Source organism: Fictibacillus macauensis ZFHKF-1 (assembly GCF_000269865.1).
Classification (GTDB): domain Bacteria; phylum Bacillota; class Bacilli; order Bacillales; family Fictibacillaceae; genus Fictibacillus_C; species Fictibacillus_C macauensis.
The window spans coordinates 57672-115342 of the sequence record NZ_AKKV01000022.1 but is presented as its reverse complement, the minus strand read 5'-3'; the positions used below and the strand labels follow the sequence as shown (position 1 = coordinate 115342).

Here is a 57671-nt window from a genome sequence, read left to right as displayed (position 1 = left end):
GAGACTTTAAGGATTAACTTATTACCTTCAACTTTAGGATTCACAAAGTCTACTTTAGCTCCTTTACTATCAAAAAGTTGTAACTCATCCTCAATACCATTGCCTTTACCCTCAGCTTTTTCTTTTAGCTTAATTGCCTCTGAGTAAGTAATGGTAAGCTCCGTTAGATCTGTTGCTACAAAAGATTTAGCTTCTGGAGCAGTATTATCAATAATATCAACCAGACTTGTAAATGGATTACTTACTTTGTTATCCAAAGTTTGCACTCCTGTTACACGGAAAACAGCTTTAGCATCACTATTTTTTACAAATCCTTTAGGAAGATGAATTTCGACCTTCTTTTGATCTGTAACACCTTCATTTTTGACAAATTTAATTTCAGAATCAGATGGCAGAGCCACTCCATTCACTAAATAAGAAGCAGGATTTAGGGCCGAACCTGTACCAGTAGCTTTTACTTTAGCATCGAAATCCACAGTAATAACATTATTAGTTGCTTTTGCGTCCTTAATTGTAAATGTCGTATCAACTGGTTTACCAGGCTTAGTTACATCAACCATAAATGAATACTTAGCACTCTTGTTCTTAGAAAGAGATGTATCGGTTACAAATCCTTCAGCTAGATCAAAACTATACTTATCAGATGCTAATCCTGAAGCAAGAGTAAAGACCACTTTCTTTTTATCTGTAGAATTCAATTCAACATTAGACGCAACTTTAGACAGTGATAAAATTTCACCCTTAGAATCTACTACATACACCTTATCTGTAGTTACTGTAGTAACCTCTTCGTTGAACGTTACTACAAATGATTTTACTTCACCATCTCTAGCTACTGTTTCAACTTTATTTACGGTTGGAGCTGTTACATCTTTATTAAGAGTAACTGTTTTAGTAATATCAGTAGCATTCTTATTTCCAATGGCATCTTCTAATGCATCTTTTGCTACTGTCAGGTTTACAGTCTCCGTGTTACCATTTTTATAAAGATAACTGCTATTTAATGTAACAATATACTCTTTAGGGTTTTCAGTATTTGTTACATCGCTAACAATATTTGCAGTAAATGTTCCAACTTTAGCAGACAAAGTGAGTGGAGTCTTTAATGCTTTATCTACAGTTACTTTAAATTTATTTTCCCCAACTGGTTCTACATTCGTAATAGATGGCGCAACATTATCTACAGCAATCATTAATGAAGCTGTTTGGATGTCCTTCATATTACCTGTTTCATCAGCTGCGTTCACAACTGTTACATCATATTTTTTACTTGCATCGAGATCACCAACTGTAATTGTAGCTGTATTTCCATCAATTGAAGGAGAATAGTTGTCATTCCCGATTTTCACCGTATCAATTGACTTCACATCTTCATCAAAAGTTAATGTAATCGTTTTAACTTTATCAGATACAGATTTTACTGTTGCTTTAACTGATTTTAGTTCCGGAGCTGCTGTATCATTAACAGATACCTTTTGATTTACTGGATTGACATACTGTCCACTCATAGCCTTTACCATTTCAAATGGTACTTTTACAGTGTAGTCCCCTTTGAAATGATTCTTCGCTTTAAACGTTAGAGTTTTTCCATCTGCACTTAATTCTTGAGATACTGTGCCTGGACTTGCTGCATCACTATTTGGAACAAGTGTGATAACATCACCAGTTTCATTTTTTAGCGTTTTTGCATCAAGTGCCTTGCTAAATGTTACAGTAATAGTCTTCCCATTGACTGCGCTTACTTTCTCAACCTTAGGTGCAGACAACTCTTCTTTTTTATCAGCAATCATCTTCTCAGCTTTAGCTACACGCTCCATAAGCACTTTTTTAGCGTCTTCTGATTTTACAGCTTCGACTACTTTTTTAACAGCTACTACTAGTTCTTCCGCTGCTTTTACAGTTGCTTCGTCTTTAAGTTCTTTGACTGCTTTTTCAAGTTTCATAACTTCTTCAGATGCTTTTTTGAAGTCAGCTACTGCTTTTTCTGCTGTTGCGATACGTGTAGTAAGCTCTTCTTTTGCTTTTTTCGTATCAACTGCTTTTAAAGCTTCTTTCGCGTCTGTTGCTAGCTTTTCAGCTGTTGCTACTGAAGCGTCGTCTTTTAGTTCTTTCACTGCTTTTTCAAGTGCTTCTACAGCAGTTGTTGCTTTTTGAACGTCACTTGCTTCTGCTTTGTCTTCTTCTTTTTTGATCATGTCAGCAAGGTCTTTTGCTGCTTTTTTAGCAGGTGTTGCGAACATTGCTGTCATTTGAGCACGTGTGCCTTCGCCGTAGATGCTTCCTTTTACAACGAATTTTTCAAATGCTTTTAGTGATGTAGCAAGTGCTGCTGCATCTTTTTTAGCTGTTACAAGATCGAATTTTTTCATATCGTCTTGTGCTTTTTTCGTTGCTGTGCTTAGTGTTGCCGCATGATCAAGTGCCATGTTGAAACGCTCAGCATAACCGATCATAGAAGCTACTGATTTTAAGCGTGTTTCAAGGCCTGTTTTCACTTTGCCTTTAGCTAGTTTCTTAACTTCTTTCATCGCTTTGTCTGCTGCTGCAGTCGCTGCTTTTACGCTAATTTTCTTTGTTGTTAATTTTTTTGCATTATATAAGTTTTGAAGTTTGATTGCCTCGCCCTCAGCTACTTTTACTGCCTTTGATGCTGAAGTAGTTGTTACAGCCGCCGCTTGAGATGCAGGTGCTGCAGAAACGAATGCGCTTGCAGCTACCGTAGATGCTGCGACAATTTTCAATGCTTTTTTCTTATCCATTTGTAAATCCCCTTCCTCTATTGTAAAAAAGTTTAAATCGAACAGCGGTCTGACATGGACATACACACTATGTATTAAAATCCCGTATCCCGATGAGCGATTCTGTACAGAGTCAATTAGTCGTAAATTACTAAGACTTTATATTCATATATCACCAAAAATTAGGCAACTCTGTAATACATTTCATATGATAGGACAATATTCTTAAAAAATCCAGTCTTTTTTTCACATTATTTTTCAAATAATAGGTAAAAATAACAATAATGTTAGTAAAAGCTAGTTTTAAATAGTTTCAAAGTCCTATCTTTTTTCAACCTTCTTCCTATATATCGGTTGCTTTTTCCATTTATTAATAGCTCGTTTATATTTTTTTAATATTTTTTTAAAATAGAACCATAAAAAGACAACATTTTCTTGAAATAAAAGGAATTTAACTAATCTAAAAGACTCACAATTTATTTCTTTCTATGTAAACCTACCTACCTCTGCTTCTAACGCATAGGCTGTCTTCTCTAAGTGTCGAACCGTTTCGCCGATAGCTTTCATAGCGGTAAATTGTTCGGTGGTGTCGTCTGACATGGCACTCGTATGATGGGCTGCGCGCTTAGCAACTTCTGTGAGCTCGGCGACGATGGCGGTTACTTCTTCAGCGCCAGCAGATAGTTGTTGACTCGTAGCGGAAAGTTCTTGGACTTGAGAGGATACGTTGGCCATTTCTTCTGTAATGGCTACGAAGTGCGTCGCACTTTGCTGCATATCGCTCATGCCTTGGGTGACTTCTGTAGAAACGGTTGCCATTGCTTCGCTGGCGGCAATCGTTTCTTGTTGCATCGTTGTGATTAAGGTGCTTATTTCGGCAACAAATGATTTGGATTGCTCAGCAAGTTGTTGTACTTCGCTAGCGACAACGGCAAAACCGCGTCCATGCTCTCCTGCGCGCGCCGCTTCGATCGTCGCATTGAGCGATAAGACATGCGTTTGCTCTGAGAGATTCGTAATCATTTGCAAAATCGTATGAATGCGTGGTGCATGTTCATTTAAGACGCTCATGCATTGCTCGGATGTTTGCACGGCTGATGTAATGGCACGAAGCTGAGCTGTCGTTTTTTCGATACTAGTCGTTCCTTGTGTGGCTCGTTCTGTCGTTTTTGTTGCATAAGTTGCTACTTGTCCAGCTGTATCTGCTACATACATAATGGCTTTCGCATTCTCTGTCATCGCTGCCGTGCTTTGCTCGGCTGATAAAAGTTGGTGATCGGAGCCTGTTGCAAGTTCGTTAATGCCGGTTAATAAGTGGGTGGCGCGCGTAGCGGTCGCTTCCATCGTAGTTGAAAGGGTAGCGGCCGTTTGATTTAACATATCGGACGTTGTTGCAATGGAATGCACCATGTTACCGAGGGTCGTAACCATTGCCTTAAATGCTTGATACAGCTGACCAATTTCATCCTTAGATGTCACATTTAACGTTTGTAATTGCGCTTCTGCCTGCCTAATATGTCCTTTTTTCACTTCATGTGCAATCGTTGTCATTTGCTTTAGCGGTTTCATCCGAAATCGTAAATAAAGAAGCAGACTTAGTACACAAACAAACATCGTTCCGATGATGATGATGATCGCTAGTGGAATGGTTGACATCGTGACCGTCTCCATCGTTTTTCGTACGTCTTTTGCTGGTAAATCCACGCCGACCATGCCAATTACTTTGCCATCTGCTCCTTTAATGGGCGCTACGGTCGTAACATAGTCACCGTATTTCTCATCGCTTAGAATGCCAGAGCTTGGCGTTTCCCCTTTTTTTGCCCCGGCCGCTAAATATGTATTGTCATTTAATGTGGTCGGTGCATCACCAATATGTGAGGCGATGGAAGATGACTTCGGTAAACCATCAATCATAATTTTGGCTACATGTTGTTCATTAACTTGAACCGTATACACATAAAGCGCGCCAATTTCTTGACGAATGTGATCTAGTTGCTTGCGAATTCGCCAATAATAAGGCGTTTCACTCGGTGTTTGTATAAATTGTTTGTACTCCTCCGTACTAAGTGTCGTTGCGATGCGCCGGGCATGCCCGCTATTCACTTCCTGCATTGTTTCCAGGCTCGCTTTTTTCACAGCATAATATTGAAATCCAATCCCAACTGCCGCTAATATGAGCAGCGTACCTGTTATGTACAGCAAAACTCTACCTACTAATGATTTCATTACATAATCCCCCCACCTCATTTATCGGAAAAACGAAAAAAATGTGAAGGTTTTCCATTTATCACCTCATAAGTTTGTACTTTGCTCATACGCTTTCTATAAGAAGATTGCTACTAAAAAAAAAGGGAGTTTTCTGAAATGAACGGCTTTCATAATCGGCTCCTTCACGACGCGTATCAACAAAAAGGCTGTGAGCAGCTCGTTATTGTGCAAACACCTCTCGCCTCTTCCATTGGTGCTGTGCTCTTTCTTTACGCTTATGAAAAGGGAAAATGGAAACGCGAGGATACGATGCGCGGTGTGATTGGGAAAAATGGTATTACGACGTGTAAGGAAGAGGGAGATGGCAAAACACCTGCTGGCTTCTATGCAGTGACCGAGACGTTCGGAACAGAGGAAGCACCCGAAGACATAAAGCTTCCTTATCGGCAAACAACGCTTCATGACTATTGGATCGATGATGTCACGTCTCCTGATTACAATACATGGGTCACGTTCGAAGGAAATCCAAATACACGCTGGCGCTCCTTCGAAAAGCTGTATTTAGAGCCGCAGTATACGTATGGCGCGGTTATTCATTACAATGTTGCACCTGTCGTTCAAGGAGCAGGCAGTGCCATCTTTTTTCACGTCTGGTCTGGTCCACACGATCCGACGGCTGGTTGCATTGCCGTTTGTGAGCGCGATGCGAAGAAGGTGTTGCAGTGGCTTGATCCTGAGAAGAACCCCGCTTTCTTGCTAGGAACGAAGCATTACTTACGAAAAGAATGGCAGTTTTAGAGAAATAGCGATTGCTTTATGGGTAAGAGCAATCGCTATTTCTATTGTCGCTTGCGCTTCCTAGGAAACTAGTGATCTTTTTAGTTCCAGCTCCCCCCTATTAACAAAAAAAAGAGCTACCGGGGCACTCCCAGCAACTCTTCTCCTTCTTATTTAAAAATATCAAATGAAACGGTGCCACTTTTAATCGTTAAGCTTTTTAGCTTTTGTTGATCGGGACTTGCTTTCATTTCCCCCATAAAACGCTCGTAAGCCTCCTGAACGGTCGACACCGTGTAAACGGCACGCTGTCGCTTTTGTTCGGTGGCGGCCTCCACCAAATACAGTTCAAACGTATCTTTATTCAGCACTCTCCACCTCCACTACACGTATACCAATTAAAGTTCGGCAGATGGAAACAATGTCCTTCTTTTACACTAAGAAAAATTACAGACAAAAGAACGACGAAAGTCATGCAGAAAGGGTATAGTAGAAGTAGCACTGATACTAACGGATGGAGGAATTTCTTAGCGCATGAAACGTTACAGTCGTTTTGTCTTTATTCTTGTTATTTACAATCTCTTGCTTCTCTACATCGGGTATAACGGCTGGATTTGGAGTACGCAATGGTGGCCATCGCTATCACCTTTTTTGTATAGCGTTGTGTTTTTAATCTTCGCCTATGCCTATTTACTTGGTGGGCGTAACGGTCCGATGCTTTTAAAAATACTAGGTTCTTATTGGTTCGCGTTTTTGGAATATAGTTTACTTGTGTTACCGGTTGCCAATATCATAGGTGGCATCGCGCTCCTTTACTATGACAAACACGCGGTCATTCTTTGGACAGGCATCGCTGCGCTGCTTGCGTTTCTTGTTATTTTCATCGTCGGTACGCGCAACGCTTATTCGCCGGTCGTTCGCCGTTATGATGTTAGGATTCCGAAGTCAGGTGGCAAGCAGTCAAAGCTTACGATGGCGGTGGCCTCTGATATGCATTTCGGCTTATTGTCGGGGCGCGCACATGCCGGGCGCCTTGTGTCTCTTTTGCAACGAGAACAGCCTGATCTCATCTTATATCCTGGCGATATTATTGATGACACTACGAAGCATTTTGTCCGTAAAGATATGCATACGTTACTTGCCCAGGCCACTGCGCCACTTGGGGTATATGGCATACTAGGCAACCATGAATATTATGGTGGCGAAATAGACGCCTATACGCAACTAATGGAAGAAATCGGCATTCCTATTTTACGTGATGAAGTCCGCCTCATCGATGATTCCTTCTATATTATTGGACGCAACGATTATACGGATAAAAAAAGGCAGTCGATCGAAGCTTTAGTATCCTCTTTAGATCATGGTAAGCCGCTCATTTTACTCGATCATCAGCCTCATGCGTTAGAAGAGGCAATGAAAAATGGCATTGATCTTTCCTTATCAGGCCATACGCATCGCGGGCAAATGGCACCGAATCAGCTTGTGACGCGCAGAATGTTCGAGCTAGATTGGGGCTATAAGCAAAAACAACAACTGCATGCCTTCGTCTCCTCAGGCTTCGGGTTTTGGGGACCGCCTATTCGTATTGGAAGTCGCTCTGAACTGCTTGTGATTACCGTTACGTTTATATCATAAAGCCACTTTCTTACTACAGTGGCTTTTTTTTAATAGAAAAAAATCCATCGAATGGACTACTTCCTTTCACAGCAAAATATAACAAATTTCGGTATTTTTTTGCTGAGCAAATTGATATACTTAATTCGTTAAATGTTTTTATACATAATAGGAATATCGTACCATATTGGACGTTTTTCTATGACAAAGGAGTGAATGGGTATGTCAGATTTACAGTCAAAAGTTGGGGACGGTCTGACGAAGATTCAAGGGAGTCTTCAAACAGGGAAGCAAAAGCTACAAACCGCTCAAGAAATGGGGCAGCTTCGTAAAAGAAGTAGTGAGGCGGCAGCGAAACGGATGGAAAGCATCGTTGCTCTTGGAGAAGAAGTGTATAACTTGATGCGTAAAGGCGAAATTCTGCTACCAACGCTGACGGGACACGTAGAAGGGATTCAAGCACACGATCGTGTCATCTATGAAGTCAATCAAACGTTGGCAGCCATGAATGCAAAGCCTGCCGATACGTCCAAATGTCAATGTGGGGCACCATTACAACCGACTGATAAGTTCTGTGGTAGCTGTGGGCAAAAAGTACAGATTCCAGATGCAACAACAGAACAAGCCTTTACGTTGCAATGTCCAACGTGTACAGAAATGATTCCATCCGGCTCTGCTTATTGCGGATGCTGCGGTCATAAAATCCAAGTGTAAGGAGGTGTTTTTTGTGTATTGTAATAGCTGCGGGCAGAAAAACGAGCCCGGCATGAACTATTGTAGACACGATGGTGCGGCACTTCAGCCTACCGCAAAAGACTCACTCGGGACGTTTGTCGCAAGCGATTCGAAATTCTGCCCATCGTGTGGTCATGAGAATAAGCAACACTTGAATTACTGCTCTTCGTGTGCAGCAAGTCTTTATAAACCTGTATTAGATCGCAAATTAAGTGTTGTTAAACATACCGAACGCACGCCGCGTGAGCATTCTGGCAAGCTTCCGGTCATTGGTACGCTACTCGAAACGGTGACGAGCTGGAAAAAGCTAAAGTATATTTTGATTTCAGCAGCTTCAGCGATCGTCATTATGTTCCTGCTTTCGTTTATTGTAAATGGCGTGATGGGACAAGTTCTTGATAATCTTAGTCAGGATCCTAAATTTGCAGATCTGAATGCGAAAAAAAGTATTGAAAAATTAAGCCAACAGTTCGGTGATACAGTTGATACATCAGATCTTCCTGAACGTTTATTAGGATTAACGGATTGGATTATGGCGGAGCATTTTACGAGTTTAAACTATTCATATAGCATTGATACGAGCAAAGCAGGAATCTCAAAATTGTTTGATATTAACATCTATGCGGATGCAGGTCTTTTGTTATTTCTTTTCATTCCATTCCTCGCATTAGTCGTTGGCGGCTATCTTTACGCTCGCTTTAATCGTAATGATACGCTCGGTCAGCGCTTTGCCGCTTCCGTTGTCATCGGTTTGATTTATGGAATTACCGTGTTCATTACAAGTTTCTTCACAGGCTATTCGTTAACGTTCTCATTTAGTAAAGTAACCATGAAGGTGGAGATGCTTTACTCCCATTGGACAGCCTTTTCTCATGCGTTCGTAATGGGGATTTTCCTTAGCTTTATCGGAATGTTGCTTGGCTTCGGCTTAACGCGTATTACGAAGCATCTTGTTTCGCGTATGCCATTTGGTATTGCGATTCACCAAGCAAGTGCCACATTGGTTCGCGGAACATTAATTATGATTCCGATGACGATCTTGCTAGTCGTACTATCAAGAGTGTTCTCAGATTCATCTTCTAGTTCAGATGGTGGCCCAACGGATGGATCTTCTATTATCATAGTGGTTTTCTCCATGGTCGTTCTACTTATTCAATGTGCGTTTTATTATTGGAATCTAGAAAACTTATCTAGTTTTTCGCTAACGTTTCATATGGGGAAAAAATCAGAAGAAAGCTCGCTTTCTTTGTTCACAGGAATCACCAATTTCAACGGTGACTCTGGGTTCGCTAGTACGAATAACAGTGATGTGGTCTTATACATCTTTATGTACGCTGGCATTCTCATTCCAATTGGCTTATTTTTATACGCCGGTTGGAAGCTCTATCAATCGAAACACAATTTCTATCTCACATTAGCGATTTATAGTGTAACGTATGCTGTACTCATGACGATTTTCGCTTCAATTACACGCATTACCGCTACGTTAGATGGCAGTATGATCTCTATGTTAAAAGTTTCTGATGAATCACCTGAAATGTCATTAGGCTTCTCGCTATGGAGTACCTTCTTCCTTAGCTTACTTTTCTCAGCCGTTGTGACGTTCTTAGGCGCACTCCTTGCAAAGAAAAGACGAAAAGCCATTTAATACGAAATGAAAAACGGACGAGCGTGCATGTGCACCTCGTCCGTTTTCTTATGATTGCTGCTGATACCAACGCAATGCTATCTGTTCTGTTGTTTTGATCCAGTCATCCTTGCCATCCATGTACTGTTCGATATCATGCGGAAATTGCGCCGCTAGCTGCTGTTTCAGTTCTGCATACGTTCTTGCTTCTTCTTGATGACTTCGTAAATAATCTCGAAAGGCAAGATGCCGAGCAATGTCCTCATGCCCCGCTTCATACACATGCACGTGATGCGTGCGCTCATCGCCACCTTTGCGAAAAAAACGGCGCCCAGGAAGACCAAGTTCACCTCGCCCTTCATAACCGATCGCTGCCATCTGTGTCGTGTATTGGTCCACTTCTGTTATATCGTGAACGACCGGTAAGAGATCAATGATGGGTTTTGCCGCCATCGCTGGAATGGACGTGCTACCGATATGGTGAACGTCGACTAACAGCGAACCAAACACCGCTTCTAGCCGCGCTTTTTCTTGCTGAAAAGCCTGTAGCCACTCTTCGTTATACGGTACAACATGTACGTGCCTCATCGTCTTCTCCTCCTTTTTCGTCGCCAGCTTGTAAAAGCAAGGGCGAGTAGTAAACCTACAAGTCCACCAAAAGAATCGAGCATCACGTCTTCTGCATGCATCGAGCGTCCTGGCGTAAAGTGCTGATGAAGTTCATCAGAAGCTGCATAGGCAATCGTTACCACCCATGCAAAGAAAAAACGCCATCCAAGTCGCTTACAATGTGGCGCTAAGGCACGATAAAGTAAGATGGCTAGCAGAAAATACACAGAAAAATGACTTAGCTTGCGAATGAAAAATTCAATAAATCCCGGTGCCCCTAAGCGCTCAATGCTGACCTCACTGCCTGCATACGTAAAATGCACCCAGGAAAACAACGCTGTAATGATGTCTTCTGGTAAAAAAGTCGACAATCGTGGCCGCAAATCTTGTTCTTTGTACGGCGTCGCTGAAGAGTAAAAAATACCGCCTGCGACAAGCAACACCGGCAGCCAGTTATACAGGAAACGCTTCATGTCTTCACCTATCTTTCTACCGATATTGTAGCATTAATGCACAATATTGGGTCAAACTAAATAGAAAGAAGGAGGCGTACACATGGTGCTGTGGATTGTAGGAATCATCGGAATACTTCTGTTGCTTTGCTTATGGTGGCTGTTCGTTTCTTATCAGCAAGGCTATCGTCTCCATTTGCAGCACCAACATTGGTATCGCTATCCGAAACGTACGGGAACACTTCAGCTATTTAACGATGGCTATGAGCTATATGAACGGCTGTTTCATGATTTAAAAGAGGCAACCGCAACGATTGAAGTACAATTTTTTAGCGCCTGTACTGATCGTATTTGCATGGAATTTTATGAGCTGATCAAGGGAAAAGCAGCAGAGGGTGTTGCCGTGCGTCTTCTGCTCGACTGGTATGGCGCTAAAAAAGTAACAGCTGCTGTTGTTGCCGATTTACAAGCACACGGCGTGCTAGTTGCTTTTTCTAACAGACCCACATGGCCGTATGTATTATTTACAGCGCTCACAAGAAATCACCGGAAAATTACGGTCATTGATGGTGTCATCGGCTATGTTGGTGGCTTTAACCTTGGCGAAGAGTGCCTCGGGCATAGCCCAAAGCTCGGCTATTGGCGCGATTATCATTTGCGAATAACCGGTCAAGCAGTTAATGATTTACGCCATCGTTTTTACCGCGATTGGCAGAGCCATCATCCTGACAAAACAATCTTTACGCCTGTTGCTCCTGCATTAAGTGCTGGCTATGCCATGAGACTAGAAAGTACGAACGGCGCTCATCTTCACGATGCCTTTGCCTCCCTCATCCGCCAAGCTCAAAAGGAATTAGTGATCTGCTCACCATACTTTATTCCAGGTAAAGAGCTAACAGACTCACTTAAAGCTGCGCTAGCTCGTGGCGTGAGGGTATCGCTGCTACTTCCTATGAAAGCGGACTATCAACTCGTTCAAGATGCGTCCTTTCGCTACTTAAAAGAACTGCTACCAGCCGGGCTAAACGTATACCGCTTCTACGAAGGCTTTTGTCACGGCAAAGTAATAATCGTCGACGATACTATTTGTGATATTGGTTCTGGTAACTTCAATAAGCGTAGCTTTTATTTAAATGACGAGATGAACTGCTTTATTACGACACCTAGCTTTATTCGAAAGGTGAAAGCGACCATTGAAGAAGATCTCCATCGCTCTGAACCGTTTACGCTTCAAGATTTGAAACAACGCCCGCTTATGGGCCGCATTTTTCGCGAGCCACTTGCACGGATGATTGAGAAGTTCCTCTAAGACAAAAAAACCGCCTACATCCCTAGAGGGCATGAAGCGGCAGTTTGTTAGGCATTCTTTACTTTTTCAACAAATTGTTTAGCCTGCAGAAGATTCATGCCCACTTCTAGGCGCAAAAATTTAATGGTCTCAATTTCTGTAGAATAGGAGAGGCGATGACGAACCGCTTCTTGCAATTCTAATCCTGCGGTTGATTCTTGTAGCAGTTTCCAATTCTGTTGCTCTAATTTTTTTGTTTTTTGTAGCAGTAAGAACACATAAAGAATCAGTACGACCATGATCACAAGCGATATAGCCTGCATAGCGGTCACCTCCTAAAAAAAGTATACCATGTTTCTTACTGGATAATGGTAATATGAAGGAAAGGAGAGATTTCCATGCTGCAACGAAAATACAGTGACCGCCGAAACTGGGCTCGACTTCTCAAACGAACATACACGCAACACACCTTGCAATCTAGTAACTTCACAGGGCACCTCTCTTTTCTTTACATTGAAAAAGTGAGTGAACCTGCCTATCGTACATACGACTCCATTTCTCATTGTATTGCTAGCAATCAGTATACGTGGCTGCAACATTTTCCGTCTCACCAGCATTATACGATGACGACAATGTTTAATGAAAAGGGTGAGGTTGTGCAGCATTACATTGATATTGCCCGTGCTCATGGGATGACGTCTGATCATCGTCTCTATTGGGATGACTTGTATTTAGATCTTGTCTTATTGCCTGATGGCTCTTGCTTTCTGCTCGATGAAGACGAGCTAGAAGAAGCGCGTACTCAAGGGTTACGCTTTGAGGATGTTTCGCTCGCTCGTGAAACGGCTTCCTCTCTTATCGCGGCCATTGAGCGTCGTGACTTTCTACTCCCGTCGCTGGCCCACGAACATTACACCTATCTAAAAAAACTCTGAAGATGTCGTCTCCAGAGTTTTTTGTCCTTATCGAATGTATGCGTAGAAGTTTTTCACGCCATGTTTATAGCCTTTGTAAACGACACGTTCGCCGATCAAGTGGCCCCAGTTGCTTACGAGGTCGTATTTAATATCTTGATTGGTTACGTAGTTTTCGTATTTAAAAACGTGCGTATCGCGCAAGCTCTTTAAGTAATCTTTTTGAAAGCCAGGCGCGTTAAAAACAACCGTTTTAAACCCTTTCTCTGCTCCTACTCGCGCACCAAGATAACCACCAAGAGAATGGCCCGTAGCAAATACATGGTCTTTATTCACACCTTCTGGTAATTCGCTTACGAGCAATTTAGCGAAGCCTGTTTGTGAGATTTCATAGTTTTTCGTTGCGAGCAGAAGATCTGTTATGTAATCGAATCCACCGTTTGTTCCGCGATACGTTAGCACATATTGATCTGTTTTCACATTTTTGAAAATAACGCCGTAAAAGCCAATGTCCCATTTGTCCATTGTTTTGTACACTTTCCAGTCGTTTAACTGCGCTTTCGTAATCACATCTTCTACAGATACGTTCTGGCTTTTCAGTTCGTCCTTAAATTCTTTTGTTATTTTTGCATAAGGTTGCTTCGTACTACTTAAAAATTCTCCTACCGATAATGTCGTTTGGGCACTTGCTGCTTCCATATCATAATAAGAAAGGCTACTAAACGTTAACATTTGTAGATTTGACGGCTGTGGTTGCGCTTCCTCTGCATGGCTCGTTATGGAAAAAGCCGATAGAATGAAAGCGAATACAACGAAAAACACACTAACTTTTTTCAAAGCATTCATACAGTAATGATCCCCCTTTAAAATAATATTTTCATAATACTATTACTATATCAAAAAGTTTCTTTTACGCAACATTTTTTGTGTAAATTTTTTTATAATTTAAAAAAATAGCAGCATACAGAGAATGAAACACCCTGCATGCTGCCATCTTTTCTATAAATTCTCATCATCTAGACGAATTTCAGTAATGCGCTCTCCCTCTTCACAACGAAATTCAATCGTACGTCCACTATCACGATCAATGTAGCCGATTGAAGTGAGTCCGGATTCTTTCCCTTTATAATAACGATCACCATAGCGCTGAATTACCTGTTGTAACGTATCTCCGAGCTTTATGCCTTTTTTTGTCTGTAAGGCATTGCCATACGGATCTCCTTCTGAACCTGTAATAATGATTCGCATAATGTCGCCCTTATGTTTCCCCTCTGTTACACTTGCTGTTTCTAATCCATTTTTCCAATCAAAATAATCATAGTTCTCATTGCTAATTTGTTCGATCGGTTTACCGAACCGCTTCACAAATGAATGACTATGTATGTTGTCATGAAGCGTCACGCCATCTGTTGCTTCATGCGACAAATCCGTTGAACGAGTAAACGTTTTTGAATAGGGTAAGTAATAGATAAAGCCCCCAACTGCAACGATTATAATAAGTAAAACAATCAACCACTTTTTGCTCATTTCCCCACCTGCTTATTTTTATTGTAGAATAATTTAAAGATTACCATAAATCAATCTCTTCTGGAAAATATCTTAAATACGATTGCATGATTTTCCATCTAAAGTCCCTAGTTGCTTCTTAAAACTTTTCATCCTTAACTAATCCTTTAAAACAAGGATGGTACCTTAAAAAATGATAAAATTAATGGATTTTTAATTGTATTATCCGTAAAAATCTTATAACATCTCTAAGTACTAGGCAAACTACACGTACCGTACGAAAGAAAGGAAACTTCAATGATAACATTTTCTCATGTCACAAAAAGTTATAATGGCAAAAGAAAAGCTGTTGATGATTTGCATTTAACTGTCAATGGTGGTGAAGTGTTTGGCTTTCTCGGTCCGAACGGTGCAGGGAAAACAACAACTATTAAAATGTTAACTGGCATTACCGATATAGATGAAGGTTCTATTGAAATTAACGGTTACAATATCACCTCTGATTCGATGAAAGCGAAACGAAGCTTCGGGTACGTACCCGATAGCCCTGATATGTTTCTTCGCTTAAAAGGCTTAGAATATCTAAACTTTATGGGCGATATTTACAAAGTGCCTAAGAGCCTACGTCAAGAACGAATCTCGTCGCTCGCTTCTGCCTTTGATTTAGAAAGCGCGCTTGGTGATCACATTCAAAGTTATTCGCACGGTATGCGCCAAAAAGTGATGGTCATGGGGGCACTCCTCCATGATCCCGATGTTTGGATTCTTGATGAACCATTGACCGGACTTGATCCAAAAGCGGCATTTGAGCTTAAAAAAATGATGCGCGACCATGCCAACAAAGGAAAAACAGTCTTCTTCTCTACACATGGATTAGATGTTGTTGAAAAGCTTTGTGATCGCGTCGCTATTATTAATAAAGGGCAAATCGTGTTAACCGGTACGATGGACGAAATTAAAGGCAATTTCCATCAAGATGATTCGCTTGAAAAACTCTTCTTGGAGATTACAAAAAATGAGTAACACATGGCTGTTAACCAAACTTTTTTTGAAAAACGGCACAAGTGAGGGCTCCGGCAAAAAAGCGAACAGAAGATCACGTCTCACTGCCATGTTTTTTCTCATTACCATTGGTGGGTTACCACTTCTTTACTTTATTAGTAAAGGTGTTTATACAACGTATCCTTTTCTAAAAGCAATGGGACAAGAAGGACTTTTGACGTTATCCATCTTATCCATTATGACGTTGGTTACCCTCGTCTTTGGGATTTTAACGGTGATCATGTATTTTTACTTTTCTTCAGATGTTGAAATCTTATTACCACTACCCATTTTGCCGCGGCAAATTGTCGCAGCCAAACTTATAACGGTCATCATCATGCAATATGCCGTCGAAGCATTGATTCTTTTGCCTGTATTAATAAATTATGGTGTGGCTGCTCACCTTGGTAGTAGTTATTATGTAACGGTTCTCATCCTCTTTATTCTTTTACCGATGGTTCCGCTCGTTATTTCTTTACTGGTGACGATGCTACTCATGCGTTTTATTAACATTGGAAAGAACAAAGAAAGAATTCGCTTGATCGTTGGAATTTTCGGCTTAGCTTCAGCTTATCTCATGAAAAATCTGTTTGATTATTTGCCAGGCGCTTCGTACTTATCAAACAGTGGCTTGGCGTTGCAATCCTCTCTGTTCGCAAAGCTTTCTTCTTTTATCGTTTCCTTGCGATTTGGAGATGCTGCGTTACAAGAGGCAGGCACACTAAAAGGGTGGCTTTATCTATTCCTTTTCGTAGCAATCTCGATTGCCTTTGCCGTTCTCGCTTTCTTTGTTGCCGATCGGTTGTACTTTAAAGGCTTACTCGGGTTACAAAACACAGGGGCGACGAGAAAAACGTTAAATAAAAATGAACTAACTTCAACGCTTCAGCAGCGTTCGATTATTCGCTCTTATTTCGTAAAGGACATGCGCATCCTTTTGCGCACCACGCCTTTTTTACTCTATGGGGTCGGACGAAGCTTACTCGTTCCAGCCATTGCTGTTGGTTCAGTGATTATGAACTATGGTCTGATTATGGAGGGTAATGAATTTTCCCTACAAGACGTTCCGCTCGCGTACCAAAGTTTACTTCTAAGTGCTTTTGTATTTGCTGTCATCTTTATGGGAACGGTAAATACGATGGGGACTACGCCATTGACGCGCGAAGGAAAAAACGCCATGTTTATGAAATACATTCCCGTTAGTTATACGAAGCAACTATTTGCAAAAGTACTACCAACGGTGCTTTTTAATAGTTTGAATATACTCGCTGTCACAATCATAGCATGGCTGTTTAAAATGCCACTCCTGCTCATGATAGAAGGCATCATTTTATGTAGTTTAGTTATTATTTTCAGTAGTTTAACGGGGTTGATTCTCGATCTTCATTCTCCGTCTCTTGATTGGGATAATGAATATACCGCTGTCCGGCCTGGTTTAAAAATATTAACCAATTTAGCGCTTTCCTTACTTTCAGGTTCCTTCATGTTACTTTTCCTAAAAGTAACGGTCATGCCGCTGACTGCCTTTGTTAGTATATTCATCGTCTATCTCGTATTGATCGTACTGCTATTACTTTATCTTAAGGTGAATGCTCAAAAACTGATGCACCGTCTTATGTAATAAATAAAAAAATTGAAAAGAGGAACAAACACATGTTAGGATTAATTCTTTTACTCGTAGGTATTGCAGTCATTCTTATTGTTCTTGCCAAATTAACAACTAAAAAATTCGAATACAAATGTCCAAAATGCGGAGAGACATTCTCCTTATCGACTGTTCAAGAGCTTTTTACATTTGAAATTATGGGCTTCTCTCCTGTTCGTTGCCCAAAATGCAAACGTTGGAGCGTATCGCCAATCCGCGTAAAACAAAAATAAGCACATAAAAAAGAAGGTTCTTGATCTTTGATCAACAGAACCTTCTTTTTTCTATTCTACTGCTTAACCGATCACTTCAACGACGTTTCCGCTGGAATCTCGCAAGTGGGTGGGAGCGATGAGCATGGACATGCCTTTTGCGGATTGCAACGGATACGTGCCCGCTTTCGGCTTCCACAGCCCGACGAGTTCTTCTATATTCTCTTCTGTTAGCATAAGAATATAGCCCGCTTCAGTAGGTTTCACTTCAAACACGTGGCTTAGCGTAAATACAATGACAAATCCCTTCGCAGCAAGGGTTAAACTTTCTCCTTTTAACAACCGTCCTTTTAATATAAGACCTAGCATTTTTGTTTGCTGCGCACCAATCGTTAAGGTATAACTGGCGCTACGAAAAAGTTTCTTGGAAAGAGTAAAGTCTAGTTGATCAACATAAAGAAAGCCTGTTGAAGAACCTTCTCGCTCCGCCCCTTCTGTTATCCTTCGATTAAAAGCTTCATTTTGCAAAAGTGAAGCACGACTTAAATCCGTCATACCATTCGGTAAAAGATTCATTTCCTGCGCTGTCTGCCAGACACCGCTCGTATTCCAGCATTGCATGGCTTCAAGTTCATCTTCTGTGATCCCTATTACTTGCAGGAACATTACTTCTCCATGTGCTGTAGAGATGGTTTGCAATTGTTCATCTTCTGTGAAGGATAGCGCTTTCAATTCAGTATCAGCGCCTTCACAAATGGGCCCATTAGCATTCATATAATCACCATTTCTAAATACATTGCCCGTTGACATCACATAGCGAGCAAGATTTTGTAGCAAGCTTATCACCCACATAGGTGGCTCTGTTTCGCCTGTTTCTTTTTTTAAACGAAACGTTAATTCAAATCCATAACCACTGAGTTCCTTATTTTCCGATTCTTTTTCATACAATTCCGTCAGCCCATATGATACATAATGCCAATGCGGAATAGGCTCATCGTTTTCATAGACACTGACCCCATCAAGTGGATGATCCCCACCTAGGCGATACGAAATAAGCGAGCCGTAATGCTTTGGTTTTTGATCGCCATAAACCTTCTGAAGTTGGGCATCAATCGCATCCCAACCGATTGCTTTTTCTTCTGTTACATCACTCATCTTTACACCTCTCCTTATACAATTTCCACCGTCATACCTTGCACCGTTATTAATTTATATGTACCTGCTTTTGGTTGAAAAATTGCTACTAACTCTAAGATCGTTTCATTCGAAAGCATGAGCACTTCTCCTTCAAGTTGACGGTCGTCGATCTCAAAACCTTCCTCTTTTTGACTCGGTAAAAACATAAGTTTCCTTTGTCCCGAATCCAGCGCTAAGTTTCTGTTTTTCGTTAAACGTCCCTTAAAAAGACGGCCTAGTTGCGCTGCTTGATTTACTGGAATTCTCAAGTAATATTTCATGCGTCCAAAGAATGATTTCTTTAGTGTGAAGGACATATTCTCAACAAAGAGATAACCTGTTGACGAGCCATCGCGCTCCGTTCCTAGCGCTACTGCCGATGTGAAGGCTTCATTTTGCAAAAAAGAGGCTCTGTCTAGGTCCGTCATGCCTTTTTGAAGCAGATTCATCTCTCGGGCGATGTCAAGAACGGCTAGCGTATCGTAAGCCTGCATCGCTTCCATCTCGTCAGCTGTAATGCCCGTAAGTTGAAGAAAAGTAGTCACGCCGTGTTCGGTTTGAACTCGACCGAGATCAGGATCCTCATTACAAACTAATCCAACTAAATTGCTATCTAATGCATCAAAAGTCGCATCAATATCACTTATCCACGTACCATGCTTCAAAGGGCGGCCCAATACTAACACGTATTCTGCAATACTATGAAAAACGGCTGGGACCCAATTCGGAGGCTCTGTTACGCCTGGGACCTTTTTTAAGCGAATGGTCAATTCGAAATGAATGGTGCTCTCTTTCTCGTTTGTAAGGTTGTGTTTAGAGAGTCCATAGGATACGTAATGCCAATGTGGCATTGGCTCATGACTTTCATACGCAGCCATCATTTCTAATGGATCACCAGGGTTAAAATAATAGGCTTTAGCGGGTTCACAATGGTTGGGCTGATGTTCTTTATAAAATGCTTCAACATGATGCTTCAGTCGTCCCACACTGGTCGATTCTTCGTTTCGTTTCGTATTCATTATCATCACCTCAATTATCTAAATTTTACCACTAGAAACATCTTCTTAGCGTGGGTCTTCTGTCTTGTTTTGTAATCTTAAGAAAACCTTAAGATTTCTCTTCACTATTCTTTAAGATTTACACGGTAAACTGTATATTGTAAGGTTTCTTCCACAAGAAATAAGGGAAAGGGTTTGTGAACCCATTCTTTTTACATATTGATTTAAAGGAGTGTTGGCCTTTGACTTCTCAAGAAAAAAGAGTGTTAAGAGAATTACCGCTAGTCCTTTGTCCGCAAGAGATTATTGGCGTCGTAGATCACAATGGTTCAGGAAAAACAATGATTTTACAATTGCTCGCGCGTTTAATGTACCCGAAGCAAGATGAAACGGTTTTTGCCGAAGTACAATGGGATGATGTTGGTTTTTTAATTGATAAGCCGCACTTCGTTGAACGTTTATCAGGCTTTGATAATATCGAATCAGCAGGCAGCACCGTTGAAGAAATTCAAGAGTTGATGGCGATGTTCGGGCTCGATCCACATTGTTGCCGTCCTGTGAAAACGTATACAAAAGATAAACTGCAACGTCTTGGCCTCGTGCAGGCGTTTATCGATCAGCCGAAGCTCCTCTTGCTTCATGAACCTATGGAAACGTTAACTGCGAATAGTCGTGAAGTGGTAAAGACTCTTTTGGAGCAAGCGCGTCACTACGGAACAAGCGCTGTCATTGTAAGCCACAATGTGAGCGATATTGCCGATGTCTGTGATCGTATTTATCATCTGAACGATCAAGACCCTGCCGTGACAATTTCCTATCATCATGCCTAAATAGGAAAAAACCCCGTAGCAATGAAAATTACTCCTTTCCATGCAGAGGGGTTTCATTCGTAAATTCAATGTCAATAATCGTTCCACGACCAACAATGCTTTCAATCGTTATATTGCCGCCGTGTGCTTTAATGGTATCATGTGCGATGGCCATCCCAAGACCAGATCCTTTATGGGTTTCGCCTGTATTTGTGCCGCGATAATAGCGATCAAATATGCGATCCAACTCTTCTTTCGGAATGCCTCGTCCATTGTCTTCAATCGTTATTTTCCCTGGAGACATTACTTTCACAACAATGGATACGTTCGCATCGTTGTGAACAACCGCATTATAAATTAAGTTATTCATCGCTCTTCGTAACAACGTCTCGTCTGCTTTAAAAGGAATAATATCCTCTTCCGTATAAAACGTAATATCTCGCTCTTCATAACGAGGATCATTTAACAAGTCAATGACAATATTTCGTAAAAACTTTACTAAATTAATCGGATTTCGTTCAAGCGGTAATCCTTGATTACGAAGTCGTGTCGTTAAGTGCAAATCCTCAAATACATCTTTCATATAGATTGCTTTGCTTTCAATGATTTGCGCATATTCCCGCATTTCTTCAACCGTAAATTCATAATTTGGGTCTTTCATCATTTCTGCATACCCTTGAACGGACGCAAGCGGCGTCTTAATATCGTGAGAAATATTCGCGATCCATTCCTCTTTCATCCGATCCAGTTGTTTTCGTTCGCGCTCAAGTGCTGTGAGCTCGTTTGATAAGTGGTTGACGTTATAATACACGTCTTTATAAAGACCTTTCGGTGGATAATGCACCTTGTAATCTTTATCTGCTAATCGTTTAATGCCCTCAATAATATGATTGATCGGACGCGTGAGCCGCTTAGCAAACGCATAACCAATGACGAGGGCGACAATGCTATCAATAATAACGAGGACAATGGTCATAACGCGAAACTTTTGAAAGAAGCGCTCTGTATTAAAGGTCGCCGTCCACCGTGCTAATTTCGGATTTTTAAAGCCGATAAAGTAACTATAATCCGTATCGCCAAACTTCTTGTCACTTACAAAGAGAATGGCGTTAATACCTTTTTCTTTATATTTATAGCGATTGATAATCTCAATCGGTCGATATTTCTTTTTCACCTTTTTGGGCAAATGATAGCCGTATACTTGCTGGCCGTTCTCATCTAATATTTGAATCCAGGCATGTTCCTTCGCTAACTCTTTTTTTCCTTTTTGCGTAATGTACACATGGCCTTCTTCCCCTTTTATATAGCGATAAAAGTTCCGCGTAAACATCTCTGCAGACCATTTATGCTTTTCCTTTATAGGTTGACCATGTGTTTGATTTTGCATAAGAAACACAGAAAAAACCGCAACGATATTTAATATAATAACGAGAACGACGACGATTACAATGGAGGTTAAAAATCGCCCCGTTAGCCGCCACTGCATTGATTTATTCATCTTTTACAACCAACTTATACCCTAAACCTTTTACCGTTAAAAGATATTGAGGTTTCGATGGATTGTTTTCAATTTTCTCGCGCAGACGGCGGATATGAACCATAATTGTATTATCATAGCCGTACATATCCTCGCCCCATACTGCTTCATATAAGCTTTCTTTACTAATCACTTTATTTTGATGTTTCATAAAATACGTCATCAAGCCCAGTTCTTTGCGATTTAACTCCACATGCTCTTTATTTCGATAAAATTGCAGTTCGGTTTCATTCAGTTCAAATGGGCCAACCTTGATCACAGCTTCTTTCTCATCTTCTTTCGTTACATAGCTTGCACGCCGCAGCTGTGCTTTTACACGATAAGCAACTTCTTTGGGGCTAAATGGCTTCGTAATATAATCATCGCCACCCATCGCAAACCCTAAGATCCGGTCAATTTCTTCTGATTTAGCAGATAAAAATAGGATTGGCACTGTTGAAATTGCTCGAATTTGTTTACAAACCTCGTACCCTTCACCATCGGGAAGCATGATGTCAAGCAAAACAAGGTCTGGCTGTTCTCGTTGAAAAGCAGTCCATGCCTCTTGGGCAGTTGCTGCCGTTATGACGTCTTTAATGCCTTCTTTTTTTAGGACCGTTTCAATTAGACGCAAAATATCCATCTCATCATCAACGACTAACACCTTTTTCGCAATCATGATCATTCCCCTTTTTTATAAAACACGTCTCGAGGGTAGTATGCCTCACTATCATTTATTTGACAAGACGTGCCTTTACTTTCTCTGGTAGCTCAGAAACCATCACTTCTTCGTATGATTTAACGTCATGGCTATTTTTGGCTACATACAATCTCAAATAGTGATCTTGCTTTAAGCGTTTTTCCGTATCAAAGCGCCTCGTACGCTTTCGTCTTAAATTCATAGCGCGTATAGTGTTCACCATCTGATGCCTTCATAATAAGCTCTTTACCTGCTCCAACTCTCATCCGCATTCCAATGATGGAAATTAAATAATCGCACCATCTACTAAAATAATAACAACGAGATTACTTCTCATCCAACCTTCATGTTTCACTTTATTGTTTTCTTTTTTTAGCTTAATACTGTTTTGTAATACCGACGAAGGGTAGCGATAAAAAACAGACAATAAATGCCACTATAGAGGATGACGCAGACCGTCATCGGTCCTTTTAAAGAAATCGTAAACAGCTTAGAAAAAGCCATCATAGCGACGAGACTATGAACGATGCCAATGAGGAGTGGCAAGCTAAATAGGATACAGAGCTGCCTAAAAATAGACGCAGTAATTTCTTTTTTCGTTACACCCATCTTGATGAGAAGCTGATAGCGATCGCGATTATTTTCTGCTTCTATTCTTAATTTACCGTATAGTAACGTACCAACTGCACTGACGAACACTAGACCGAAAAAAGAACTAATAAAAAGCAGTAGCCCGAAAATGCCCAAGCCTTCTGTATACTCTTGATAATAGCTAGAAAATAAATCTTGATCGGTTAATCTCTTTTCAATTTCTTCTGTTAACCCTTTAACGTGCGCTTCATCTTTAAATTGATAAAGCTCATAGCGAATGCGCTCGGCTTTCTTTTTCTGAAGAAGCTTGTGAAATAAATCGTTACTAAGAACAACCGTCGTGCTCGCCGTTCCTGAATTAAAGACGGAATCATGAATGTGTTCTTTTACTTGTAGCTCGACGTTTTTCCCTTTCACTTGTAGTGGAATGGACGCTCCTTCATAGTTGGCGCCGAACGGCTCACTATAATCAATCGTTAAAACGACAGCTTCCCTTCCTTGTAACGTAAGTTTTTCATCTTTTCTTTGGAGAGAAGTAAGCTTATTAAACATAGACTGCGAAATAAGCGCTACTTCTTGTTCTTGGCCAAGAAAAGGGTTCTCAAGCGTACTGATGTCTGCTCGGGTCAGCAACGCTTGGACAGACGCATGATACGCTAGCGGACGCTCTGTGTCTTTAGCAATCAGCTGATTTATTTGCTTAACCGCTTGTGCATTATGATTTATAAACATCATGCTGTTTGGATTAGAAACAGCTGTATATTCTTTATTGATCGAATAAGAGGCGTATGTCGTCCCCACAACGGTTAACGTAACAGCGCTGATGATGGCAACGGCTGTTAACATGACCGCATTGTCTTTCACACGGTGTAGCAGTTGAGAAGCACCTACCATATTTAAACCGTTCCAATACGTCGCTTTATGCTTCTTTACAATTTTAAACAACAAAACAATGACGGTATGAAACAATAAAAAAGTTCCAATGATGACAAGTCCAACGATCACCATGGGCGACAAAAGTAACCCTAACAGTTTCCATATGTGTGACGTTAAAATATTTTCCAAGGCGAGACGATAGCCTACGCCAATACAAAGAAAAGCAAGAACAACGAGAAGCCATGATGATGTTGGCTCCACCTTTTCTCCCTCTACCTGAAACAATTCCGAAAGCTTTAATCGATAGCTGAAATGATAGCTTTGAACGCTTGTAAGCAGCGTTATACCGAGGAAAATGATAACCGTGTAACCTAGGTCACTGCTTGCTGGAAAGGACACAGAAACTGAGCCCTCATAGCCCATGAACGACATTAGTAGCATTACAAATAGGCGTAGAAGTGCACTTCCGATGAGACAGCCAATGACAAGCGTCCCTACTCCCAATAATAGATGCTCATAAAAAAGCATGCGCCCTATTTGTTTTTTCGCCATTCCAAGCATCGAATATAGCTTCATTTCTTGTTTACGTTTCTTTAAAAAAAAGGCGTGACAGCACCAACTAAATAGCGTAATAAAAAGTAGTAAAATGACAGAAGCACCTGTAAAGAAGGCAGACAGATCTAGGAACCCTCCAGACGCAACTTCAGATGGTACTTCACGGGCGATTACACTGAATGTTAAGAACGTGATGATCGCTAGAATCATCGTGAAAACATAAAGCACATACATGGAAAGGTTATGCAGAATATTTTTCCACGCCATTTGCAAAAGTGTCATACTACGCGTTCCCTCCAAGTGTGGCTAACATGTCAAGAATGACATGAAAAAATTCCACCCGTGAACGGCCGCGGCGATCAAGCTCTTGATCAAAACGGCCGTCCTTCATAAAAATAATGCGCTGACAAAAGCTAGCCGCATACGCATCATGTGTTACTAACAAAATGGTTGCACGATCGGTTTGATTTAACGTTTGCAATCGCTCAAGAACGTCAGTTGCCGCCTTCGAATCAAGCGCACCGGTCGGTTCATCTGCTAATACTAAGCGGGGCTTAGCAATCATCGCGCGTGCAACCGCTGCGCGTTGTTTTTGCCCACCTGAAATTTGATAGGGAAACTGACTTAGCACGTCCACTAAATCAAGCTTATGCGCGATTTCTTGTGCTCGTTTTTCAATTTCATGTACTGGCACACCGGACAAAGCTAATGGCAACACAATATTATCTTTCACACTTAATGTATCTAATAAGTGATAGTCTTGAAAAACAAAGCCTAGCTCATGACGGCGAAAATTGGCTAGTTCCGCTTCTTTCATGGCATTAATATCTTTACCCATGATTTTAATTTCGCCAGAAGAAGCCGTATCAATCGTTGAAAAAATATTGAGCAAGGAGGTTTTCCCTGCTCCAGATGGTCCCATCAAGCCAACGAATTCGCCTTCAAGAATCGTCATCGTAATATTATCTAATGCTTTATTTAAATGGCCGTTTGACCCATATGTTTTCGAAACATTTCGCGCTTGTACAATCACTAACTTTCACTCCTTCTGGATGTTACGCTTCTTAGTATAGCGCACCGATATTACAAGTGAATAATATCAACCTTAAAAGAAGCTTAAAGTTTCCATGAAATACTTCCTCTGTATAATGGGGCATGTGGAGGAATTGACTTGGATTGCGTTTGAGTCGATCTGCTGCGCGCAAACTAGCATCTCTTTTGCACATCACTCTTTTCCTAGTTATTTAAGAGCTTTGACGCTATTTCTTCTTCTTTTTGAGCGCATTTACGAGATGCTCTCTTCATTTGCTCTATTTTTCATCTCTTACACCGTTGCTGGAGGCGATTTATCTGGTCTGCGCGCGAACGGACTTGGTCTGCGCGCGAACCGAGGGCTCCTGCGCGCGAACGGACTTGGTCTGCGCGCGAATCGAGGCTCCTGTGCGCGAACGAACTTGGTCTGCGCACGAATCGAGGCTCCTGCGCGCGAACGGACTTGGTCTGCGCGCGAATCGAGGGCTCCTGCGCGCGAACGGACCTGGTCTGCGCGCGAATCAAGGGCTCCTGCGCGCAATTATAGAAGAGCTTGCACCCTACTCCATTTTGTAGTGCATTCGACGGCTACTTACATACGTAAGACAAACTAATAAAAAAATGGCTTCATCACCGAAATCGATGATGAAGCCATTTTTTATGTGTTAAGGCCGTTTATGTCCCAGCCGCTTTTCATACAACTATTTAACAACGCGCAATGTTGGTTTAACAACCTCTTCTTCTTGTTCGTGTAGCGCGGAGGCTTCTTTGTTTTTCCGTCTCATATTCACAAAGCCAGAGATGTTCACAAGAATGCCCGTAGAGAGCATGAGAACGAGCATCGAGGACCCCCCATAGCTTAAAAACGGAAGCGGCACGCCGGTAACCGGCAATAACCCTGACGCTGCGCCTAAATTAATAAACGCTTGTATGCCAATCCAACTCGAAATCCCAATTGCCATCAGCCGCCCGAAAGTATCTTTACAGCGTAAGCCGATAATAAAGCCTTTGATGACAATATAAAACAGCGCAATGAGCGTGACGAGCACACCAACAAAACCAAGTTCTTCAGAGACGTTAGCAATAATAAAGTCTGTTTGGACTTCTGGTAAATAGCCATATTTCGACGTACCATTACCAAGACCTACACCACTAATACTTCCGTTGGCAATCGCTATGTACGAATTAACGAGCTGCCAGCCTTCTTTTGGGTTCTCAAACGGAGAATACGCACCTTTAAAGCGACCAATTTGATTATCACTCGCCATAAACGTAAAGAAAATTGCCAAGCCAATTGAGCCAATAACGGTAAGTAAAAGCACGTGTTTCGCTCGTAATTTCGCACTGTAAATAATACATGCTGCGGCAGCTACGAGGATAATCATCGATCCGAAGTCAGGCTGAATTAAAATCAAACCAGCCATAAAACCGACTAATACGAGTGGCGGAAAGACAGCTTTACCGAAGTTTCCGATATACGATTGCTTTTTCGCTAACACAGACGACAAGTAAACGATCACAGCTAACTTCGCAAGCTCAGAAGGCTGAATATTAAAGCCACCGATGCTTAACCAAGATTGTGCATTGTTCGTCGTTTTACCGGCAAGAAAGACGATGACAAGGAGGATAAAGGTTAAGAGCACGAGCATCTTCGTCAAATTCATGTATGCCTTGTACGGAAAAAGGACAGCGAACAGAAAAAGCACGCATCCTACCAGTAAAAAAATGAGCTGTCGTTTAAAAAAGAAATCAATTGATAGATTAAAGCGGAGCGCAACGGGATAGCTACTGCTATAAATCATCATCACTCCAAAAACACCTAACGCGATTACGACAAAAATGAGGCTGTAATCCAGATGCCGAATCAATTTTTTTAACATATTACATCACCTGCATTCATTTGTACTCTTATTTTACCTTAAAATAGACAAGGTTGCCTGATGAAATATGCGACAAATTTTCGTATATTCTTATATACTTTGCTAAAATGTGCGATTTTCATAAAAAAAACGCCAGCATTAGCCGGCGTCATCTTATGAGATGGCTGAAACAGAGTCTTTCTTTTCCAAAGAAACTGCGCTCGTTACTTTCATGAAGCTCACAATGGCAAGTATACTTGCTAGCCCATAAATAACCGCCATGCCCCATGATGGAACAAAAGCACCAATTGTAATTCCGAGCGCCCCGAGTACTTTAGCGACCTGAAACGTTAAACCGTTAATGGCCAAATAAGAGCTTCGTGCATCTTCGTGAATGATATCAGCCATAATCGATTGTTTAATCGGGATATACATAATTTCACCAAGCGTAGCGAACGTCATGCACGCCAGTAATAACCAGAGATTGTTGCTATAACCGATGATTGTATAGCCGATAAAAAATAACAAAAGCCCACCATACAATACATATTGATCGCGGTAACGCTTCATCCACTTTGTTACGAAAAAAGAACCAACGACGACAAGCACAGTATTCGTCATCATTAAAATACTAGCCATGCGCAATCCATCTAATGCATATGTAAACCACTGTCCAACAGAAATCATTTGTTCTATAAATTCTTTATTTAATCGTACCGAAACATAATTCGCCAGCTGAAATTCCAGCCCAATGATCAAGGTAGATGCTAAACATAACCATAAAAAAAGCTTATCCGTCATGACGACTTTATAACTATTCGCCATATCTCTAAATACATTTACAGAACGCTTGCTTTGCTTACTAATGTGCGTTTCTGTAATTTTTGTAATCGATAACCATAAGGAAATGACATTTACGACTGCTAAACCGATAAACAGCTCAAAGCGATATTCTTTAAAGAAGAGTCCACCAAGTAATGAACCGAGCGCTAATGATAAATTCGTTGCCCAATAACTCACGCTATACATGAGTTTACGATTATCCTTCGTACTTGCATCAATGAGCATCGCTTCGGCTGCTGGACCTACTAAACCACTGCTAATGCCGTGTACAAACATCATTGCCGCTGTGATCCAAGGTGAGTTGAACCACGGAGAATTGACAACGAGCATAACGATAAAGGCTGCGAGCGATAACCACTCTCCCATAATCAAAACCCGTCTTCTACCGATTCGATCTGCTATGTAACCACCATAAAACCCTACAATAATGGAGGCAAATACGTTAATGAGCATAATCGCCCCTGCTAGCGCTTGTCCGAGCTCTGATGATAAATAAATCGCCATAAATGGGAAAATCATCGTTCCGACAGCTCTCATTAAAAAGGACGTGAAGAGGCGAATTTTGATATTCGGATGCAACGAACGTAGCATCTTCCTACCTCCTTTTTCCCTATATTTGTCTATTGTGTTATTTTCCACTAGAAAAAGATGCAGAAAAAGTGTAAAATTCAAAAAAGAATTTCATCTTTTTAAAAGGAGTCGTTTTATGGAGATTCTTGACCATTATCTTACACTTCGCATGCATTTCTCTGCTGACCAAACGAGCGTCACTGTTGCAGAGCTTGAGTCTCTGTTCTTTTGTACAAAACGCAATGTGAACCTATTATTAAGACGCATGAGCGAGGAAGAATGGATTACGTGGACACCAGGACGAGGACGTGGAAATCGCTCCACAGTAGAATTCCATTATCCACTAGAAGAAGCTGCTCATACTCATTTCTCAAAGCTGCTACAGCGCAACCAAATGAGTGAAGCTGCTGACTTTTTAACACGTCCGCTTCCAAAGCATATCGCTAAACAACTACAGAAAAAAATTCAAAGTAATTTTGGCTTTCAAGTAAAAGAAACGGTCGCAGAATCTCTAGATCTGCTTAAAATACCGGTTCGCAGTGTGATTAGTACGCTAGATCCGGCTTTTTCATTTACAGCAACAGAAGCGCATTTTGTTCGCCAAGTATTTGATACACTCATTATCCATAATCCCGTAACGAAGCAGTTCGAGCCTCATCTTGCTCACCACTGGACCATTAATGAAACGTTTACGGAATGGACGTTTTATTTACGGAAAGGCGTTCGCTTCCACCACGGTCGCACGCTTTGTGCGAAAGATGTTGTGTACACGCTCAATCGTCTATGCGATGAGAACGTCAATTCACCCTATCGTGATTTATTTTCGATTATTGAAAGTATTGAAGCCTTTCATGACACGGCTGTCTATGTTAAGCTCTCATCGCCTAATGCTTTTTTCCTACATTATTTAAGTTCTTATCATGCACCCATTTTGCCTTACGATGTACCGATTGCGCCAGACAAATCTCTCATCGGCACAGGTGCTTTTTATGTAAAAACCCACAATGAGCGCGTGCTCGCATTAGAAGCTTTTCATGATCACTTTATGGGACGCCCCCTGCTCGATCGGGTCGAAGCATGGTTTATGAATGTAAATCCAGAGCGCGTTTTTCACTACGAACTTCCTGGTAGAGAGACTCAAAACAAGCGTCACGTTCGTATTGATCATAACGGCTCCCATTATCTAATCTTTAACTTTCAAGTGGACGGTCCACATCATGATCGCTACCTACGCGAGGCTCTGCACGCCATTATAAATCGCAAAAAACTCGTGGATGATCTAGGTGGACGTCGCCGTCTACCAGGCAATAGCTTTTGGCAAGCGCGCAGTATGGAGCATGAATTTGCGATGGTCTCCCCTGAAGCCATTGCCCAGCTACTTGAACAAAGTCAGTATAACGGTGAACCACTTATTCTTTGTTGTGCGCAGCATACGGAAAATTTACGAGAAGCCCGTTGGTTACAAGCAGAATTGCGACGTTATAAAATTCCGCTCACAATCGTACCTTGTGCACCAAGTCAATTTGCGACGATGGACGCTCACCTATTTTTAAAAGGTGAAATACTCGAACGCGATGCGCACTACGGCTTTCTTACCTTTTTAAAAAGCCAACAAACGATGCGTGCGCTCATGCTCCCTCAACACATCGAAACGATTGATACTTTACTCGAACCATTTTTACGTACGAATGATGAAGAGCGTAGAGAACGTATTACCATAGAGATCGAACACTATATTAATCGCGAAAAGCTCATTCTTCATCTCTATCACGGCGCACGACAATGGTACTATCCTTCCCCCCTTGCCGGCATCCGCCTTAACGACTATGGCTGGGCCGATTTTAAGAAGCTATGGATTCAGCCTGAGCGATATGAAGAAGTGAGAGCAGGGCAGGGAGGTGGAGCGTAGGGCTAGGGTGTGGAGCGCGCGGGTCGTGGGCAGGAGTCTTCGATTCGCGCGCAGGGATCCTCGATTCGCGCGCAGAGACACTTGATTCGCGCGCAGAGACCTCCGATTCGCGCGCAGAGGACCTCGGTTCGCGCGCAGGCCGTGCTTTTTGGCTTGCCAGGACCCTCCTTTTATCCGGAAGTTGGCATTTTGAATGCACTTAACTCATATTTGATCATTATTTTTGAAATCTTACACGAACAACGCTCTAATTTTGACGCAAAAAGGCGGTTTGCGCGCAGGAGCCTTCGATTCGCGCTCAGAGACACTTGATTCGCGTGCAGAGACCCTCAGTTCGCGCGCAGAGACCTCCGATTCGCGCGCAGAGGACCTCGGTTCGCGCGCAGGCCGTGCTTTTTGGCTTGCCAGGACCCTCCTTTCATCCGAAAGTTGGCAGTTTGAATGCTCTTAACTCATATTTGATCATTATTTTTGAAATCTTACACGTACAACACTCTAATTTTGGGCGAAACAAGGCGGTTCGCGCGCAGAGGCGCGCAGCACCCCTTACCCCTTACCCACATTATGTGCTAAATCCACCTTCTTCTTCTCTCCTTAATTGCTACTACGAACTAGGTAATCCTCAGTCAAGTTTTGCACGCATCTCCTTATTTATCAGCACACAAGTAAAGGCAAGATGTGCATCCATCCTATGAATGGCGCACACCTTGCCTTTTTAACTCTTTAGCTTTCTAAATGTGATAATTCATATTCTATAAAATTACCACTACCTTTTTGCGTTTGACTATATTTTTGTAGAATTCGTCGGGTTGCGTCACGACTTTCAATTTTTAGAAAGTTGCGCGCGCTTTTATTATCGATCCACTTTCCAAAAAGCAGGGTGTATTCATATAAGGCTTTACTATGAGCGGTATGGGACTTTATGCCACAGGCGGTGCACTGCCAACGGGCGTGAAGGCGAATCATTGGCTTTGCGGAACAAGCAAGGCAGCTAACACCGGGTAGAATTTCATGAGGAGCAATTGTAAACATTCGAAGAACATCGGGGCAATAGGGGACGTGCTCTTTAACAAATTTACGAGCTAGTTTCTTAAGATCAGATTCCGTACAAAAGGGCTGTGTTTCTTTTTTCATAAGTTCTTCTATTTTTGTTGGCAGTAATGCGGCGCGAATGACTTTTTTGGAGAGACGCTGTTTGAAATCATTTTTGATAATCATTTTTTCTCTGGATAAGACGACGAGGGTATGAATGGGCGGTGTGGGAAATTTCATCTTTTCTAACCAGTCATGAAGCTGTCTTTTTTGTCGTTCAACTTGGAGCACAGGGTCGTGAAAAACGTCTTCTTTTAGACCACAAGTACGAATAACTTGATTGTGTTCATGATCAAACGTTAGGGATCCTGCGATGTTTTTTACTTCAATAATGAGGATAAAGGTTGCGGTGAGAATGAGGGTATCCATTTGAAAATAGGTGTCTTTAAAAGGCAATCGAATATCATGCAGCAAAATGTAACTACGTTCATTTAAAAATTGAAAATAATAATCCGTTGTCACTTCACCTTGATAGCCCGCGGTATGTCGCGCCAAATACGCTTCTATTTCTTGACGTCGATCATGATTGAGCGGCAGTCTTGCTACTAGCACTTCTAGCTTTTTCATTAAAACAGACTGACTTCGTTTTTTATAGATCATCGCATCTTCCTCCTTGCTTCAAGCAATTCTCTGTGCGTTACTCATTTCCTGTTTCTCATCTAATAAAAAACTCTTTTCGTAAAGATTGTTGCTTTTGAACATAACAAGAACGATTTTACTTTTTATGGTATTATACAAACAGAGACTCATTCAGTTAAAGGGGTGGTAATTTGTTGAAGATTTTGCAGATTATTTTATCAATCATAGTTATTGCACTTGTTGGGTATGAATTTGTTACTGATGACTTTAGATTTCAACTATACTTGATGATGTTTTTATTTTTTACGATGTTGGTAATGGGATTAAGGGACTTTCAAAAGGGACAAAAAGGGTCCGGCTGGCTAAATATAGTTTTATCTATAATGCTCTTATCTGTATCAATTAAAAGTTTCTTATAGAAGAAAAGGGGCTTTAACGAACTAAGAAACGAAGTCGTTCCATAAAGGAATGGCTTTTTTTATGCCTTACGTAGGAAATTGATGGTACTACGATGTGAATTTAATGAAGCTCTCATCTTACCCTCACATTCGTTTACTAGCTAAAGACAGACGTAAAAAGCCTTCACCACGTTACTTTTTAAAAAAAACACCTCCAAAATTTAGATGGTGTATTTTGGAGGTGCTGTTCAACGCTTTCGTTTAACAAGCTCTAAATAGGTGTAACCTTTTTTCGTAATTTTAATAGGACCGATGTTTGGAGCGAAGCTTGTCGTGTAGCCTTCGCTGGACCGGGTTTGGACGACATGATGAAAGGTGCCGGCTTTTGTTTTGACGGTTTTGTTCGTTGCAATGATGGTGTAGGTAATCTTACTACCGAACATCGTAAAGGCTTTCCACTTTTTGCCCTTTTTCACGGGATACTGTAATTCTAAGCTTTCGTCATCCGCATTGGCTTGCAAGCTGAAAAGGCCTTTGCGCGTTTCTTTTACAAAGTAAAACTCGGTTTTTTTACCGCGAGAAATGGAGCGCCATACATTCCAGCCTTTAAGACGACGATGATCGTTACGTAGCGTATAATCACCAAACAGTGATTCGTAGGAATACGTATACTTCGCGCTCGGTAGATAGCTTGTCTTACGAGCCGCTTGTGCTGTGTCCGCTGCTCCTACATAACAAGAGAATAAGAGACTACACGTTACAAGTATAAAAACAAAACGTTTCATCCTGCTTTCACCCTTTCCTGCTTTTACGATTTCATTTCCTTTAAGCCGTGCATCAAACTTGGGCGTTCTTTGCCAAAAAAGTCATGAAGTTCGAGATAATACAAGTAGAGTTCTTCATAGCGTGCGACGTGGTCAGGTTGCGGTTTATACGATGTGCGCGTGCTGCTAACCATGTTATGAGCCGCGGCAAAAATAGAATCATAGCCGCCTCGTTCGCCACCAGCTGCAACGGCTCCATACAGTGCTGCACCGAGCGCCGTCGTTTGCTTGGCATGTGAAATAAAAATTTCACGATTCGTTACATCTGCATAAATTTGCATGAGTAACTCGTTTCGCTCCGGTAAGCCACCAACCGCATACAATTCATCGACGGCAATACCCGCGTCGGTGAAACTATCGATAATTCGTTTCGTACCAAAAGCCGTTGCCTCTAGTAACGCGCGATAGATTTCCTCAGGCTTTGTAGCTAACGTTAAGCCAATTAGCGCACCTGTTAAAGACGCATCCACTAACACGGAGCGATTGCCATTCCACCAGTCTAACGCAACTAGCCCTGTTTCGCCGGGCAAATAGACCGCTGCCTTTTCTGACAACCATTCGTGTAGGCTTTTGCCTTCTTTCTCTGCTTCGTCACGAACTTCATGAGAGGCTGCCTGCTCGACGTACCAACCGAACAAGTCGCCAACAGCCGCTTGTCCCGTTTCGTAGCTTACATAGCCAGGAATAATGCCATCATCAACCATGCCACAGACCCCCACGACAGGTTCCGGGTGTTCTGCTAGTAGCATATGACACGTCGATGTCCCCATCGCCAGGACGAGTTGACCAGGATGGACGGCCCCAGCCGCAGCTACGCCAGCATGCGCATCAATGACTGCGACGGCAACTGCTGTTCCTTGCGCAAGTCCAAGCCATTGAGCCGCTTCTTCTGTTAGCTCTCCTGCTTTTTCGCCAATGGGAAGCACTTCTCCTCTCATTTTCGTAGAAAGAATGGATTCCATCGCTGGATCAAGTGCCGTAAAAAAGGCTTGTGAAGGATAACCTTCATCTTTGCTCCAAAGTGCTTTATAGCCAGCTAGATTGCTAGAACGAAGCAATGATCCTGTTAAGCGCGAGACGATCCAATCACCTGCTTCTATAAATAGATCGGTTGCTTCATAAATGTGTGGTGCTTCTCTCAGAACTTGTAGTACTTTTGGCACTAACCATTCAGAGGAAATTTTCCCGCCGTATCGTTGTAAAAATGGTTCCCGACGCGCTTGCGCAAGCGCTGTTATTTCGTCAGCTTCAGCTTGGGCAGCATGATGTTTCCAAAGCTTTACCCAGCTATGTGGTTCTTCTTTATAGTCATCTAAAAAGCAAAGCGGTTCACCGTTTGAAGCAAGTGGTAAAACCGTCGATGATGTAAAAGCAATGCCGATGCCAATGACGTCTTCCTTCACAACAGAAGCACGTTCTAATACGGCTGGTACCGCTGTTTTAAGCACGTGTAAATAATCGTGTGGATGCTGCAACGCCCAATCTTGCGGAAGTTTCGTTCCACTTGGAAGGGCGGTTGTAAGGACGCCGTGTTCATAAGGTGTAACATGTGTAGCCAGTTCTTTTCCTGTATCTGCTTCAACGAGCAGGGCGCGGCCTGATTCTGTTCCGAAATCAACGCCTACTACATACTTGTGCAAAAAGGTGTCCTCCTTCCATTTTTGACAGTCTTTTTCTATCAGATTATACCGAAAGAGCATTCTCACTTCAATCGTAGAAAATTCGATTCAAGCTATAAACGCGCTACAATCAATCCTTTGACCTATTACAAAACGGATGCGCAAGAAGACACTCGATAAAAACTTGCATCGCTTTTGTCCAATCGTCTGTTGCTCGCGTCACTAATGTAAAATAACGTTCTATTGGAAAAGAATCTAGTGGTAGCACCGCTAGCGTACCTAAGGAAAGCTCCTTGCGAATGGCCCATGATGATAAAAAGGCAATACCAAGCCCCGCCTCTACTGCTTCTTTAATACTTTGCGTACTTCCAAATTCCATAGACGAAGCAGGAGAAAAGGCATGCTCTTCAAACATATGCTCTGTTGCTTCTCGCGTTCCCGATCCTTCTTCCCGAACAATCCATGTTTCCTGAACCAAGTCACTCATTGTAATCCCATCTTTTCTCACTAAAGGATGTTGCCGGCTGGCTACAACGACGAGTGAATCTGACGCAAACGTCTCTTTTACTACCGTATCATCCGCCACATTTCCTTCTATAATTCCAAGATCCATTCGCTGTTCGGCAACGAGTGTTACTACTTCGCGCGTATTGCCAATCGTAATGGACGGAACAATGTCCTCATAGCGTGAACGAACGCGTGCAACGATATGCGGTAGCACATACTCACCGAACGTATAGCTTGCGGCGATTTTCAGAGGACCTGCCGGCTGATTCATCGTATCATTGACGCGTACCTCCATCCGTTCATAGAGCCCGAGAATTTCTTTTGCATGATCGTATACAATCTTTCCCGCCTTCGTCAGCGCTACTTCTTTCGTCGTTCGATAAAGAAGCTTCGCGTTCATTTTCTGTTCTAACTGTTTAATCGATCGACTGACCGCGGGTTGCGTAAGATGGAGGAGCTTGGCTGCTTCTGAGAAGTGTGCTTTCTCAACAACCGCTACGAATATAGCAAGTTCAGACTTCATTCCTACCTTCCTTTCATAACACTTTTGTTATAACAAGCATACAAAAAAGTAATTTTACTTATTATTAGCCAACACCTATGATGAAATAAGAAGGAGGCTTCTTATGAATCCTAACACAGCTTCTGCTAAACAAGCTCCCGCCCCTAAACCACGGCTCATCTCCGGTGTATTCTTTACCTTTTGTATTGCCCTACTTGGCATGGCACTAAGCTACGTGCCGTACATTGGTAAAATCGGCGCGCTCGCACTTGCGATTTTACTTGCCGTTCTATATCGCCAATTTGCAGGCTATCCGGAAACCTTGCGCACTGGCATTGAGTTTTCCGGCAAAAAACTATTGCGTTTTGCCATTATTTTATACGGTTTTAAGCTCAATATGGCCATCGTCTTTTCTGAAGGATTGCCACTGCTAGCTCGCGGTGCAGGGACGATTGTTTTTTCACTGCTGATCACCTACGTCATGGCTCGTCTGCTAAAGGCCGATCGTCAAGTCTCTTTTTTAGTAGCGATTGGTACCGGGATTTGTGGTGCTGCCGCCATTGCGGCTGTTTCTCCGATTGTGTCTGCAAAGGAAGAAGATACAGCCTTATCCGTAGGCATGATTGCCTTGATGGGGACCATTTTTTCCGTCGCCTATACGATTGTCTTTCCATTCTTACCTTTATCACCAACCGCTTATGGCATCTGGTCTGGCTTATCGTTGCATGAACTAGCTCACGTTGCCTTAGCCGGGGCACCGGCCGGCTCTAATGCGCTTGCTCTTGCTTTACTTGCTAAACTTTGTCGCGTCTTTTTACTCGTTCCTTTTTGCTTGATCCTCATCTATATTCAAAAGAAACGCGCACCAAAAACAGCGAGCACTTCTTCTGTACCGTTTCCATGGTTTCTCGTAGGCTTTATGGCAACGAGCGTCGTCGCAAGCTATGTCATCACGTTGCCAGCTACTCTACTAGAAGGTCTTTCAATCATCACTACCTTTCTACTAACGATGGCCATGACCGGTCTCGGATTAAATGTAAGCTTAGCAGCCATAAAGCAACGTGCCTTGCGCCCGCTACTCGCACTACTGATCACCTCTCTGCTGTTATCGAGCGTTACCTATTTTTTATAAGATTATTTCTTTATGAAAAGCATGCGTTGGCAGATCGCAACGGATGCTTTTTCCTGCGTGCTGGGGCTCCAAAATAGACAACCTGACCCGTTCCCCGTTTTCCCTCTCTTTCATAGACTATAACAATCATGACCATAAAAGGAGCGACATGATGCCAAAAAAATTATTTAAGAAAAAAACAATCACCGAGAAAGATGTCGCTAAGTATTCGGTAATTGGAGATGGAAGCGATGGCATTGTCTATCAAATTTCCTCTAAGAAATGTGTAAAGCTCTTTTTTAAAGAGGAAACGTGTAAACTCGAACTTCGAGGCTTAAAAGCTGGTAAAAGTTCACTTGCTCTTCCAAAACTTTATGAATATGGCGACAACTATATCGTCTCTGAATATATTGAGGGCATTTCATTAGCGCGCTATTTAAAACGCGGCTATAAAATTGATGAAGCGTTAACAAAAAAGATTCTATTTGTCTTAAAGGAATTTCAACGCATTGGCTTTACACGTTGGGATACTGACGCTCGTCACGTGTTAATCTGCGAAAAAACAGGTGGCTTAAAGATTGTCGATCATAAGCGCGCCTTCGGAAAAACACGCCGTATGCCCATAAAGCTGATGAATGATTTGGACAAGTTGGGTGGCGTCACCGATTTCTTAACGCATGTAAAAAAATTAAATCCTGCTCTGTATCCTGATTGGTCAACGTATTATAAAGAGCAGCTTCAACCAAGAAACATGTCATAGTTTCTCCGTATAACTCCGCACATGACGGTTTCTATTACCTCACACGTTTCATACACTAGTTATACAAGGAGTGAAAATCTAATGAAAGAGAGTATTTTAGTGATCGGCGCTCATCCAGATGATGAGCTCTTAGGATCAGCCGGCACCCTCAAGCGCTTAATTGCTGCTGGACATGACGTTATTTCCGTCATTACTGCAATGGGACGAAAAGAAGAAGCGCACCATATGGAAGAAACCATTCGGCGCGCAAATAAAGCCATCGGCATTGAAACCGTCATCTTTTTACAACACCCTAATTTGGAATTAGAAATGATGCCTCGTCATCAATTAACGAAAGATATTGAAAAGATTATTGCGCAATACAAACCATCTACCGTATTTACACACCATTATGGCGATGTGAATCGCGATCACCTCGTCACCTATGAAGCTGTCCTAACAGCGGTTCGACCGTTACCTGGGCAACGCCCCATTGAATTCATTACATTTGAAACCGTCTCCTCTAGTGAATGGAGCGCATCCACGTCAGATAAACTCTTTAAACCAAACTACTTTGTGGATATTACAAACGAAATAGACGTTAAAATCGAGGCGTTAAAGCATTATGATGTAGAAATGCGCCCACCACCTCATCCTCGTTCTTACGAAGGTGTCCGGAATCTAGCTAGCGTTCGCGGGATGACAATCGGCGTTCCTTATGCTGAAGCGTTCGAAGTGATTCGGAGGGTATGGAAATGAAACTAACCTTTCCTTATCCGTCGCTCATCTCCATCATGGATCGCTATTATCATGTGACCAAGTCCTACGGTAGCGCATCTACTAAGAAAAAAAGTGAGCGTCTCCCGCCCCTTTCCCCTCCTCAACCAAAAAGAAAACTATCCATTCTCGTCGCGACGTTTTGGGATTATCCTCATACCGGTGGCCTTTCCAACTATATTACCTCACTATGTGAAGGACTTCGCCAACAAGGGCATCATGTAGACGTCATCTCGCCCAATCAATTCTCTTCCACAGAAGTGAGCGCCTACCGCAAGCGAATCATTCCAAAATTAAAAGATTTCTTCATAAAACGGTATGGTACAACCGATTCGCTTATTCTCAAAAATAACCGTAACATGTATGTTTATGAAAAGATGCTAGAAAAAATGGATCTTAGCAAATACGATGTGTTCCATGCGCAAGATTTATTTACTGCTAATATTCTTGGTCGCTTTAATGAGCATTACAACCGTCCCCTCTTTTTCACACCACATGGCATGTATACATTTAACCGCTTAAAGTTTGGCATTTTCAAATCCGGTTCACTTGAAGAAGTCTATTATCGCACACTAGAGGAACAGGCGATTCAATACAGCGATCAGCTTATTATTTTAAGTCATACGTTTCGCAAACCGCTTATGGAGCTTGGGGCCCGTCCTGAACAGATGATAACCGTCTACACAGGCATTGATGCGCCAACACACTTTAAACGGCAAAAAGAAGCACACGAGCCTCTCGTCGTTACGTGCGTCGCGCGCCTTGGCCCGCGTAAAGGTCATGATATCCTTTTCCAAGCGCTAGCAAAGCTTGATCCTTCCTTAACGAAGCAGCTTACCGTCTTAATTGCTGGCGATGGCGAACGAAAAGAGATGCTGCACAAACAAATACAGAAACTGAACCTTCCATATGTAAAAATGCTCGGCAATCGCGATGACGTACCTACTCTTCTGCAAGCTACAGACGTGTTTGTCCTCCCTACTTTAAATGATAGTTTACCGATAGCAATTATTGAGGCGATGCACAGTGGTGCAGCGATTATCTCTACGAACGTTGGCGGCATTCCGGAGCTTGTTTTGCATAAGAAAACAGGTCTCATCGTGGAACCGAATGATGTCGATCAATTAGCTCATGCGCTTCGTTTGCTGTTAAGCAACCACGCCGCCCGCAAAACGTTAAGTCGTCATGCCAAAGAGTATGCGCAAGCTCGTTTTACAAAACAAGGCATGATTGCTTCGATTGAAAAGTTATATCACCATCACTTGAATAAGAGGGCTTCCTATGCATCATAATCATGCAGCTGTTGTACTAGATCTTAGCGCCAATGGCATTGGCATTATTCGCAGTCTCGCTCGTAAAGGCATTACTGTCTATGCCTTCGATACAGAGAAACCTTATAAAATCGGGCGTTCTCGCTTAGCTACTTGCGGCATATGTCCAAGTCCCTTAACCGAAGAGCAGGCGTTGCTTGACTTTTTAATTACACTTGCAAAATCGAAAGAGCATAAGCCTGTGCTGTATACAGGCGCTGACGACTATGTCACGTTTATGGCTAAATTCCGGCAAGAGTTGCTTCACTACTATTTGTTTATTTTGCCAAGCGACGAACTCATCGAAACGCTCATCGATAAAGAAAAAACATACCAGCTCGCTCTTCGTCATCAAATCCCTGTCCCAAAAACAGTGAAAATCCCCTCTGAAGAAGCGCTGCTTCAAGTGATTCCAGAACTAACGTATCCTTGCTTATTAAAGCCCGTTCGCGGTCATGAATTTCGTAAAACGATCAATAAAAAAGCCTTTGCCATCCACTCAGAAGAAGAACTCCGTGCTGCGTACGATACGTACCGTGCGCACGGAGAGTTAATCTTGCAAGAACTCATACCAGGTGATAACCACTGCTTTTATAAAGTGGCAACCTTTTATGATGAGAACATGCGGCTACTTGCACTTTTTACACTCCAAAAAAACCACCAGTTTCCTCCTGAATTTGGGACGGGAGCCCATATTGTTAGTCGCGAAACGCCAGAACTAACGGAGCTCTGCTTACCTTTCTTTAAAGAGTTACACTTAACTGGCATTGGCATGGCTGAATTTAAAAAAGATCCGCGTGATGGCGTGTATAAATTTATTGAAATCAACCCGCGCTTTTGGCTTACTCATAGCTTAACTGGAGCATCTGGTATTGATTTTGCGTATTTATACTACCTTCACTTAACAGGACAACATGTGAAACCACAGCTACAACAAACGAACGGCGTGAAATGGATTTACCTCGTTCGCTACTATTTAACCTATCGCCAAAAAAAGAAAGCCGGCGAAATGACAGCACGCGATTTTTGGAGAGGTTTTCGTGGTAAAAAAGAATACGCTCTCTTTGCTTGGGATGATCTGATGCCATTTATTCGCAGCACTTGGTCTCATTTAAAAAATGCCTGGAAACGCAGAAAGGAGAACTAGTTTGTATACAACCGATCAGCTGTATGAACAATTCAAACGCATAAAAGCAAATGACAAACTGTCAAAAGCACTTGGCGAACCTGTTACCATCGACCCTACTTCCATTACGTCATTAAAAGCGACCGATCGCAGTGCCATCTATCAGCTGTCTCTTGCAACCAAGCAAGGCACACTTCCCATCGTTTTTAAAATCTTTAGCGCTGGCAAGCATAAAAACGACGTGGAGATTAACATGTATAAGCGCGCGTATAAAGTGATGAAGTCCTTTTTACCAACCGTCTATCATATGGAAGCGCACGGAAACGATACGTGGGTGTTCATGGAATATGTGCGCCAAGTACGCGGCCAAGTCACGTTTACTCCACAACATTTTGACTATATTATCCCATCCCTCGCTAAGCTTCATGCCTCCACGTTTGAAAGTCGGTTTACAAAAAGGGAAAAGTACTTTTCTCCGTGGCTTCCTCTCTATCATTCATCAATGATGACGCAAGAGCGCCAAAAGCAAGTAAAGAAAACGATAGAGCTTCTACAACGCGCCAAAGACGATGCGGCTTTAGAACCCGTCATCTCACCGTACTACACTTCTTTAATGAGCATGTTAGCAAAAGGACCTGACTTTTTCCCAGAATTGCTGCGCTCTGGCTCAGCCATTACGCACTCTGATCTTCATATGCAAAACATCTGTACACATGATGCAACAAAATCAACAGCCTGGGACATTCAATGGATTGATTGGGAATCGGCAAAATATGGACCTGTTTGGTTTGATCTTGTGATTCTCGTTGAAATCTTAATTGCCTTTCGCAAAGACTGGCATGCGCAAGGCGAAAGCATTCGTCGCCGCGCAGTAGATGTCTACACGAAGGAAATGGCACGCTATGGCATCCGCTTTAAAGGAGATGCACTGAAGCTTTATAAGATGGCCTATTGTCAACGCACCTTAGAGCGAGGCTTGCATACCCAACTTCGCCGCTATTTTGAACAGCGTGGTGGCGAATTGTTACCCTATCATTTAGAAAAAGTTACGCTCTGGTGCAAGGAGTTAGGTCTCACTTAACAAAGGAGAATGATCATGCAGCCTTTTACGAAGGAAACCGAACCGTTTCATCCCTTTTTGCTGCAAGCAATGGATCGTCCGCTTACAAAGCCGAAAGCAAGCCTATTGCCGGCTCCGCTTCCTCCCTTGGCAACCTTTGTCCGTAAAAAACCGTTACGAATCTTATATGTTACCTTCTTACGCTATCCGAATTACGGAGGGCTTTCCAACTACATTACTTCGTTAAAGCAAGGGTTCGAAAAGGCTGGTCATGACGTTCATGTGCTATCTCCAGTACAAATGCCTCCCCATGTTCACGAGCATGACGTACCTCGCATTGCAACGCATGCGCGTGCGTATTTGCAAACACACTTTGGGACGGCTCCTGATACCATTGTTAAAAATGCCAGCTACTTGTATGTGTACTATCATTATTTAAAACAACAAGCACTAAACACGTATGACATCATACACACACAAGATTTATTTGCCGCCTTTTTACTCGCCGAACTGAATAAAACGATGCGCAAGCCGCTATTTTTCACACCACACGGTCATTTTACACGCAGTCGAATTGCGTTTAACAAAATGACAGAAAACAGTCTCATTCACCGTTATTTTTCAGCGATTGAACACGTTGGCATTGCCGCCGCGCATAAAATCATTACGATCGCGTCATCCTTTCATCCTGCTTTACGGTCAGATGGCGCCCGAAGTGAACAGCTGCAAACGGTGCATACTGGCATTGATTTTCCATATGTGGCTCCACCACCCCCCTCATCCTCTCTCACCATTACCTTCATTTCCCGCTTAGCTCCGAGAAAAGGGCATGAGACGTTTATAGACGCACTCGCCTTATGTAGGGAGCACTTACAAAATACAGCCGTATGGATTGTTGGTGATGGGGTCATGAGACGTCATTTAGAAGCAAAGGTGAAAGCGTTACAACTCAATCAAGTAACATTTTTCGGGAGGCGGGAAGATGTTCCAGAACTTTTGGCCGCCTCCGACATTTACGTCTTATCGACCCATAATGATAATTTCCCGCTTTCGGTCATTGAAGCGATGTTTGCCGGAAAACCAATTGTTACGACAGGTTGCGGCGGCATTCCAGAGATGATTACACATGAGGAAACAGGCTTACTCGTCACCTCTGGTCACACGCAAGCGTTAAGCGAGGCGCTCATATCCCTGCTTTCTGACGCTTCTTTACGAACGCGATTAGGAACGAACGCCGCTGCCTTTGCTCAGAAGCATTTGACACAAGCGAACATGGTGCAGGAGATTGAGAACCTGTATTGGATGGCGATGAGAAAGAATGGGCCGGAAACGGCGAAGGAGTTTTTTTAATGACAGTGAAAAAGGATTTACGATGAAAGTACTTGTAACAGGAGGAGCTGGCTTTATCGGCTCCCACGTCGTAGACAAGCTACTCTTAGCAGGACATACCCCTATTGTAGTCGATAATTTATCAAACGGCGTAGCCAGTAATCTACCACCTCACATCCCGCTATATGCATGGGATCTTCTTTCCCCAAAGCTAGAACAATTATTTCAACAAGAGCAGCCGGAAATCGTTATTCACCTAGCGGCTCAAGCAAATGTTAGCCACTCGCTTGAAGATCCCCTGCAAGACGCGGCAGCTAACATTTTTGGAACGCTGCACTTACTTCACTGCTGTAAGCTTTATCACGTAAAGAAATTTATCTTTTCTTCAACGAGTGCGGTTTACGGCGATGCAAGCCTTCCGATTACAGAGCAAAGTCCAGTTGATCCTCTTTCCTTTTACGGACTTTCCAAGCTGACTGCTGAACGCTACATTGCTTTTTTCGGTCAGCTTCATAACTTGCCCTATACGATTCTACGCTATGCGAATGTCTTTGGACCTCGCCAAAAAGCCAATGGAGAAGGCGGCGTCATTAGCATATTCATTCATGAGCTTTTAAGCGGACGCACACCGTTCATCCGCGGTGATGGTCAGCAAACACGTGATTTTGTCTATGTAGAAGATGTTGCCAAAGCAAACGTACTATGCATAACGAGCGGTGACTATGAAACATTTAATATTGGGTATGATCAACAAACGAGTATCCGCACACTCTATGAGCTCATTGCTACTAAACTACACAGTGCTACTCTTCCTGCTCAGCACCCCCCGATCCCTGGAGAGATTATGCACAGCCGCTTAACGAGTACGAAAGCGATTCAGCAGTTAAACTGGCAACCGTCCTTTACGCTCGATACCGGACTTGAAGCGACCATTGCTCATATGAAACATCATTATTCATAAGAAAAAAAGCGAAACAGCTTAGGGGGGCTGTTTCGCTTTTTATGTGACTCCTATTATTTCTCTTGACGTGCTTCTTGAATCGCAAATTTCACACGTGCTGGATAGTTCGAGAACATACCTGTTACGCCCCATTTAATTAGACGTTTCATGTCGCTAATTTCATTCACTGTCCATGGGTGAACTTGTAAACCATTTTTCACAGCACGTTTTACAAATTTTTCGCTTAACGTTTCGAAGTTTGGTCCAATGCCGTATGCATAGAGCTTGTACTCATCAAGTTCTTCTTGTGTCAGTTTGTGTGGCTCTGTGAACTCTAACAATTGAATCAATTTAATGGATGGATCCAAGCGTTTTACTTTCAGTAGACTTTGCTTGCTGAAAGATTGAATTAAAAGCGTGTTTTTATTGATATGATACTTGTTGACAAGCTTTAATAATTTCTTTTCCATTCCAGGATAAATTTCTGGAGACTTCGTTTCGATATAGTAGTTTTTATTGCTACCCATCGTTTGGAAAATTTCTTCTAACGTTGGTACTTTAGCGCCAACGTATGATTTTTTCGCATAGATTGGATTTGCTTCGTTAAACCAAGAACCCGCATCTAATTCTTTAATTTGTTTTAACGTTAGGTTGCGAACTTGTCCGCTTCCGTTCGTCGTGCGATTTACCGACTCATCGTGCATAGCAATAAGCTCGCCGTCTTTCGTCATTTGTAAATCAAGCTCGATGTATTGACCACCCATTTTATCGCCAAGCTTGTACGATTGAATCGTATGCTCAGGTGCATAACCAGATGCTCCTCGGTGTGCTACATTAACGACTTTATGCGTAGCTTTAGCTTTTACGTTTGCGTTTGTGCTTGCGCTTGCGCCCGTAGCAACGGCAGAACTAATACCAAGAATAGCTGCTGTCATGGTTACCGATCTTAATAACTTTTTCATAGTCCCTCTCCTCTTTTTCACTCCAATTAGAATGAATAGGTATATTTACACAACTGCTTATGTAATCGCAATCATGCTCTCTAATTAGTATCCTAACAAACTATGAAAGCGTTTAAACAGAGTATGATTCCTTATTCTCATCTTCACATTTCTTTCATTTAATAAGGAATAAAGTCCCTTTACTTTTAAAAATCGTAGTAAACAAGAAATGTCTATCTCCCTAACCATTATCACAAAAAACTTTATGAAAAAGGCTTATTATCCCAATAAAGACGCTCATTCTTCTTTCCTTCTCGACAGAAAAAAGGGTGAGAAGGAGGAAAAATTTAGCTTTTTTGCACTTTATAGTACTTTAGTCCTTTACAGCTGTTGTGAAGAAATGTGCAAACAGAAAAGAAGAGAGGCATGATTCGCCTCTCTTAATCTCTCACGTATTAGTTTGCTTGCAGCACACTATGCAGGCGATTTGGATAGTTAGTAAACATGCCTGTAACGCCCCACTCTATTAATCTCGTCATATCGGCCACTTCATTCACCGTATACGGATGAATCGCTAAGCCTGCCGTTCGTACTTTTTGCACATACTCTTTCGTTAAATACGTAAAGTTTGGCCCGATCCCCATTGCATACGTTTTTAACTCAGCGAGCTGTTCATCGGTCATCACCGCTGTTTTTTTATACGATAGCAGCTGCACAAGCTTAACGTCCGGATCGAGACGTTTCACTTTCAGCAAGCTTTCCTTACTAAACGATTGAATGAGTGTCGTCTCCTTACTAATATGGTATTTATTCATAAGACGAAGCAATTCTTCTTCCATTCCTGGATACACATCCGGAGACTTCGTTTCGATATAGTACTTTTTCGTTGGTCCTAATTTCTTAAAAATTTCTGATAGCGTTGGCACGCGTAAGCCCACATAAACTGAACGTGCTCGTTCTGGATATTGCTTGTTAAACCATGAACCTGCATCAAGCTTTTTAATGTCAGCGAGTGTGAGATCCTTGACACGTCCACTGCCATTCGTCGTCCGATTCACCGTTTCATCGTGCATCGCTATTAATTTACCATCTTTCGTCATCTGTAAATCAATTTCTACATAATCACCATGCATCACATCGCCAAGCTCATACGATAGCATCGTATGCTCTGGAGCATAGCCCGATGCCCCACGATGGGCAACGTTTGTAATGTGGGACGTACTCATGTGCTTCGCTGCCTCCGCTTCTGATGTCATTACGCCTGTGCCAACCCCAAATAATACCGCCGCTGCTGTCATCGTTCGAAACAAACGCTTCATAACGCTCCCCCGTTTCTTTATGATATGAAAAGACCTTCTACAGTTTACTAATTACTATTATTTTTGTAAATTTATACTTGGTGTTCTCTTAACGATAACACGGCTATGTAAAGCTACTATGAGGGCGGTGTCTTGATCTTGTAAAGGATATGAAAGGTTCCTCTCAGCGGGACATTGCCTGCAGCAGCTGCTCCGCTTTTTTTGAGCCGATAATGACTTTGTCTCCCGTCGTAAGCTTGAGCTCAAGTCCTTGCCCACCTGAAATGTTATACAAACATTCTCCCTTCAGATTCGTCCGAATGCCCCAGCCACCAAAGCGGCGGAACGAACGAAACGTAACGGTGCGCGCGTCTTGAATGCGCTCATAGCGAAACACATGGTATTTAAAATGAAAAGGAACAAATTTAACATACACACCATCCTCACGTACTTCCGTAATGAGTTTAGCAGTAAACGCTGCAATCGGCATGAGGATCCCGACAATGATCCACATACTAACGAGCATAGCATCCGACATTGGTTTGTCTCCAAATGGAGTGCCGAAAATCATTTGTTGAAAACATGCCCACCAAAAAAGACCTGCCAGGAGAATGATAAATCCTATAAATAAGAATTGTCTTGGTCGTTGTACTTCTCTATAAATCCATGCCTCACTGTTTTTACGCATTACCATCCAGCTCCTTCCTTTTTCAAAATACCACAAAAAGTAAATTTTGCGAATAGCAAAAAAAGAGACTCCAATCACTACCGATTCGAATCTCTTTTTCTCAGAATATGTTATACGGTTCGGCGCATTCTTACCGTCTCTAGCGTATGACCGTCAAAGTCATCTTGAAACGTTTCGGTCACGGTAAAGCCTTTCGCCACATAAAAGGTCATGCCGATTGTATTTTCTTGTTCCACATCGACTTCCATCGTGTGTACATTTTGCAACTGCATGCCGACTTGTAACAAGGCGGTACCGATTCCTGTTCCTTGGTGCTCAGGCAGCACATAAAGAGCGACTAGCGCTAGCACACCCTCTTCTTTTCCAGCAGCATAGTTCGCAAACCCGACAACGTTACCTTCTACTTCTGCTACAAAAAAGGAGGAGCGTAGCAATCGTTGCTGCAGACTTTCCTTACAGTAAGCGACGGTGATAAACCGCTCTTGTATGTGAGCAGGAATGATCCCTTCGTACGTCGCTTGCCACGTTCGACGAGCTACTGCTTGCACGTGTTCAAGATCCTCTTCGTGCATGTTGCGAATGTGATACGTCATCAGTAGCTCCTTATAACTCTGTACGCAAATCCCAAAGCTCTGGGAAAAAGCGTTGATCGAGTACTTTTTTCAAATAAGACACTCCAGATGAGCCGCCTGTGCCCGTTTTAAAGCCGATGATGCGCTCGACCGTTTTCATATGGCGGAAACGCCACTGCTGTAGCCAATCTTCAATGTCCACAAGCTTCTCTGCAAGCTCGTATAGCTCCCAGTACGTTTTCGGATTTTGATAGACAGTGATCCATGCCTGACGCACTGACTCATTTTCTTGATACGACTTCGTGAAGTCACGATGGCTGACACAATCATCGATTGCTAAGCCGTTGCGCTTCAGTGCCGCAATTGCCGCATCATAAATGCTTGGCGCTTCATACGCTTGTTGTAATTGCGCAAGCAGTGCAGCATCTTTTTCATAGATTTTTAACACGTGTGGTAGTTTATAGCCGAGTGCAAACTCAATCATGCGATATTGAAACGATTGAAAGCCAGATGCTTGGCCTAGCGAATCACGAAATTCCATATACTCAGACGGTGTCATCGTCGCTAATACGTCCCACGCTTGAATAATTTGTGATTGTGTTTTGGAAACACGCGCTAATTTTTTCTGTGCTGACGATAAATCATTGTCATGAATAGCGGTAACCGCCGCTTGTAATTCATGCAATATTAACTTCATCCATAGCTCACTGACTTGGTGAATAATAATGAATAACACTTCATCGTGATGACCGGAAAGGCGTTGCTGCGCATTTAAAATTTTATCAAGCTGTAAATAGTCACCATAGGTCATATTTTCTTTAAAATCGGTATGAATGTTCTGTTCTTCCGATGTGGCGTTTTTTTCCTTCATTGTACTCCCCTTTTCTCACAAATGATTACGGTTTCATTTTACCATGCCCCTAATATAAAAAGTAGATAAGCACGGTCGTTACAATGCCCACCCAAACGCTCAGTAAAATACAATAGCCCATAATATCGCGAATATGAAGACCAACAACCGATAGAATCGGCAATGCCCAAAACGGTTGAATTAAGTTCGTCCACGCATCGCCCCAACCGACAGCCATTGCAATGTCAGCAGGCTTTACGCCAAGCGCGATCCCCGCTGGCACTTGAAGCGGTCCTTGTAAGGCCCATTGCCCACCACCTGAGGGCGCAACGATATTCACAACACCTGCTGTCCAATATGTAAACAGTTGAAAGGTGTCCGCCGAAGCGACAGACGTCATCCAATTAATAATTGCCGCCCCCATGCCAGAGGCCCCTAATATGCCGATAATGCCGGCGTAAAACGGAAACTGCAGTATGATTGGTGAGATCGATGTTGCCGCTTCTTTAAACGCCTCCGCAAACGAAAAAAGCGAGCGATGCAGCACGAGACCTGCTGCTAAAAAGAAGAGATTAATAATGTTCAAATCGAGCCCACGTCCGGTCGCAAACTCATAGATTACATAAACTAAGCCGACTGCGCCCATCACGATTCCAAGCACCGGTGTATGTTCTAGCTTTTCAGCAGGTGTTAGCTCACTCGGCGCCACGCTGACTGCTTGTTCTTCTGCGGCGAGTGGCTCATACGAGATCACGTTTTTTTTCGGTGCCATTTTGACGATGAAAATAGGCATCGTGATTAGCAGTGCTAGAAAGATCGTAATCGTCGGCAAACTAAAAATCGTTTCGGACGTAGGAATCACACCCATTACTTTTTCTAAAAAGTGCCCTTTCGTCGCGACGGTTAAGCCAATCGAGCTTGATAATCCTGCCGAATAAAGCGCAGTCGGTGCATAGGCTGTCGCTACAAGCAACGGAAAATGAACTTGCTTATTGCGAAGGCCGATTTCTTTCGTAATGATGGCGCCAATAATTACAGCGAGTCCCCAGTTAATATAATACGCAAAAGATGTGACTAAAAAGGTTAGGACGTACGCTTTCGTAGCCGTATTCGCAAGTCCTGCAAGCCTTTGCAAGCCGCGTGCAATAAACGGTACCGCCGCAAGCGTCATGCCCGTCATTAACAACAGCACCATTTGCAACGTAAACACAAGATACACCCAAAAGCCATCGCCCCATGCTTTAAACATCGCAAGTGGTTTCGTAGGGTTCATCCCAATTGCAATCATCAGCACCACAAGTGTCATAACGACCGCAATAACAAAGGCATCCGGTAAATAACGCCGAACTCCTCTTGAAAAGCCATCTGCCATTTTAGTTAACATAATTAATCCCCCCTTCTCTACACATTCGCATGGATCAATTAATTTTCCTGCCTAAGGATAGACATTTACCGCTGTCCCCTTTGCTTCTTTTACATACTATAGTAGCAAACAAAAAAATTTTACTCTTAGGAGGTTACCTGTTGGCAACAGAACTGATCGTTTACAACAAAATTTTAACGCAACGCTATGTAACAGATTATCTCTACGACCCAAACTTCCCCATTGTAAACGTGGCAATTGGAGTGAGTAAACCCGTCATTAACAATCAAGAACCCGGCTTTATCGTTCGTGAAACAACCATTCAAGAATTATTCAAACGAACGATTTATGCGCGCTATAATGAGCGAACAATTGTTCAAAAAGGGGTTACACTACCACCAGAAGCCACACTACCACCTGCTCCAGTTCCTTTTTCTCCGAGTCTTGAAGCCACTGCTCGCTATTTCTACACGCTCTTACTTCCAGAAATAAAGAAACTTAACATTACACTTGATTATGTGGCGGTTATTTCTCCACTCGCAACGGCTCGCTTCGGTCGAAATATGAACGCCTAACATAGACAAGTGCCGTTTCACCGTGTGGTAATGAAACATATGCTAACATACAAGAGCGCTTTTGCTCTCCATTTCAAATTACTAGGAGGAACAATTGTACAATGGCTACTAACAATAATGGACCGATTTCTGCCACAACGCTCGCGGTTCAAAATAAAGTATATATCGACCGTGTGATTACCGATTATGGTTTCGTTCCAAAACTACCCATTATTAATGTCACAATTGGCGTGAGCAATATAAAACCAATTTTCCCTGAACCAGGCTTTATCATTGATGCCTTAACGGTACAAGACGTCTTTAATCGGCTCATTCGTTCACGTTATAACAATAAAACACTCGTGCAAGAAGGACAGCCTTATCCACCGGAAATTACACGTCCAGTCGCGTACGTCCCTTTTTCACCTAGTTTAGAAGAAACGAGTCGCTACTTTTTTAGTATATTGCGGCCCGTCTTTACAAAACTTGGCGTGCGTTTAGATTTTGTAGCCGTAATGAGCCCCATTGCGACAGCTCGTTTTACGGGACAAGGCATTCTATAACAGGAGGAAAAACGTATGGCTTCTACCAATGGACCCATTTCTGCTACTACACTAGCTGTCCAAAATAAAGTGTATATCGATCGTGTGTTAACCGATTATGGATACGTTCCAAAGTATCCGATTATTAATGTCACAATCGGTGTTAGTAACACAAAACCGATTTTTCCTGAACCCGGATTCATTATCGATGCCTTAACGGTACAAGACGTCTTCAATCGTCTCATTCGTTCACGGTATGATCGGCGCACACTCGTCCAAGAAGGCGAACCAGTACCACCAGAAATAAAATATCCACCAGCGTTTGTACCTTTTTCACCAAGCTTAGAACAAACAAGCCGTTACTTTTACAATATTTTAAGACCAGTCTTTACAAAGCTTGGCGTGCGTCTTGACTTCGTAGCCGTTACAACTCCAATTGCAACTGCTCGCTTTACGGGACAAGGTATTCTTTAAACAAATAAAGAGGCTGGGACTTAAAAAATGGCTTTCATCATCGAGTTAAGGTGATGAGTGCCATTTTTTATATCGCTTGTAGGCACGTGAGATGAGAAGCATGTAAGGGGAGGCAAGCTCTTTAGTAATGGCAAAAAGAGGGGTTTGCGCGCAGAGGGATGGTGGTCGCGCGCAAAGAGGCTTCGGTCGCGCGCTGAGAGGCTTCGTTCGCGCGCAGAGGTACTCCGTTCGCGCGCAGAGAGGCCCCGTTCGCGCGCAGAGAGGCTTCGTTCGCGCGCAGAGGAGTGGCGTTCGCGCGCAAGAAGAGGAATCATGCTTAAAAACAACAAAATTACGTGCATAAAGTACTAGATTCACATGAAAACAGTGCTAAATTAACGACAAACACCAGAATTACGTGTAAAAAGAGCAAGATTATGAAAAAAAGAACTTAAACAAGGTCAAAGTATTGAGTTGCGTGCAGATGAGTTTGACGCGCAGAAACACTTGAATCGCGCATAAGCAAGACAAAATCCCCTCAGGACATGCGAAAGAGCAGAAAAAGAGAACAAGTCAAGAGACAAGCCCTCTAATATGACAAAAAAGAGAGGAAGTAGTGGTTTATAGCACCTTTATTTGTTTTTTTTTACCTGGTGCAGCGGGACATATCGCGCTCCAATCAAGTCACCTCACCAAAAAGTTGCGCTTAAGAAACGTGTGCCCGAGGATAGCCACCATGCAGACCATAGTGAGTGATCCCTTATCGTACTACGACTGCTTCTATCGCCTGCAGCACGTGATTCGTTATCAAGTATGCTTTTCGAGCAACAAATACGGTGCCCTCATCAATAAGTCAAAGAATTCTAGTGTAATCTCTTTGGCTAAACCCTACGAACATCTCCCTCAAAAACTCCGAGAAAATAACGCTCTTTTTCTTGCATTCTTCTAATCTCCATCTCTGCTCAATCCTTAGGCAATGACTGCATAAATGCACGTATCGGTTAGGCGTAAACCATCGGCTGACCAATCGTCATTGCGTAAAATGCCTTCTAGTTCAAAGCCGAGTGCTTCTGCAATAGCACGACTTTTTATATTCTCTGTCTCACAACGGATTTCCATTCGTTTAAACTGCGCTTGTTGCAGGCCAAGTTCAACTAGCTTTTGAACCGCTTCGCGCATATACCCATGTCCGCTATGCTCACTATGTAACCAATACCCAATCTCACACTTCGGAAGCTCCCAATCTACTCCTTGTATACTCGCAGTTCCAACAAACGCGCCACTTTCTTTTAAAAATAGTAGATAGCGAAATGAATTTCCTGCTAAAAATTTCTCTCGCGCGCTCATAAGATTTTCTGTCGTTTCTAACACAGGTGGAATGCTTTGTGCAAAAGGTAACCACGGCTGAAGCTCTGCAAACGATGCGACAATAGCGGCATTTACTGCCACCCCATCTTCACGACAAGGTAGGCGCATTAGTAAGCGCTCCGTCTCTACTTCTTGTGGCATCTGTACTCCATTCTCCTCCATACTTCTAACCCCTTCCATAAATTTCGAATAGTATAGCACTACAGGTATTTTTTGTAAACAAAAAAAGAGAGCGCCGAAGCGCCCCTTTTTCTTATGATAGAAACTCTGCTGAATTTAACGATAATTCACGACAAATATCAATGATCGCATTTTTCTCACTTTGCTCAAATACCCCATCAGCAAAGCCGATTGCCACACCATAATGTACGACCGTACGAGCAATTTCCGGCTTTTGACGAATGCGGTTAATGGCTTTAAGAGCATCATTGCGTCCGACCATGAAGTTTCGTTGCAGCATGCTAACAAAATCTTGAAAGCGCTGCTGCACTTTATGCGTTTCAAATACGCGTAATTCTTCACTATTATGAATAAATTCATTCACTTTTTGACGCTCAATTTCAGAAAGAGAGCCATCCGCCATACTAACGAGCGCAAAACATGCGACGACCGCATCTAACACATCTTGACTTTTAAAACGGTTAAAGAGCTCTTGCGTTTTATGCTTCTGTTCATTAGCCCATGCAGACCAATCTTTTTGATCCGGAGACCACTTGTTGCCGCAAGAATTACACGTAAATTTCACTTTGTTTCCACCGATAAAGCCGCCGAGCAAACCGACGGGTCCAAGAATGAGACCACCGATCGCTGCTTTTCCGATGCCAAAGCCCTTTTTCCCTGTGCTAATGTTTTGGGAGTGACAGCGTGGACACGCATTCATCGTAGATTGATTACCTTGCACACCTTGGCCATATGTTGGTACACCGCCGCCCGTATGAGCTGGCATGCTTGCTTGATGATAGCTTCCAGGCTGACCGTAACCACTCATTTGACCGCTGGCTCCACTTTGACCATAGCCGCTCATTTGACCGCTGGCTCCGCTTTGACCGTAGCCTCCAGGCTGACCTGCCATTCCATTTTGCTGATAGTTCTGCGACTGGCTTGGCATGCTAGAGTAGCCACTAGCTGGTGAAGCAGGCTCGTCTTCTACATCAATGCCAAAGTTGCTACATAAAGCCGCTAGACCTCCTTGAAAACCGCTTCCAATCGCGTTGAACTTCCACTCGCCATTATGGCGATATAGTTCAGCTGCGACGACCGCCGTTTCTACAGAAAATTCATGCCCTAAATCATAGCGAATAAGCTCTCGCCCCGTTTGATCATCAAAAATGCGCACGTAGGCATTACGAATGTGTCCGAAGCTTTGTCCTTTTTGCGCCGCATCATGAATCGTAATCGTAAAGGCAATGCGTTGAATGTGCGTAGGGACTTGAATTAAGTCTATGCGAATGACCTCATCATCATGGTTACCAACACCTGTGCGGTTATCACCTTCATACACCACAGAAGAGTTTGCACCAATGGGATTGTTATAAAAAATAAAATCTTGCTCAGAGCGAACTTTTCCTGTCTCTTGCAGTAAAAAAGCTGAAGCATCTAAGTCATAGCTTGGGCCACCCTGTTCGTTTACATCCCAACCTAAGCCAACTGATAGTTTAAATAACCCCGGGTTACTTTTCGTTAAGTCTACTTTTTGTCCCTTTTTTAACCGTACGCTCATTTAAGATCCACTCCGTTCATTATAATAATTCTCTTTCGGAACGCCGAACACTGAGAACATTCCTCTACGTGTAACCGCATAGCTGTTGCCGATTTTTCGGATCGTTCCTTTTGGGAAATCTTGAATTCGCTTGCGTAACGTAGATGTATGAATGCCCCATTCTTCGCACGCTTTACTAGATTCCATAATTTTATAAGTCATTAAATCCGGTTCGCTTTTTTCTAAGTTAATCATTGCTTTCAAAGCTCCTCTTGCTTTTGTTTCGTAGTGATTGTTTATATTACGCGCATTGTTCGCATACTTATATTCTAGAGACTATAAAAAAAGGAGATCGCCCTATGAGACATTATGTATCGCGAAAGAAAGACGAAGAGGTCATGACTGCGCTCTCATCCTATAAAGAAGTTGTTTCATCGCGCGCAATGAATATTGTAGATGTGTGCGTTGTGCAATGCTTCTTGTCTTTCTTTCTCTACTTTCAACTCCACGACATAACGCGCACACTGATTGCTTCGCTTGGTACAGTTGCTCTTCTGTTTCTTTTGTTCGTTATCTCATTTACGAAAAAGCAACCTTCATAGGAGAAAGCGCTCTTACGCGTTGCAGGATTTCGTAAGCCGCCGCCGCTCCTCGTTGCGTTGTTTCTAGGAACGGATGAGGGTTGTCAGCTAATTCACCGTGTGCTGGCACGAAGGCGTGTGTGGCCTGGGCTAGTAAGCAGTAATCAAGCTGAGAATCTCCTGCCGCCATGTACTGCGGTTCGTTTTCTAACGTTTGAATGTACGCGATTGGCTCATACTTATTAACAGCTGATGGCACGAAATACAGCTTTCTTCCTTGAAGTGAACTTTCCCAACCTTGCTCTTTCGCCCAGCTACAGAACGTCTCCACATCTTCCTGCGGTAACTTGGATCGATCAATCACACAATAAAAAAATAATTCATCGGCGGTTCGTTCTTTAAGAATCCAGTCTCCGGAAATTTCTTGGAATTTTTTGCGTACATCCATGATCGTTATACATGTTGTCTGCATTTTTTGCGCTATATGACGTTTCCATTCTCTATCTATTTTACCATCTATTATAATGTTTCCACCATTGCTCGTCACCGCATATTTCGGTGCTATTCCGCTTGCTTGCAAGAACGAAATGCGCTCATACTGCTCCACCGTGCGTGTGGTTACCGGAATAAATAGCATTTCAGAATGAAGCTGCTGCAACTGTGCGAGTGCCTCTTTTGTCATATAAGAAATGGGCTGTTGTTCTAACATCTCCATGACGATCATGTCCTCACAATCGCGCGCTGCCGATGCCTTCGAATAGAGTAACGTTCGATCTAAATCACTTGCAAAAATCATTCTACCCCTCCTGTAAGCGGTTGGATGAGACCGCAGCACGTATACGTCATTTTTTCATACTGTTCCACGGTTACGCCCCGATCACGAGCAAGCAATAAAATATGTTGAATGCGCTGATCCTGCTTATCTTTCACTAAGATTTTCCACGGAACTCTGCGCAGAAGCACACGCGTTGTTTCGCCAACACCAGGCTTAATGAAATTCATATTTTCAATGTGAAAATCTTCTTGAATGGATTGGAGATCAGCAAGCCCACGCCATGTGAGCGTCGTATCTTCCTTTTTCGCGCCACGACGCACTGCTTCTTCATGAACGTCTTTAAAATGACGAGCCACTTCTTCAATAAACGCAACAGAAACGTCTTTTTCTTCTAAGTGCTTATAATATTTCGCACCATGAAAATCACCCTCACCAATCCACTGCCTATTTAACACCGTGCGACTAACAAGCCCTGAAACCGTTGAATTTAAGCATGCACTTGGAATCAAGAAATCCTCACGCGTACCAAAAAGAGACGAGCAATACCCTGGATCTGCTAGCACGGCCAGTTCGTCATCCAACGAGACGCCATATTTTTCATAGTAACGCTGACAGGATGCGGTTAATTCTTTCGTAATCGCCCCTTTTCCTGTCCAACCATCTACAAATTGTAACTGGCAACCGGGATGACGATCTAAAATATAACGCAGCGCCACTTCATCAATGCCGCGATCGCGAATAATGGAAATGCTATAGTGCGGCACATGACACTGAAATTGCGTTTCTAAATACCGCTTTATTAAAATCCCTACAGGAGTTCCGGCGCGCGCAAGGGAAACGAGTACAAAGGGTTGGTCGTTAAATTTATGATACATGCGCGTACTAACAACGCCTGTACAAAGCGCTAGCTTGCTTGCATTGCGTGTAAGCGATTCATGATATAGCGCCATATATTCTGCAGTTGGCTCATATTCAATCGGTAACATTTCTGAATAATGGGTACCCGATTGAATGGCGGCTTCACGCTCTTTTGTTCCTCTCTCCATCTCAATATCACTTAAATCTTTTACAAGAAACGTAACGTCTTCCTGAGGATAACTACCGATTGATTTCATGTTGTTTCCTTTCCTACGTGTGCCGGGGTATGTGTAACGAGATGAATTCTCTGAACCCCTGTTTTACTAAGTGAAGCAAGGATCGACTGTAACGCCTCCTGTGAATGATGACGTTCGATGAATAAAAACAGGTCATCATACGCTCCATACGGAATGTTA

General features: G+C 42.5%; 58 protein-coding genes and 1 pseudogene (2 of these 59 cut by a window edge). 25 read left to right on the top strand and 34 right to left on the bottom strand.

Features of this window, described 5'->3' with window-relative positions:
* Both A374_RS06600 and A374_RS06595 read right to left on the bottom strand, forming a co-directional pair.
* A protein-coding gene (locus tag A374_RS06600; protein WP_007201424.1) for an Ig-like domain-containing domain crosses the window boundary here: on the bottom strand, positions 1-2759 show its 5' portion. Its footprint begins 106 nt before the window's first position; 2759 of the gene's 2865 nt are visible here — the first part of the coding sequence; the start codon lies at positions 2757-2759; its stop codon lies off the left edge, out of view.
* A gap of 465 nt (positions 2760-3224) precedes the next feature.
* Positions 3225-4964, bottom strand: coding sequence for a methyl-accepting chemotaxis protein (locus tag A374_RS06595; protein WP_007201423.1), 1740 nt, complete (start codon positions 4962-4964; stop codon positions 3225-3227).
* Positions 4965-5102: 138 nt separating this feature from the next.
* Between A374_RS06595 and A374_RS06590 the strand changes: the two genes are divergently transcribed.
* Positions 5103-5744: a L,D-transpeptidase family protein gene (locus A374_RS06590; protein WP_007201422.1), complete on the top strand. Its 642-nt coding sequence runs from the start codon at positions 5103-5105 to the stop codon at positions 5742-5744.
* A 149-nt stretch (positions 5745-5893) separates the two neighbouring features.
* Here A374_RS06590 and A374_RS06585 read toward each other — a convergent pair whose 3' ends face one another.
* Positions 5894-6094, bottom strand: coding sequence for a hypothetical protein (locus A374_RS06585; protein WP_007201421.1), 201 nt, complete (start codon positions 6092-6094; stop codon positions 5894-5896).
* Between the two features lie 163 nt (positions 6095-6257).
* On the opposite strand from A374_RS06585, the gene A374_RS06580 reads away from it, so the two are divergent.
* The 3 genes from A374_RS06580 (at position 6258) to A374_RS06570 (ending at position 9720) form a co-directional block, all read left to right on the top strand.
* Positions 6258-7358, top strand: a complete 1101-nt coding sequence (locus tag A374_RS06580; protein ID WP_007201420.1) for a metallophosphoesterase — start codon at positions 6258-6260, stop codon at positions 7356-7358.
* Positions 7359-7559: 201 nt separating this feature from the next.
* On the top strand, positions 7560-8051 hold the full coding sequence (locus A374_RS06575; RefSeq protein ID WP_007201419.1) for a zinc ribbon domain-containing protein: 492 nt from the start codon (positions 7560-7562) through the stop codon (positions 8049-8051).
* Between the two features lie 13 nt (positions 8052-8064).
* Positions 8065-9720 (top strand): zinc ribbon domain-containing protein, encoded by a 1656-nt coding sequence (locus A374_RS06570; protein WP_007201418.1) that lies wholly within the window; start codon positions 8065-8067, stop codon positions 9718-9720.
* Positions 9721-9768: 48 nt separating this feature from the next.
* On the opposite strand, the gene A374_RS06565 is transcribed toward A374_RS06570, so the two are convergent.
* Together A374_RS06565 and A374_RS06560 are read right to left on the bottom strand one after the other, a co-directional pair.
* The gene (locus A374_RS06565) at positions 9769-10287 is read right to left on the bottom strand and encodes a GrpB family protein (RefSeq protein WP_007201417.1); all 519 of its coding nucleotides are present in this window, start codon (positions 10285-10287) and stop codon (positions 9769-9771) included.
* A complete protein-coding gene (locus A374_RS06560) occupies positions 10284-10781 on the bottom strand; it encodes a VanZ family protein (protein ID WP_007201416.1) in 498 nt (165 codons plus the stop codon). The genes A374_RS06565 and A374_RS06560 overlap by 4 nt, the downstream gene beginning before the upstream one ends.
* 82 nt (positions 10782-10863) lie before the next feature.
* Between A374_RS06560 and A374_RS06555 the strand changes: the two genes are divergently transcribed.
* Positions 10864-12069 carry a phospholipase D-like domain-containing protein gene (locus tag A374_RS06555; RefSeq protein ID WP_007201415.1) on the top strand — a complete coding sequence of 402 codons (1206 nt, stop codon included), beginning with the start codon at positions 10864-10866 and terminating at the stop codon, positions 12067-12069.
* Positions 12070-12116: 47 nt separating this feature from the next.
* Here A374_RS06555 and A374_RS06550 read toward each other — a convergent pair whose 3' ends face one another.
* A complete protein-coding gene (locus A374_RS06550; protein WP_007201414.1) occupies positions 12117-12371 on the bottom strand; it encodes a hypothetical protein in 255 nt (84 codons plus the stop codon).
* A 75-nt stretch (positions 12372-12446) separates the two neighbouring features.
* Here A374_RS06550 and A374_RS06545 point away from each other — a divergent pair, with 75 nt between their 5' ends.
* Entirely contained in the window at positions 12447-12983 is a 537-nt protein-coding gene (locus A374_RS06545) for a DUF402 domain-containing protein (RefSeq protein ID WP_007201413.1), read from the top strand.
* 27 nt (positions 12984-13010) lie between these two features.
* On the opposite strand, the gene A374_RS06540 is transcribed toward A374_RS06545, so the two are convergent.
* Positions 13011-13808: a Tle-like phospholipase domain-containing protein gene (locus A374_RS06540; protein WP_007201412.1), complete on the bottom strand. Its 798-nt coding sequence runs from the start codon at positions 13806-13808 to the stop codon at positions 13011-13013.
* Positions 13809-13961: 153 nt separating this feature from the next.
* Entirely contained in the window at positions 13962-14489 is a 528-nt protein-coding gene (locus A374_RS06535; protein ID WP_007201411.1) for a hypothetical protein, read from the bottom strand.
* 276 nt (positions 14490-14765) lie between these two features.
* Here A374_RS06535 and A374_RS06530 point away from each other — a divergent pair, with 276 nt between their 5' ends.
* From A374_RS06530 to A374_RS06520, 3 genes are read left to right on the top strand one after another with little or no spacing between them, the layout of a single operon-like run.
* Positions 14766-15491: an ABC transporter ATP-binding protein gene (locus tag A374_RS06530; RefSeq protein ID WP_007201410.1), complete on the top strand. Its 726-nt coding sequence runs from the start codon at positions 14766-14768 to the stop codon at positions 15489-15491.
* Positions 15484-17130 (top strand): putative ABC transporter permease subunit, encoded by a 1647-nt coding sequence (locus tag A374_RS06525; RefSeq protein WP_007201409.1) that lies wholly within the window; start codon positions 15484-15486, stop codon positions 17128-17130. Before A374_RS06530 ends, A374_RS06525 begins: the two co-directional genes overlap by 8 nt.
* A gap of 32 nt (positions 17131-17162) precedes the next feature.
* On the top strand, positions 17163-17387 hold the full coding sequence (locus A374_RS06520) for a hypothetical protein (RefSeq protein ID WP_007201408.1): 225 nt from the start codon (positions 17163-17165) through the stop codon (positions 17385-17387).
* Positions 17388-17450: 63 nt separating this feature from the next.
* Here the strand turns inward: A374_RS06520 and A374_RS06515 are convergent, their stop codons facing one another.
* Positions 17451-18521 carry a suppressor of fused domain protein gene (locus A374_RS06515; RefSeq protein WP_007201407.1) on the bottom strand — a complete coding sequence of 357 codons (1071 nt, stop codon included), beginning with the start codon at positions 18519-18521 and terminating at the stop codon, positions 17451-17453.
* A gap of 14 nt (positions 18522-18535) precedes the next feature.
* Complete coding sequence (locus tag A374_RS06510; protein WP_007201406.1) at positions 18536-19561, bottom strand: suppressor of fused domain protein; 1026 nt, start codon at positions 19559-19561, stop codon at positions 18536-18538.
* A 221-nt stretch (positions 19562-19782) separates the two neighbouring features.
* On the opposite strand from A374_RS06510, the gene A374_RS06505 reads away from it, so the two are divergent.
* The gene (locus tag A374_RS06505) at positions 19783-20370 is read left to right on the top strand and encodes an ATP-binding cassette domain-containing protein (RefSeq protein ID WP_007201405.1); all 588 of its coding nucleotides are present in this window, start codon (positions 19783-19785) and stop codon (positions 20368-20370) included.
* 28 nt (positions 20371-20398) lie between these two features.
* Here A374_RS06505 and A374_RS06500 read toward each other — a convergent pair whose 3' ends face one another.
* From A374_RS06500 to A374_RS06485, 5 genes are all read right to left on the bottom strand, one after another.
* On the bottom strand, positions 20399-21835 hold the full coding sequence (locus A374_RS06500) for a sensor histidine kinase (protein WP_040340404.1): 1437 nt from the start codon (positions 21833-21835) through the stop codon (positions 20399-20401).
* 4 nt (positions 21836-21839) lie between these two features.
* A complete protein-coding gene (locus A374_RS06495) occupies positions 21840-22550 on the bottom strand; it encodes a response regulator transcription factor (protein WP_040340385.1) in 711 nt (236 codons plus the stop codon).
* A gap of 49 nt (positions 22551-22599) precedes the next feature.
* Positions 22600-22767 (bottom strand): YxeA family protein, encoded by a 168-nt coding sequence (locus A374_RS19900; RefSeq protein ID WP_238535162.1) that lies wholly within the window; start codon positions 22765-22767, stop codon positions 22600-22602.
* 170 nt (positions 22768-22937) lie between these two features.
* Positions 22938-24869: an ABC transporter permease gene (locus A374_RS06490; protein WP_007201402.1), complete on the bottom strand. Its 1932-nt coding sequence runs from the start codon at positions 24867-24869 to the stop codon at positions 22938-22940.
* 1 nt (position 24870) lies between these two features.
* Positions 24871-25620 (bottom strand): ABC transporter ATP-binding protein, encoded by a 750-nt coding sequence (locus A374_RS06485; RefSeq protein WP_007201401.1) that lies wholly within the window; start codon positions 25618-25620, stop codon positions 24871-24873.
* A 407-nt stretch (positions 25621-26027) separates the two neighbouring features.
* Here A374_RS06485 and A374_RS20510 point away from each other — a divergent pair, with 407 nt between their 5' ends.
* The gene (locus A374_RS20510) at positions 26028-26195 is read left to right on the top strand and encodes a hypothetical protein (protein WP_156793155.1); all 168 of its coding nucleotides are present in this window, start codon (positions 26028-26030) and stop codon (positions 26193-26195) included.
* Positions 26196-26320: 125 nt separating this feature from the next.
* Here the strand turns inward: A374_RS20510 and A374_RS06480 are convergent, their stop codons facing one another.
* Together A374_RS06480 and A374_RS06475 are read right to left on the bottom strand one after the other, a co-directional pair.
* Positions 26321-27499 (bottom strand): FtsW/RodA/SpoVE family cell cycle protein, encoded by a 1179-nt coding sequence (locus A374_RS06480; RefSeq protein WP_007201400.1) that lies wholly within the window; start codon positions 27497-27499, stop codon positions 26321-26323.
* Between the two features lie 153 nt (positions 27500-27652).
* Entirely contained in the window at positions 27653-28912 is a 1260-nt protein-coding gene (locus A374_RS06475; RefSeq protein WP_007201399.1) for an MDR family MFS transporter, read from the bottom strand.
* Between the two features lie 115 nt (positions 28913-29027).
* Between A374_RS06475 and A374_RS06470 the strand changes: the two genes are divergently transcribed.
* Complete coding sequence (locus A374_RS06470; protein ID WP_007201398.1) at positions 29028-30800, top strand: ABC transporter substrate-binding protein; 1773 nt, start codon at positions 29028-29030, stop codon at positions 30798-30800.
* A 723-nt stretch (positions 30801-31523) separates the two neighbouring features.
* Here A374_RS06470 and A374_RS06465 read toward each other — a convergent pair.
* Positions 31524-32492, bottom strand: coding sequence for a nuclease-related domain-containing protein (locus A374_RS06465; protein ID WP_007201397.1), 969 nt, complete (start codon positions 32490-32492; stop codon positions 31524-31526).
* A gap of 266 nt (positions 32493-32758) precedes the next feature.
* On the opposite strand from A374_RS06465, the gene A374_RS21110 reads away from it, so the two are divergent.
* Positions 32759-32890 carry a DUF3953 domain-containing protein gene (locus A374_RS21110; protein ID WP_338009614.1) on the top strand — a complete coding sequence of 44 codons (132 nt, stop codon included), beginning with the start codon at positions 32759-32761 and terminating at the stop codon, positions 32888-32890.
* A 227-nt stretch (positions 32891-33117) separates the two neighbouring features.
* Here A374_RS21110 and A374_RS06455 read toward each other — a convergent pair whose 3' ends face one another.
* The 3 genes from A374_RS06455 to A374_RS06445 form a co-directional block, all read right to left on the bottom strand.
* Positions 33118-33654 carry a hypothetical protein gene (locus A374_RS06455; protein ID WP_007201395.1) on the bottom strand — a complete coding sequence of 179 codons (537 nt, stop codon included), beginning with the start codon at positions 33652-33654 and terminating at the stop codon, positions 33118-33120.
* Between the two features lie 23 nt (positions 33655-33677).
* Positions 33678-35333, bottom strand: a complete 1656-nt coding sequence (locus A374_RS06450; protein ID WP_007201394.1) for a ribulokinase — start codon at positions 35331-35333, stop codon at positions 33678-33680.
* Between the two features lie 109 nt (positions 35334-35442).
* The gene (locus A374_RS06445; RefSeq protein WP_007201393.1) at positions 35443-36342 is read right to left on the bottom strand and encodes a LysR family transcriptional regulator; all 900 of its coding nucleotides are present in this window, start codon (positions 36340-36342) and stop codon (positions 35443-35445) included.
* 103 nt (positions 36343-36445) lie between these two features.
* Between A374_RS06445 and A374_RS06440 the strand changes: the two genes are divergently transcribed.
* The 8 genes from A374_RS06440 to A374_RS06405 all read left to right on the top strand — a co-directional run bounded on the left by A374_RS06440 (position 36446) and on the right by A374_RS06405 (position 44734).
* Positions 36446-37453 (top strand): YeiH family protein, encoded by a 1008-nt coding sequence (locus A374_RS06440; RefSeq protein WP_007201392.1) that lies wholly within the window; start codon positions 36446-36448, stop codon positions 37451-37453.
* A 151-nt stretch (positions 37454-37604) separates the two neighbouring features.
* Positions 37605-38192: a hypothetical protein gene (locus A374_RS06435; protein ID WP_007201391.1), complete on the top strand. Its 588-nt coding sequence runs from the start codon at positions 37605-37607 to the stop codon at positions 38190-38192.
* 81 nt (positions 38193-38273) lie between these two features.
* Positions 38274-38930, top strand: coding sequence for a PIG-L deacetylase family protein (locus tag A374_RS06430; RefSeq protein ID WP_007201390.1), 657 nt, complete (start codon positions 38274-38276; stop codon positions 38928-38930).
* The gene (locus A374_RS06425; protein WP_040340383.1) at positions 38921-40240 is read left to right on the top strand and encodes a glycosyltransferase family 4 protein; all 1320 of its coding nucleotides are present in this window, start codon (positions 38921-38923) and stop codon (positions 40238-40240) included. Before A374_RS06430 ends, A374_RS06425 begins: the two co-directional genes overlap by 10 nt.
* The gene (locus tag A374_RS06420) at positions 40230-41405 is read left to right on the top strand and encodes a carboxylate--amine ligase (protein ID WP_007201388.1); all 1176 of its coding nucleotides are present in this window, start codon (positions 40230-40232) and stop codon (positions 41403-41405) included. The genes A374_RS06425 and A374_RS06420 overlap by 11 nt, the downstream gene beginning before the upstream one ends.
* A 1-nt stretch (position 41406) precedes the next feature.
* Entirely contained in the window at positions 41407-42465 is a 1059-nt protein-coding gene (locus tag A374_RS06415; protein WP_007201387.1) for a phosphotransferase, read from the top strand.
* Positions 42466-42480: 15 nt separating this feature from the next.
* Positions 42481-43794, top strand: coding sequence for a glycosyltransferase family 4 protein (locus A374_RS06410; protein ID WP_007201386.1), 1314 nt, complete (start codon positions 42481-42483; stop codon positions 43792-43794).
* A 22-nt stretch (positions 43795-43816) separates the two neighbouring features.
* Positions 43817-44734: an NAD-dependent epimerase/dehydratase family protein gene (locus tag A374_RS06405; RefSeq protein ID WP_007201385.1), complete on the top strand. Its 918-nt coding sequence runs from the start codon at positions 43817-43819 to the stop codon at positions 44732-44734.
* 53 nt (positions 44735-44787) lie between these two features.
* Here A374_RS06405 and A374_RS06400 read toward each other — a convergent pair whose 3' ends face one another.
* The 6 genes from A374_RS06400 to A374_RS06375 all read right to left on the bottom strand — a co-directional run bounded on the left by A374_RS06400 (position 44788) and on the right by A374_RS06375 (position 50446).
* A complete protein-coding gene (locus A374_RS06400; RefSeq protein WP_007201384.1) occupies positions 44788-45675 on the bottom strand; it encodes a glycerophosphodiester phosphodiesterase in 888 nt (295 codons plus the stop codon).
* A 434-nt stretch (positions 45676-46109) separates the two neighbouring features.
* Positions 46110-46973 carry a glycerophosphodiester phosphodiesterase gene (locus tag A374_RS06395; RefSeq protein WP_007201383.1) on the bottom strand — a complete coding sequence of 288 codons (864 nt, stop codon included), beginning with the start codon at positions 46971-46973 and terminating at the stop codon, positions 46110-46112.
* A gap of 163 nt (positions 46974-47136) precedes the next feature.
* Positions 47137-47640 (bottom strand): DUF6141 family protein, encoded by a 504-nt coding sequence (locus tag A374_RS06390; protein ID WP_007201382.1) that lies wholly within the window; start codon positions 47638-47640, stop codon positions 47137-47139.
* A 110-nt stretch (positions 47641-47750) separates the two neighbouring features.
* The gene (locus A374_RS06385) at positions 47751-48233 is read right to left on the bottom strand and encodes a GNAT family N-acetyltransferase (RefSeq protein WP_007201381.1); all 483 of its coding nucleotides are present in this window, start codon (positions 48231-48233) and stop codon (positions 47751-47753) included.
* 10 nt (positions 48234-48243) lie between these two features.
* Positions 48244-49083 carry a tryptophan 2,3-dioxygenase gene (gene kynA, locus A374_RS06380; protein WP_007201380.1) on the bottom strand — a complete coding sequence of 280 codons (840 nt, stop codon included), beginning with the start codon at positions 49081-49083 and terminating at the stop codon, positions 48244-48246.
* A 49-nt stretch (positions 49084-49132) separates the two neighbouring features.
* The gene (locus tag A374_RS06375; RefSeq protein ID WP_007201379.1) at positions 49133-50446 is read right to left on the bottom strand and encodes a short-chain fatty acid transporter; all 1314 of its coding nucleotides are present in this window, start codon (positions 50444-50446) and stop codon (positions 49133-49135) included.
* A 140-nt stretch (positions 50447-50586) separates the two neighbouring features.
* Here A374_RS06375 and A374_RS06370 point away from each other — a divergent pair, with 140 nt between their 5' ends.
* The 3 genes from A374_RS06370 to A374_RS06360 all read left to right on the top strand — a co-directional run bounded on the left by A374_RS06370 (position 50587) and on the right by A374_RS06360 (position 51995).
* Positions 50587-51000, top strand: a complete 414-nt coding sequence (locus A374_RS06370) for a hypothetical protein (protein ID WP_007201378.1) — start codon at positions 50587-50589, stop codon at positions 50998-51000.
* Between the two features lie 101 nt (positions 51001-51101).
* Positions 51102-51542, top strand: a complete 441-nt coding sequence (locus A374_RS06365; protein WP_007201377.1) for a hypothetical protein — start codon at positions 51102-51104, stop codon at positions 51540-51542.
* 15 nt (positions 51543-51557) lie between these two features.
* Complete coding sequence (locus A374_RS06360; protein ID WP_007201376.1) at positions 51558-51995, top strand: 6-carboxytetrahydropterin synthase; 438 nt, start codon at positions 51558-51560, stop codon at positions 51993-51995.
* A gap of 121 nt (positions 51996-52116) precedes the next feature.
* On the opposite strand, the gene A374_RS21440 is transcribed toward A374_RS06360, so the two are convergent.
* The 4 genes and pseudogenes from A374_RS21440 to A374_RS06340 form a co-directional block, all read right to left on the bottom strand.
* Positions 52117-52296 carry an alanine-zipper protein gene (locus A374_RS21440; protein WP_420794944.1) on the bottom strand — a complete coding sequence of 60 codons (180 nt, stop codon included), beginning with the start codon at positions 52294-52296 and terminating at the stop codon, positions 52117-52119.
* A 647-nt stretch (positions 52297-52943) separates the two neighbouring features.
* On the bottom strand, positions 52944-53504 hold the full coding sequence (locus A374_RS06350; RefSeq protein WP_007201374.1) for a GNAT family N-acetyltransferase: 561 nt from the start codon (positions 53502-53504) through the stop codon (positions 52944-52946).
* Positions 53505-53595: 91 nt separating this feature from the next.
* Positions 53596-55062, bottom strand: coding sequence for a TerD family protein (locus A374_RS06345; protein WP_007201373.1), 1467 nt, complete (start codon positions 55060-55062; stop codon positions 53596-53598).
* Positions 55063-55251, bottom strand: a pseudogene (locus A374_RS06340) (helix-turn-helix domain-containing protein); the annotation flags it as partial.
* 149 nt (positions 55252-55400) lie between these two features.
* Between A374_RS06340 and A374_RS06335 the strand changes: the two are divergent.
* Entirely contained in the window at positions 55401-55643 is a 243-nt protein-coding gene (locus A374_RS06335; RefSeq protein WP_007201371.1) for a hypothetical protein, read from the top strand.
* Here A374_RS06335 and A374_RS06330 read toward each other — a convergent pair.
* The 3 genes in view from A374_RS06330 to A374_RS06320 are tightly spaced (each overlapping or abutting the next) and all read right to left on the bottom strand, a layout consistent with a single transcriptional unit that may run on beyond the window.
* A complete protein-coding gene (locus tag A374_RS06330) occupies positions 55621-56418 on the bottom strand; it encodes an HAD family hydrolase (protein WP_007201370.1) in 798 nt (265 codons plus the stop codon). The two genes, A374_RS06335 and A374_RS06330, sit on opposite strands and share 23 nt — an antisense overlap.
* Positions 56415-57512, bottom strand: coding sequence for a cysteine protease StiP family protein (locus A374_RS06325; protein WP_007201369.1), 1098 nt, complete (start codon positions 57510-57512; stop codon positions 56415-56417). Before A374_RS06325 ends, A374_RS06330 begins: the two co-directional genes overlap by 4 nt.
* A protein-coding gene (locus tag A374_RS06320; RefSeq protein ID WP_007201368.1) for a phosphoribosyltransferase family protein crosses the window boundary here: on the bottom strand, positions 57509-57671 show its final stretch. 1181 nt of this gene lie beyond the right edge of the window; only the last 163 of its 1344 coding nucleotides appear in the window; the start codon falls outside the window, past its right edge — the gene reads right to left on this strand; the stop codon is at positions 57509-57511. The genes A374_RS06325 and A374_RS06320 overlap by 4 nt, the downstream gene beginning before the upstream one ends.

Coding starts and splice junctions, on each gene's coding strand:
- A374_RS06595 (WP_007201423.1), bottom strand. CDS start 4,964: ATGAAATCATTAGTAGGTAGAGTTTTGCTGTACATAACAGGTACGCTG.
- A374_RS06590 (WP_007201422.1), top strand. CDS start 5,103: ATGAACGGCTTTCATAATCGGCTCCTTCACGACGCGTATCAACAAAAA.
- A374_RS06580 (WP_007201420.1), top strand. CDS start 6,258: ATGAAACGTTACAGTCGTTTTGTCTTTATTCTTGTTATTTACAATCTC.
- A374_RS06575 (WP_007201419.1), top strand. CDS start 7,560: ATGTCAGATTTACAGTCAAAAGTTGGGGACGGTCTGACGAAGATTCAA.
- A374_RS06565 (WP_007201417.1), bottom strand. CDS start 10,287: ATGAGGCACGTACATGTTGTACCGTATAACGAAGAGTGGCTACAGGCT.
- A374_RS06560 (WP_007201416.1), bottom strand. CDS start 10,781: ATGAAGCGTTTCCTGTATAACTGGCTGCCGGTGTTGCTTGTCGCAGGC.
- A374_RS06555 (WP_007201415.1), top strand. CDS start 10,864: ATGGTGCTGTGGATTGTAGGAATCATCGGAATACTTCTGTTGCTTTGC.
- A374_RS06550 (WP_007201414.1), bottom strand. CDS start 12,371: ATGCAGGCTATATCGCTTGTGATCATGGTCGTACTGATTCTTTATGTG.
- A374_RS06545 (WP_007201413.1), top strand. CDS start 12,447: ATGCTGCAACGAAAATACAGTGACCGCCGAAACTGGGCTCGACTTCTC.
- A374_RS06540 (WP_007201412.1), bottom strand. CDS start 13,808: ATGAATGCTTTGAAAAAAGTTAGTGTGTTTTTCGTTGTATTCGCTTTC.
- A374_RS06535 (WP_007201411.1), bottom strand. CDS start 14,489: ATGAGCAAAAAGTGGTTGATTGTTTTACTTATTATAATCGTTGCAGTT.
- A374_RS06530 (WP_007201410.1), top strand. CDS start 14,766: ATGATAACATTTTCTCATGTCACAAAAAGTTATAATGGCAAAAGAAAA.
- A374_RS06525 (WP_007201409.1), top strand. CDS start 15,484: ATGAGTAACACATGGCTGTTAACCAAACTTTTTTTGAAAAACGGCACA.
- A374_RS06520 (WP_007201408.1), top strand. CDS start 17,163: ATGTTAGGATTAATTCTTTTACTCGTAGGTATTGCAGTCATTCTTATT.
- A374_RS06515 (WP_007201407.1), bottom strand. CDS start 18,521: ATGAGTGATGTAACAGAAGAAAAAGCAATCGGTTGGGATGCGATTGAT.
- A374_RS06510 (WP_007201406.1), bottom strand. CDS start 19,561: ATGAATACGAAACGAAACGAAGAATCGACCAGTGTGGGACGACTGAAG.
- A374_RS06500 (WP_040340404.1), bottom strand. CDS start 21,835: ATGCAGTGGCGGCTAACGGGGCGATTTTTAACCTCCATTGTAATCGTC.
- A374_RS06495 (WP_040340385.1), bottom strand. CDS start 22,550: ATGATCATGATTGCGAAAAAGGTGTTAGTCGTTGATGATGAGATGGAT.
- A374_RS19900 (WP_238535162.1), bottom strand. CDS start 22,767: ATGAATTTAAGACGAAAGCGTACGAGGCGCTTTGATACGGAAAAACGC.
- A374_RS06490 (WP_007201402.1), bottom strand. CDS start 24,869: ATGACACTTTTGCAAATGGCGTGGAAAAATATTCTGCATAACCTTTCC.
- A374_RS06480 (WP_007201400.1), bottom strand. CDS start 27,499: ATGTTAAAAAAATTGATTCGGCATCTGGATTACAGCCTCATTTTTGTC.
- A374_RS06475 (WP_007201399.1), bottom strand. CDS start 28,912: ATGCTACGTTCGTTGCATCCGAATATCAAAATTCGCCTCTTCACGTCC.
- A374_RS06470 (WP_007201398.1), top strand. CDS start 29,028: ATGGAGATTCTTGACCATTATCTTACACTTCGCATGCATTTCTCTGCT.
- A374_RS06465 (WP_007201397.1), bottom strand. CDS start 32,492: ATGATCTATAAAAAACGAAGTCAGTCTGTTTTAATGAAAAAGCTAGAA.
- A374_RS21110 (WP_338009614.1), top strand. CDS start 32,759: ATGATGTTTTTATTTTTTACGATGTTGGTAATGGGATTAAGGGACTTT.
- A374_RS06455 (WP_007201395.1), bottom strand. CDS start 33,654: ATGAAACGTTTTGTTTTTATACTTGTAACGTGTAGTCTCTTATTCTCT.
- A374_RS06445 (WP_007201393.1), bottom strand. CDS start 36,342: ATGAAGTCTGAACTTGCTATATTCGTAGCGGTTGTTGAGAAAGCACAC.
- A374_RS06440 (WP_007201392.1), top strand. CDS start 36,446: ATGAATCCTAACACAGCTTCTGCTAAACAAGCTCCCGCCCCTAAACCA.
- A374_RS06435 (WP_007201391.1), top strand. CDS start 37,605: ATGCCAAAAAAATTATTTAAGAAAAAAACAATCACCGAGAAAGATGTC.
- A374_RS06430 (WP_007201390.1), top strand. CDS start 38,274: ATGAAAGAGAGTATTTTAGTGATCGGCGCTCATCCAGATGATGAGCTC.
- A374_RS06425 (WP_040340383.1), top strand. CDS start 38,921: ATGGAAATGAAACTAACCTTTCCTTATCCGTCGCTCATCTCCATCATG.
- A374_RS06420 (WP_007201388.1), top strand. CDS start 40,230: ATGCATCATAATCATGCAGCTGTTGTACTAGATCTTAGCGCCAATGGC.
- A374_RS06410 (WP_007201386.1), top strand. CDS start 42,481: ATGCAGCCTTTTACGAAGGAAACCGAACCGTTTCATCCCTTTTTGCTG.
- A374_RS06405 (WP_007201385.1), top strand. CDS start 43,817: ATGAAAGTACTTGTAACAGGAGGAGCTGGCTTTATCGGCTCCCACGTC.
- A374_RS06400 (WP_007201384.1), bottom strand. CDS start 45,675: ATGAAAAAGTTATTAAGATCGGTAACCATGACAGCAGCTATTCTTGGT.
- A374_RS06395 (WP_007201383.1), bottom strand. CDS start 46,973: ATGAAGCGTTTGTTTCGAACGATGACAGCAGCGGCGGTATTATTTGGG.
- A374_RS06390 (WP_007201382.1), bottom strand. CDS start 47,640: ATGCGTAAAAACAGTGAGGCATGGATTTATAGAGAAGTACAACGACCA.
- A374_RS06385 (WP_007201381.1), bottom strand. CDS start 48,233: ATGACGTATCACATTCGCAACATGCACGAAGAGGATCTTGAACACGTG.
- kynA (WP_007201380.1), bottom strand. CDS start 49,083: ATGAAGGAAAAAAACGCCACATCGGAAGAACAGAACATTCATACCGAT.
- A374_RS06375 (WP_007201379.1), bottom strand. CDS start 50,446: ATGTTAACTAAAATGGCAGATGGCTTTTCAAGAGGAGTTCGGCGTTAT.
- A374_RS06365 (WP_007201377.1), top strand. CDS start 51,102: ATGGCTACTAACAATAATGGACCGATTTCTGCCACAACGCTCGCGGTT.
- A374_RS06360 (WP_007201376.1), top strand. CDS start 51,558: ATGGCTTCTACCAATGGACCCATTTCTGCTACTACACTAGCTGTCCAA.
- A374_RS06350 (WP_007201374.1), bottom strand. CDS start 53,504: ATGGAGGAGAATGGAGTACAGATGCCACAAGAAGTAGAGACGGAGCGC.
- A374_RS06345 (WP_007201373.1), bottom strand. CDS start 55,062: ATGAGCGTACGGTTAAAAAAGGGACAAAAAGTAGACTTAACGAAAAGT.
- A374_RS06335 (WP_007201371.1), top strand. CDS start 55,401: ATGAGACATTATGTATCGCGAAAGAAAGACGAAGAGGTCATGACTGCG.
- A374_RS06330 (WP_007201370.1), bottom strand. CDS start 56,418: ATGATTTTTGCAAGTGATTTAGATCGAACGTTACTCTATTCGAAGGCA.
- A374_RS06325 (WP_007201369.1), bottom strand. CDS start 57,512: ATGAAATCAATCGGTAGTTATCCTCAGGAAGACGTTACGTTTCTTGTA.